Origin of the sequence: Streptomyces sp. NPDC048018 (assembly GCF_043202995.1) — a bacterium.
Taxonomy (GTDB): domain Bacteria; phylum Actinomycetota; class Actinomycetes; order Streptomycetales; family Streptomycetaceae; genus Streptomyces.
Genome location: NZ_JBIDBK010000004.1, coordinates 324,620 through 378,101, shown reverse-complemented (window position 1 = coordinate 378,101; position 53,482 = coordinate 324,620). Strand labels below are relative to the sequence as shown.

The following is a 53,482-nucleotide window of genomic DNA, read 5'->3' as shown; positions in this document are numbered from 1 at the left end:
GCCCGCTCCCTGACGGGAACGGGCTCCGGGGGCTGTGGGGGATGTGGCCTCGGCGGACGCGGCATCAGCTGAAGAAGCGCGCGAGCTGGTGCGGGGACACCACCTCGGCGCCCTCCGCGTCCGCGGTGCCCCGGCCGTCCTCGCCCTCCTCGTCGTCCCCGGTGGGGTCACCTGGACGGGGAACGGGCTTCGGCGGATCGGGCGTTTCGTCGTCCTCGCCCGTGTTGACGGCGGAGAACATCCAGTTGGCGACGGCCAGGTGGTCCACCGCGGCCGCCAGCAGATGGTCGGTGAGCGACCACTCCGCGGCCTCGCCGTGCAGCTCCCGCTGCACGGCGCTGTTCTCCGGAAGGTGGGTGATCAGCACGGCGAGTCGCCGGCTGGAGACGCCGCCGCGGTACCAGTCGAGCAGGTCGACGTCGTAGTACCGCAGCAGGTCGGCTTCGAGGGCCTCGGCGTGTTCGTCGACGAACTCGACGAGGCTCAGTCTTCCCCCAGGCCGAGCCCGGTCTCCTTGCCGTAGGCCTCCAGGATGGCGGCGATGTCCTGCATCGTGAGGTCGTGCTCCTCGAAGCGGACGTACTGCTCCTCACCCATCAGGAGTTCGAGCAGACCGTCCACGTCGTTGTCGTCGAGCTTCCGCAGCGCCTTGGCGGTCTTGCGGGAGAGCTCGGTGGGCAGCGTGTAGGACTCGCCGTCCAGCTCGAAGGACCAGGTACGGCCGTGTGCCTCCATGCGCTGGGCGCGAGCGGCGTTGACGTCGAAACGGGCCATGGTGTGCGTACTCCTTGTTCGCGTGGTTCGCGTGGATGAAGAGCAGAAGGGGTGGGGCGGGACGGCGGTGCGCCGTCCCGCCCCGGAGGGATCCCCGAGGGGGGATCAGACGGTCATCAGACGGTCGCGGAGTACTGGCTGTCCTTCATGAGGAAGGTCGCCAGCGGCTTGCCGTCGCCCTTCGACATCGCCGTGAAGGTGATGCCGAGCTGGGAGGCGGCCTTGCGGGCCAGCTTGATGTCGTCCGTGGCGGTGACCTGGCCGCGCGGGATGATGAAGCGGTACTTCACCGCGGTCGTGCCACCGGCCTTGACGTCGGTGAACTCCAGGCCGAGGGCGCGGACGTCCGCGAACGGACGCTCGGCGATCTCGTAGCGGTAGGTGTCGACCGCCGGGGTCGGCTCGGCCTTCACCGCGTCGCCGCCCATGAAGAAGGGCAGGGTGTCCTCGTTGAACTGCAGCAGCGAGAACTTCAGCGACAGGTCGCGGGCCGAGTAGATGTAGTGGACCGGGGAGACCGACTGCCACGAGTCGATGGCCTCCAGCTTGTCCTTCTTCGAGAAGGTGACGCCGTCGCCGGAGGTGAAGCCGAGGTCCTTCCAGCCCGCGCCGGACCAGTCGGTGGCGGAGTCCGTGCCGAAGGTGGCCGGGAGGGAGGTGCCGGCGTCGGCGACATAGAGCTTGCCGGTGCCTGCGACGCGGATCTCGGCAGAGTTGTTTCCAGCCATGGTGAGGTTTCTCCTTGGTGAGAGGGGGTGAGGGCACCGCCCCGGCGTCCGGAGGATTCCGGCCCGGGTACGGCAAAGGCCCCGCCGGACGGCGAGGCCTGGTCGGTGGGGGAGCGCAGGGCGGCGCTCCGGGGGAGAGGGTCTAGAAGACGTCCAGCGAGAGCTGGATGACGCAGAGGTAGCGGTTGGCGCCCCGGTAGAGGTAGTCGGGCATCCAGCGCGGCCCGTCCTGCTCCTCGACGTCGCTGACGTAGTTCGCGCCGAGCTGCTTGCCGATCGTGGCGAGCAGCACCTTGCGGGCGGCGTTGGCGAGGACGTGGGCCGCGGTCTTCGTCGGTCCGTACACCTCGAACTCGATCAGCGGCTTGTCGACGTGCAGGTCGCCGGTCCAGGCGCCGCCGCGGCGGTTCACCAGGACGGCGTTCTGCGTGCCGTCGAAGCCTGCGGGCGCCTGGGCGGCGACCGTGACGCCGGCCATCGCCGGGTCGGCCTTGAGGACGTCGACGACCAGCTTCTCGACGTCCGGGAACGCACTCGGGGGAGTGGTCATGACGGTTCTCCTCGGTGGAAGGGAGGGGCGGGACGGGTGTGGTGCCGGGTGCCGTCCGGGGCGCTCGACGCGGGCGAAGGGGGAAGGGCGCGGAGCGCGCCCGGACGGCGAACGGCGGAGACTGCGGCCCGTCTCGCGGGCACAGCTCCGCCGCTGCACCAACTGTGACAGAGAGCGTGCGCGCACGCAACTAGTTCGGCGGCCGGCTTCGACGAGCGCCGGAAGAGGGCCGTCTAGATTGGGCGCGGCTCCGCAGCAGCGGGCCGGAGGTTCAGCCGGACGACGACAGGGGCGGGGCATGAGCTGGTACGTACTGGTGGAGGCCAACGAGGCGTACGGCGGCGACGACCGCTGGGACCTGGTGGAGAAGATCGCCGTCGACGGCGGCCGGGAAGCGGCCCTCGGCCGGGCCGAGGAACTGAGCCGGACCTACGTGCGAGGCGCCGACCCCGAGCGGTGCGGCCGCCTCGTGTTCCGGACGTCCCCGACGAGCTGGCTCGTGGAGCAGACCCGTTCGGTCTGGTACGACGGCCTCAGCAGCCCCAACACGCTTTCACGGCACATGCGCATCAGCGTTGCCGAGCTGGAGCTCGTCAAGGAGACGCCACCCGCCGAGCGCCCCAGGAAGGGCTGGCTGCGGAGGTGACTCCGCGGTGGGACCGGCCCGGGGCAGGGGGCCCGGCCCAGGGCCGGGCCCCCTGCCCCGGGCGGTAGCTTGACCGCACCTTCCCGATGCCCAGGAGCCGCCCCGTGTCCCCCGCTCGCCCCCGCCTCCTCTACGTCACCGACCTCGCCTACCCGGCCCGCGGGCGGCGCTACTGCGACGAGGACATCGACCTCACCGCGCGGCTGCGCGCCGATTTCGACATCGCGCTGTGCCATCCCCTCGACGCCGCCGCGCTCATGGACTCCTTCGACGCCGTCGTCGTCCGCAACAGCGGACCCGTCCTCCCTCACCAGGAGGCCTACGACGCCTTCCGCGCCCGCGCCCGGGCCGCCGGCACCCGCGTCTACAACCCGCTGCACGGGCGCGGCGACATGGCCGGCAAGCAGTACCTGCTCGACCTGACCGCCGCCGGGCTCCCCGTCATCCCCACCGTCGACCGCGCCGCCGACCTCGACCGGCTCCCCGATGCGGCGGAGTACTGCGTCAAGCCCAAGGCGGGCGCCGACTCGATAGGACTGGAGTTCGTGCCATACGAACGCCTCGCGGAGCTCTCGTACGGAGAGGTCCTCGTCCAGCCCCGCGTCGACTTCCGGTACGAGGTGTCCTTCTACTTCGTCGACGACCGCTGCCAGTACGCCCTGTACGCCCCCGACCCCGGGCGCCGCTGGGTCCTGGAGCCGTACGAGCCCACCGGGGCCGACCTGACCTTCGCCCGCCGCTTCGTCGACTGGAACACGCTCGACCACGGCATCCAGCGCGTCGACGCCTGCCGCACCCGGGACGGCGAGCTGCTCCTGGTCGAGCTGGAGGACCTCAACCCCTACCTCTCCCTCGACCGCGTGCCGGAGGCCGTCCGCGACCGCTTCGTCGAGGCCGTGACCGCCTCCCTGCATGCATTCGTGCGGGCCTGACGCGGGTCCCCGCGGCCGGGCACGCACAAACGCCCCGTGTCTCTCGTGGTGAGAGACACGGGGCGCTTCGTTCCCGCTCGTGAGCGGCTCAGGCCGTACGGGGCCTGCGCCGCGTGGCGCGCTCCGCCGCGAAGACGTCCTCCAGGCGGAAGAGCTGCGCCCGGCCGGCCTTGCCCGCGGCCCGCAGGTGGCCCAGCTGGACCCACTTGCGGATCGTCGCCGGCGCCACCCCCGCCTCCTCGGCGGCGAGCGGGCCGGGGATCAGCGCCGGCAGGGACAGCGGCAGGGCGGTCGAGCTCAGCATGAGGTCTCCTTCGTGTCGTCCATCGCCGCTTCGATCTCCTCCGGACGCGCCCCCGACGCCTCCGCGAGCTCCGCCCACTCCTCCTCCGGCCACAGGTGCCGGTAGGACGGGTCGTCCTGGCAGCCGCACGCCTCGTCCGTGCACACGCACGCCGGGTTCACGCACAGCACCGCCCGCCGGTCCGGGAAGGCCCGCAGCGACACCGAGTCGCACCACGGGCACCGGCCGGACACCCGGACGACGGTCTCGGCGTCGCCCAGGGTGCGCGCGCAGCGGCGCGCCATGCGGCGGATCTCGTCGCGCACGTGCCGGGTGAGCACGGGGTGGGCGGCGATCTCGTCGAGCAGGCCGACGACCCGGCGGAGCCGCTCGACGACCCCGGCCCGGCGCGGCCGCGGCAGCCCGAGCCGCGCGCAGACGGCCTCCTCCAGCTCCACCACGCCGTCGGTGATGTCGCGAATGGCGTCGGAGATGTGCAGGCGGATCGGCGCGGCTCCGTGCCCGGGCACGGACAGTCCGTGCCGCTGTTCGAGCAGCAGGGCATCCCGCCGCTCGGCCCGGATCAGTTCGTCCCGGCCCGGGTGCGGTCTGGTCGGCGCGCTTCCGGCGGGCGCGCGCCGGCCGGGCGCGAGCTCCTCGGCGAGCTCGGGGAACTGGCGCACGAGGGAGGCGGCCCACAGGACCACGTCGCGCGCGACGCGCTCGTCGGCGGCGGCTGCGGGTGCGTGCTGCCGGTCAGCCACGGCTGCTCCCGGCGAGTACGGCGACCGGCGTCGCGACCGGCGTCGCGACCGGCGTCCCGGCGGGCGTGGCCGGTGCGGCCGGTGCGAGTACGGCTCCGGCGGCGTCGAGGGCGGCGGCGTCCAGGACGGTCGCGAGTTCGGCGGCCTCGCCGCGGCGGCGGCGGGGCTTCACGGGGCGTCCGTTGCGCCACAGGCGGCCCGCGCAGACGCCGTCGAACCAGCTCTCGGCAGGGGCGACGGCCGCCTCGCACTCGCGGCTGACGGGGCAGACGGCGCAGGCGCGCAGGGCGGGGGCCGCCTCCTTGCCGCGCCGGGAGAAGACGACGGACGGGGAGAGGTCGGCGCACGCGGCGGCGGCCTGCCAGGGGGATGTGTCGGGCTGGTGCAAGGTGGATCTCCACGGTCCGGGGCCCATGGGGCCCCCAGGGCACGTGGGGCCCTTGGGACTCATGAGGCCGACGAGTGCGGCGGAGAGCAACATAGACATGTTGCGTGCGAGCTCGCAACTACCTTCATGGAGATGCCTTCACCGATTCGACACGATTGCGTGCCCGAAAGCACGTAATTCCGTGCGCGCAAGCACGCTAAAGTAAGGGGCCCGAAGGGTGGGGGAGTAAAGGGAGCGGTACACACATGAGCACTCACGGGCTCGACGAGTTCGCGCGATGGGTCGAGGGCCTGATGCGGGCACGCGGCTACGACATCGACAGCCCCCGCGGCGGAGGGAAGTCCCGGATCGCCGACGAGGCCGGCGTGCACCGGGCGGCCGTCACGCGCCTGCTGCAGCGGCAGAGCATGCCCGACCTGGAGACCATGCGCAGGATCGCCCCGCTCCTCGGGGTCTCGGTCCGCGACATGCTCATCCGGTCCGGACGGGTGACGCCGGAGGAGCTGCCGCTCGCCGAGGACCTGCTGCCGCCGGGCGACTGGCAGCCGACCATGGAGGACTTCGCGCGCTGGCTCGGGGTCCCGGACGAGCGGATGGACGTCTTCGTGAAGGTCGTCACGCAGTTCCTGGTGGAGCCCGAGGCGGCGGACGGCGACGTCCGGCCCGCGGGCGAGTCCCGGCGCGCCGCCCAGGACTGACCCGGGCGGGGCCCCGGCCCCCGCCCGGGCCCGGGGCCCGCACCGGCGGGCTTCCCGGCGGCGGGCCCCTGCCCGCCTTCCCGTGACGCCCGCGGCCCGCACACGGAACGCGGGGCGCCCGATTCGAGCCACCGGCCGCCCCCGCGCCGGAGGGTGCGCGGAGGCCCGGACCCCGGCCCCCGCACGGCGGGGGAGCCGTCGGGGCCGGGCCGGTCCTGGCGGGGCCGGGGGCGGCTGCCGGGGTGCGGGACCGCCCGCGTGGCACCGCCCGGGCCGGCCGGACGGTGTTCTCCCACGTCGCCCGGCGCCCTGCGCGTGGGCATTTGTTTTGACCGGAGTCCATGCGATAGGTACGCTCATGCCTTGTGCCTGGGGTGTGCCTGGAGCCGTGTGCGTGTCCTCAACCGCATGTGGAGTTCCGATATCGGCCACCGCGATCCACGTCCTTTCCGCCTTCGGCGGGGGGTCCGCAGGATTCGACACACCCGACCGCGTGGGTCGGTGACGTTCCAGGTTAGTTTTACCGACGGCACACAGAAACCGGAGAAGTAGTGCCTACGATCCAGCAGCTGGTCCGTAAGGGCCGGCAGGACAAGGTCGAGAAGAACAAGACGCCCGCACTCGAGGGTTCCCCTCAGCGTCGTGGCGTCTGCACGCGTGTGTTCACGACCACCCCGAAGAAGCCGAACTCGGCCCTCCGTAAGGTCGCGCGTGTGCGTCTGACCTCGGGCATCGAGGTCACGGCCTACATTCCGGGTGAGGGTCACAACCTGCAGGAGCACTCCATCGTGCTCGTGCGTGGTGGCCGTGTGAAGGACCTGCCGGGTGTTCGCTACAAGATCATCCGCGGTTCCCTCGACACGCAGGGCGTCAAGAACCGTAAGCAGGCTCGCAGCCGCTACGGCGCCAAGAAGGAGAAGTAAGAATGCCTCGTAAGGGCCCCGCCCCGAAGCGCCCGGTCATCATCGACCCGGTCTACAGCTCTCCTCTTGTCACGTCGCTGATCAACAAGATCCTGCTTGACGGCAAGCGTTCCACCGCCGAGCGCATCGTGTACGGCGCCATGGAGGGTCTTCGCGAGAAGACCGGCCAGGACCCGGTCATCACGCTGAAGCGCGCTCTCGAGAACGTCAAGCCGTCCCTCGAGGTCAAGTCCCGCCGTGTCGGTGGCGCCACCTACCAGGTGCCGATCGAGGTCAAGCCCGGTCGCGCGTCCACCCTGGCGCTGCGCTGGCTGGTCGGCTACTCCCGCGCCCGTCGCGAGAAGACCATGACCGAGCGCCTCATGAACGAGCTGCTGGACGCCTCGAACGGCCTCGGCGCTTCGGTCAAGAAGCGTGAGGACACGCACAAGATGGCCGAGTCCAACAAGGCCTTCGCGCACTACCGCTGGTAGTCGCAACCCACATCGAGACCGAGAGAAGACTGAGCCGATATGGCTACCACTTCGCTTGACCTTGCCAAGGTGCGCAACATCGGCATCATGGCGCACATCGACGCGGGCAAGACGACCACCACCGAGCGGATCCTGTTCTACACCGGCGTCTCGTACAAGATCGGTGAGGTCCACGACGGCGCTGCCACGATGGACTGGATGGAGCAGGAGCAGGAGCGTGGCATCACGATCACCTCTGCTGCCACCACCTGTCACTGGCCGCTCGAGAACGTCGACCACACGATCAACATCATCGACACGCCGGGCCACGTCGACTTCACCGTCGAGGTGGAGCGTTCGCTGCGCGTGCTCGACGGTGCTGTGACGGTGTTCGACGGCGTGGCCGGCGTCGAGCCGCAGTCCGAGACCGTCTGGCGTCAGGCGGACCGCTACGGCGTTCCGCGTATCTGCTTCGTCAACAAGCTCGACCGCACCGGTGCCGAGTTCTTCCGCTGCGTCGACATGATCGTGGACCGCCTCGGCGCGACCCCGATCGTCATGCAGCTCCCCATCGGTGCCGAGGCCGACTTCCAGGGCGTCGTCGACCTCGTCCGCATGAAGGCTCTTGTCTGGTCCGCCGAGGCCACCAAGGGTGAGATGTACGACATCGTCGACATCCCGGACACCCACACCGAGCTCGCCGAGGAGTGGCGCGGCAAGCTCGTCGAGGCCGTGGCCGAGAACGACGAAGAGATCATGGAGCTCTTCCTCGAGGGCGTCGAGCCCACCGAGGAGCAGCTGTACGCCGCGATCCGTCGCATCACCATCGCCTCCGGCAAGGGCGGCGAGACCACGGTCACCCCGGTGTTCTGTGGTACCGCGTTCAAGAACAAGGGTGTCCAGCCCCTGCTCGACGCCGTCGTGCGCTACCTCCCCTCCCCCCTGGACGTCGAGGCCATCGAGGGCCACGACGTCAAGGACGCGGAGCTGGTCGTCAAGCGCAAGCCGTCCGACGACGAGCCGCTGGCCGGCCTCGCGTTCAAGATCGCGAGCGACCCGCACCTCGGCAAGCTCACCTTCGTCCGGATCTACTCCGGTCGCCTGGAGGCCGGCACCTCGGTGCTGAACTCCGTCAAGGGCAAGAAGGAGCGCATCGGCAAGATCTACCGCATGCACGCGAACAAGCGTGAGGAGATCGACTCGGTGGGCGCCGGCGACATCGTCGCCGTCATGGGCCTGAAGCAGACCACCACCGGTGAGACGCTGTGCGACGAGAAGAACCCGGTCATCCTGGAGTCCATGGACTTCCCGGCGCCGGTCATCCAGGTCGCGATCGAGCCCAAGTCCAAGGGTGACCAGGAGAAGCTGGGTGTCGCCATCCAGCGTCTCGCGGAGGAGGACCCCTCCTTCCAGGTTCACTCGGACGAGGAGACCGGCCAGACCATCATCGGTGGTATGGGCGAGCTTCACCTCGACATCCTCGTCGACCGTATGCGTCGCGAGTTCAAGGTCGAGGCGAACGTCGGCAAGCCGCAGGTCGCGTACCGTGAGACGATCCGCAAGGCCGTCGAGCGCGTGGACTACACCCACAAGAAGCAGACCGGTGGTACCGGTCAGTTCGCCAAGGTGCAGATCGCGATCGAGCCCATCGAGGGCGGCGACGCCTCGTACGAGTTCGTCAACAAGGTCACCGGTGGCCGCATCCCGAAGGAGTACATCCCTTCGGTCGACGCCGGTGCGCAGGAGGCCATGCAGTTCGGCATCCTGGCCGGCTACGAGATGACCGGCGTCCGCGTCATCCTTCTCGACGGTGCCTACCACGAGGTCGACTCCTCCGAGCTCGCGTTCAAGATCGCCGGTTCGCAGGCCTTCAAGGAGGCCGCGCGCAAGGCTTCCCCCGTCATCCTTGAGCCGATGATGGCCGTCGAGGTCGTCACGCCCGAGGACTACATGGGCGAGGTCATCGGTGACATCAACTCCCGCCGTGGCCAGATCCAGGCCATGGAGGAGCGCAGCGGCGCTCGCGTCGTGAAGGGCCTCGTGCCCCTCTCGGAGATGTTCGGCTACGTCGGAGACCTCCGCAGCAAGACCTCGGGTCGCGCAAGCTACTCGATGCAGTTCGACTCCTACGCCGAGGTTCCGCGGAACGTCGCCGAGGAGATCATCGCGAAGGCCAAGGGCGAGTAACTCTCCCGAGTTCACGCTTTAGGCTTGACACCAGACGCCGGGGCTCGGCCCCCGAGACCCGAGGACCGGTCCCCGGCGGATGGCATCCCAGCAAAGATCACCTGGCGCCGATGAGTAAGGCGTACAGAACCACTCTCCAGGAGGAACCCCGTGGCGAAGGCGAAGTTCGAGCGGACTAAGCCGCACGTCAACATCGGCACCATCGGTCACATCGACCACGGTAAGACGACCCTCACGGCCGCCATTACCAAGGTGCTGCACGACGCGTACCCGGACCTGAACGAGGCCTCGGCCTTCGACCAGATCGACAAGGCTCCCGAGGAGCGCCAGCGCGGTATCACGATCTCGATCGCGCACGTCGAGTACCAGACCGAGTCGCGTCACTACGCGCACGTCGACTGCCCCGGTCACGCGGACTACATCAAGAACATGATCACGGGTGCCGCGCAGATGGACGGCGCCATCCTCGTGGTCGCCGCCACCGACGGCCCGATGCCGCAGACCAAGGAGCACGTGCTCCTGGCCCGCCAGGTCGGCGTTCCCTACATCGTCGTCGCCCTGAACAAGGCCGACATGGTGGACGACGAGGAGATCCTGGAGCTCGTCGAGCTCGAGGTTCGTGAGCTCCTCTCCGAGTACGAGTTCCCGGGCGACGACCTGCCGGTCGTCCGCGTCTCGGCGCTCAAGGCGCTCGAGGGCGACAAGGAGTGGGGCGAGAAGCTCCTCGGCCTCATGCACGCCGTGGACGAGTCCATCCCGCAGCCCGAGCGTGACGTCGACAAGCCGTTCCTGATGCCGATCGAGGACGTCTTCACGATCACCGGTCGTGGCACCGTCGTCACCGGTCGTATCGAGCGCGGTGTCCTCAAGGTCAACGAGACCGTCGACATCATCGGCATCAAGACCGAGAAGACCACCACCACGGTCACCGGCATCGAGATGTTCCGCAAGCTGCTCGACGAGGGCCAGGCCGGTGAGAACGTCGGTCTGCTCCTCCGTGGCATCAAGCGTGAGGACGTCGAGCGCGGCCAGGTCATCATCAAGCCGGGCTCGGTCACGCCGCACACGAACTTCGAGGCCCAGGCCTACATCCTGTCGAAGGACGAGGGTGGCCGTCACACCCCGTTCTTCAACAACTACCGCCCGCAGTTCTACTTCCGTACCACGGACGTGACCGGCGTCGTGACCCTCCCCGAGGGCACCGAGATGGTCATGCCGGGCGACAACACCGCCATGAGCGTTGAGCTGATCCAGCCCATCGCCATGGAGGAGGGCCTGAAGTTCGCCATCCGTGAGGGTGGCCGCACCGTCGGCGCCGGCCAGGTCGTCAAGATCACCAAGTAAGTTCTCACGAACTTCGGTGGTTTGACCTGGTAGCTCGACCGGGCTCCCGCGAGGACCCCGCACCGCTTCGGCGGTGCGGGGTCCTCCGCTTTACCCCCCGCCGACAGGTGCAAACCTGACGTCCCGTAACATCCCCCCGGTCAGGCGTGTCATGGCCAATCAGGGGTGGAGACAACTTGAAATCGGGACGTCGAGCGCGGCGTAGAACGGCAACGCGGATACGTCGTACGGCGATAGGCGCCGCCCTCGCGGGCGTGACGGTCCTCGCCTTCCAGGCGGCGGCGAACGGGGCGGTCTTCGGGACCGAGGGGGAGTCGCCGGCCGCTCCCGCGGACGTGTACAGCGCGAACGGGGAGGAGAACGGCCCCGTCAAGAGCGAGGTCCACAAGCTCGCCCTGTCCGACAAGGGCCACGGAGAAGCGGTCCTGTCGCAGCGGGACACCGCCCGCTTCGGCCTCCTGGGCGTGTCCTGGACGGACCCCGAGGCCAAGATCAAGGGGACGGTGCAGGCCAGGACCCGGAGCGCCGAGACCGGCGACTGGACCGAGTGGATGGACCTGACGCCCTACCCGGCCCTGCTCGACGGCAAGCGGGCCGGTGCCCGCGGTTCCACCGAGCCGATCTGGGTCGGCGCCTCCGACGGCGCCGAGGTACGGGTGTCCGACGGCGCCGCCGACGGCAGGCTGCCCGCCGGCCTGCGTCTCGACCTGGTCGACCCGGGTGCCAGCACCACCGCCGACAAGACCTCCGGTGACCTGAAGGCGGACCCCGCCGCGTTCACCGTCGAGGTGCCGCCGACGACGCCCGGCCCGGCGTCGACCGCGCCGCGGCCGCCGGTCGTCTCGCGCGCCGAGTGGGGTGCCGACGAGTCGCTCAACAACGAGGGCCCGACCTACCTGCCCGGCGGCAAGATCAAGGCCGTCTTCGTCCACCACACCACGGACGCCGACTACAACTGCGCGGACTCCGCCGCCGTCGTCCGGGCCATCCACGTCTACCACGTGAAGACCAACGGCTGGCGCGACCTCGGCTACAACTTCCTGGTCGACAAGTGCGGCACGATCTTCGAGGGCCGCCAGGGCGGCGTCGACCAGCCGGTGATGGGTGCCCACACCTACGGCTGGAACTCCGAGTCGACCAGCGTGTCGTTCATCGGTGACTACACCGCCCAGACCGCCCCGCAGGCCGCGCTGATCTCCGCCTCGCGGGTCGTCGCGTACAAGCTCGGCCAGTACGGGGTGGACCCGAACAGCACCGCGCAGCTGACGGCCGGTGCCACGCAGACCAACTACTTCGGCGAGTCCTTCGAGGCCACCAAGGTCTACCCCTTCGCGGCCGTCTCCGGACACCGCAACGGCTTCAACACCCAGTGCCCGGGCAACAGCCTCTACCCGCAGCTGCCGCAGATCCGCAGCTACGCGACCGGCTCCGTTGCCGGCCTCAAGATCGACTCGCTGGGCGGTGGCGCCACCCAGGCCGGCACCGGCTACGAGACCCCCGGCCCGGTGACGGTGAACTGGTCCACGACCACCGCCCCGAACAGCCTCATCAACAAGTTCGAGGTGCTCGTCGACGGCAACGTCGCCACCTGGAGCTGGGGCCACATGCGCGCGGCGTCGGTCGCCGTCAGCGGCTACGGCGACCACACCGTCGCCGTCCGCGCCACGCACGTCTCCGGCAAGGTGACCACCTCCCCGGCCGTCACGGTGACCGTCCCCGGGCCGAAGACCTTCAAGCCGGTCACCCCGACCCGTCTGATGGACACCCGTACCGGGCTCGGCGTGCCGAAGGCCAAGGTCGGGGCGGCCGGCGAGGTCGTGCTGACCGTCGCCGGCAAGGCCGGGATCCCGGCCTCCGGCGTCGGCGCCGTCGTGCTCAACGTGACGGCGACCAACCCGACCTCCGCGGGCTACGTCTCCGTGTACCCGAACGGGACCGTGCGGAGCAGCGCGTCGAACCTGAACTTCACGGCCGGGAAGACCATCCCGAACCTGGTGACCGTGCCCGTGATCGACGGCAAGGTGCGGTTCTACAACCACTCCGGTTCGGTCGACCTGCTCGCCGACGTCACCGGCTACTACGTGAAGGACACCAGCGGCTCGACCCACGTCAACCTGGGGCCGCTGCGGCTGATGGACACCCGCGCGGGCCTCGGCGTCCCGAAGGCCAAGGTCGGCCAGGACAGCACCGTCGACCTCCAGGTCACCGGCGCCAACGGCGTCCCGGCCGACAAGGTCACCGCGGTGGTCCTGAACGTCACGGCGACCAACCCGACCTCGGGCAGCTTCGTCTCGGTCTTCCCGCACGGCACCACGCGCACCAGCGCGTCGAACCTGAACTTCACCGCCGGCCAGACGATCCCGAACCTCGTGGTCGTCCCCGTCGTCGACGGCAAGGTCAGCTTCTACAACAAGTTCGGTGCGGTGGACCTGCTCGCCGACATCACGGGCTACTTCACCTCCGACACCGTCGGCGCCTCCCACGTCAACCTGGGTCCGAAGCGCCTGATGGACACCCGCTCCGGCCTCGGCGTGCGCAAGGGCCCCGTCGGCCCGGACAGCCACGTCACGCTGGACGTGGCCGGCGTGCAGGGCGTCCCGGCGACCGGTGTCACGGCCGTGGTCCTGAACGTGACCGCGACCAACCCGACCGTGGGCAGCTTCGTCTCCGTCTACCCGGACGGCACCACGCGCACCAGCGCGTCGAACCTGAACTTCACCCCCGGCCTGACCATCCCCAACCTGGTGGTCGTGCCCGTCGTCAACGGCAAGGTGAACTTCTACAACAAGGGCGGCAACGTCGACCTGCTCGCCGACATCACCGGCTACTTCGTGAAGTGACCTGATCCGGCGGTGAGTCCGGGGCCCGTCTCCCTCCGGGGAGGCGGGCCCTCGGCGTTCCTACGGGCGCCACACCCAGGGGCGTGCGTCCGCGCCCATGCCGATCACCGCGCCGGCCCCGAGCAGCACCGGCGCCCCCACCGCGACCGCTCCCCGGGCGCGGACGGACAGCCGGCCGGCGCGATGCAGCTGGACGCGGCCGCGCAGGTCGCGGCCGAGGAGGGACGGGCCGGGGGCGGCGGCGAGGGGGCCGTAGCCCTCGAAGGCGGGGGCGCGCCCGGCCGTCGCGCGCAGCCGCCCCTCGGCGGGGGCGCGGTAGAAGACCCGGATGCCGTCGGGGCCCGGGGCCGGGAGCGCGGCGACCGGGTCGCCGGCCAGGGGCAGCGGGGCGGCGGGGGAGCCGTCGACCCAGCGGCGTACGGCCGTGCGGCCCGGCGCCAGCAGGTTCACCCGGCCCGTCGCGTCGACCAGCGCCGTCAGGCCGTCCTGCAGCTCCTCCTGGGCGGGCAGCGGCCGCCACGGGCCCCAGGCGCCGTCGGGCGTCCGCACCCGCGTCGAGACGCCCTTGTCCGCGTTGCGCACGAAGAGGTGGACCCGCCCGTCCCGCGCGGTGACGGCCACCGGGGCGCCGATGCGGCGGCCCCGGTCGTCGCCGCGTTCGGGATTGCCGAGGCCGCGCCAGGCGTGGAACGGGCCGCCGGGGGAGCGCTGCTCCAGGAGGACGAGCTCGCGCCGGTTGGCGCCGCCGCGGCCGGAGAGCGCCGAGAAGCGCACGCCGAAGAGGAGCAGGCGGCCGTCGGGGAGGGCCGCGGAGGCGAGGGCGGGGGCCAGCGGGCCGCCGCCCAGGTCCTCCGGCTCGCCCCACCGGCCGGACGCCCGGGCCGTCTCGCGCCAGCGGACCGCGCGCAGTCCCAGGACGCCGTACGCGGCGAGCCGCCCGTCCGGCTCCTCGGCGACCGCCGGTCCGGGGGAGGGCCAGCGGTGGTGGGTGGCGCGCACCCAGCCCTTCCGGTTGGTCAGCGGACGGTCGCCGCCGACGCCGTAGTCGCCGCAGCCGGAGGGGTTGCCGCAGTCCCAGGAGGGATCGCCGCCGTACGGCACGAGGTGGGCGGCCTTCTCGGCGAGGACGCCGGGCGGGAGGTTCTTCGGCCAGTGCCGGTTGTAGTAGCCGCGGAAGGCGCTCACGGTGAACGCCGGCACCGGTCCGCCGTCCGCGGTGGCGTCGGCGACCCAGCGCAGCAGCGCCGCCCAGGTGAAGGAGGCGACCGCGGTGTGGTCGCCGTGGTCGGAGTAGCCCGGCTGCTCGCTGTCCCGGCCGCGGGTGGCCTCGTCGCTGATCTGGATGTCGGGATCGGGGTCGAGGGTGTGCACGACGGTCGGCCGGTAGGCGGCGAGGAGCCCCGCGAGGACCTCGATGAGCTGCCCGTGGTCGTAGGCGTCGGAGCGGGTGACGGGGGAGCCGGTGGACAGGTGGGTGCGCAGGTGGACCGAGCGGTCCTCCCAGAGCGCGGGCACCGCCATGTAGCGGCGCAGCGCGTGCATGGGCAGGTTCAGGAAGACCAGCTCGACCCGGCGGCCCTCGTGGACGAGCGTGTCCACCTCGGCGCTGTGCCCGCCGGCGAGCGTGGCCGCCCGCCGGTCCCAGGCCGTGAACCTGTCGGCGCCGAGCGCGTCGGCGTAGGCCTGGCGCAGGCCCTGGTGGCGGGCGGACGAGTAGGCGGCCCGGTCGGGCGGGGTCTCCGGCATGCCCTTGACGTGGTTCTTGCCGGTGTGTTCGCCGGCGGTCACGTACACGGAGACGACGGGGACCCCGGCGTCGAGCAGGCGCTGCGCGTCGGGGTTCATGAAGTACAGGTCGTCGTCCGGGTGCGCGGCGAACTGCATGAGCAGCGCCCGCCGGCCGGTCGCGACGGGCCGGCCCGGTGCCGGGTCGGCGGAGACCGCGCTGCCGGGCCGTTCGGGTACGGAGCATCCGGCGACGCCGGCCGCGGCGAGCCCCGCCGCCCCGGCGAGCAGACTGCGCCGCGCCACTCTTCTGCTGTCCACCGGTCGTACGTCCCCCGTGCGTGTGTGCTGGTCGTGCGTGGGCGACTGACTAGACGGGTTTTCGGGCCCCCGGGTTCAACCGGAGGGGGAGTCCGTTCCGAGCGGCACGGTGGCCCGCACCCGCATCGGCCCGTCGCCGCGCCGGGCGAGCAGGACGAGCTCGGTGACCCGGACGCTCATGGTCCCGAGCCGCTCCTCGCACTGCGCGGCGAGCGACGCGGGGTCGTGGCTGCGGCCCAGGGACAGGTGCGGGGTGAAGCCCCGCGGGTCGGCGCACAGCGGGAAGCGGTCCTCCAGGGCCTCCCGCAGACGCAGCCACGGGCCCTCGCCCGCCGCGGCCGGGTCGAGCCAGACGGTGGCGTCGGCGCGGTGCCGGAACCAGCGCACGCCCTGGAGCCGGGCCCGGAACGGCGGGACGGTCCGCAGGGCGGCCGCGGCCACGGGGACCGCCCGGAGGAATTCGGACTCCGGCACGAAGCCGTAGAGGACGTTCACATGCGGCGGCCAGCGGCGGACCTGCCGGTCGTGGACGCGCCGGATCTCCTGGATCGGCTCCTGGAGCGGGCCGGGCGGAAGCCAGGCGACGGCGGTGCGGTACGTGGGCTCCACGGCGAGCACGTCCGCGTGCGCGTGGCCCGCGGGCGAGGTGTCGAGCCGGTCCACGCCCGTCGCCCGGTCCCACACGCGCTCCCCGTCCGCCTCGAAGAACAGCACCCGGTGCCAGGGGATCTCCCCGCCGGGGACGAAGTCGGGCAGAGCCATCCGCTTCGGCGGGGCGCCGCGCTCGGCGATCCCCATGACGAAGCGCTCGGCGTCGAGGCGCGCGTCCCACACCACGCGGTGGTAGACCTCGTCGCTCGTCCGCATATCCGACCTGTGCCCGCGATCGCCCGGTCACGAACTGGTGACGAGCCTCTGACCTGGGTTTTCCGCCCGTGCGGCGGTATGAGAGCGTCCGGAGCCGCAGCAGCAGCACAGGGGTGGGGAACATGAGTGAGAAGCCGTCGGTCTCCGACGACGACTGGGCCGCGTTCGTCGAGGCGGCGCGGGAGCAGGGCCTCGGCACCGAGGAGCAGGAGCGGGCCCTGCGCAAGGTCAGGCCGGTGAAGCCGGACAGGCCGCCCCGGACGCCGAGGCGCCCGAAGCGCCAGGAGCCCGCGGGCTGGCGCACGGGGCCTGCCTGGCAGGAGATGAACGGCGGCGCCGCCCGCCGGCGCAGGGCCAAGGCCGTCCTCGGGATCGCCCTCGCGGCCGCGCTCGGGCTGGTCGCCGTACGGCCGCAGCTGGTCACCGGCCTCCTCCCGGAGGGCGTGACCTCCGCCCTGCCGCACAGCTGGACCGACCGTCCCGGGGACGCCACGCCGCTCGCCGCCGAGACGGCCCGCCCGGACGCGGCGCCGGCGGCGGTCGACCCGGACCGTCCGACCCTGAAGGAGCCCTTCCGCGGCTCCCCGGCGCTGCGGTGGGCGGACGGCGCGGCGGGCATCGAGCTGCCCCCGGCGAGGGCCACGGGCTGGATGACGAAGGCCCAAGTGGCCGCGGCCCTGCGGAAGTCCAGGGATTTCCTGGTCACGGCGAACCTGGATCCCGCGGTCCTCAGGGGTGCGAAGCCGGAGCGCGCGCTCGGGCTGCTCGACCCCAAGCAGCCGGATCTGCGGTCGGGCATGGAGAAGGCGCTCGCCGAGCCCTCGGAGAAGCACGACCCCACGGTGCTCTTCAGCCGCTTCTCGCCCGCCGAGGTGCGGCCCGTCGGCACGGTCGTCAAGGTCCGCGGGCGGATGAGCGTCGAGAACGGCGGTGGCGAGGACGCGGGGTCGGTGCTGATCCGCACCGACTACACCTTCGTCTACCCGGTGGTGAGGTCCCGGCCCGGCTCCGACGAGGTGGTCCGCACGATCGTCCGCCGGCAGATCACCTTCTCCCTGGCCGACCCGGCGCGGTTCGTGACCACCCGGGGGGCGCTCGGCGTGAGCCGGTGGGACTCGAACGTCGGCAACGACGACTGCGGGCGGCCCGAGGACGGCTGGTTCCACCCCACGTTCCCCGGGGACCGGACCGGCGGCACGGCCGCGCCCCGACCGTCCGGGGCGCCGGTGGACCCGTACGACCGCAGCACGGACCTCGACCGGCTCCCGCGGGAATGCGGCACGACGACGCGCAACTGACCGGTCTCACCAGGGGCGCTTCCCGCGGCGCGGCGCGCCCCTGTGTGTGCCCCGGCGTGACGTGGGGTACAGTCTTGCGCCCCGATTGGCGGCCGGTCGGTGAGGTATGGCAGACTGTCGGGGTTGCTCGGTTGAGTGCCGATGCTGCGCGCCTCCCGCCGGGAGGACCGGAAGCGAGTCCCACAGTACTCGTCGCTCCTGCTCAGGAGCGGACGTACGGGAATCTTCCGGGAAGTGTCAGCGGGGTACCGACCAGGCACCCGGTGGGTGTTCCACCCCCGTCTCGCGGTCCATGGCCCGCACCCCCTTGGTTGGGAATTCCTCAGGGAGTTCTTCGTAGAGGGAGTGCGACACGCCCGACCGCGTGGGTCGGAGGAGGGGACCGTGCTTCCTGGAGGCGCAGCCGACCGGGTTCCAGAGCGTTTCGAGAGACAGGACTACTGAGTAGCCATGGCGGGACAGAAGATCCGCATCCGGCTCAAGGCCTACGACCACGAGGTCATCGACTCCTCGGCGAAGAAGATCGTCGAGACGGTGACCCGCACTGGTGCGTCGGTCGCGGGCCCGGTGCCGCTGCCCACTGAGAAGAACGTGTACTGCGTCATCAAGTCGCCGCACAAGTACAAGGACTCGCGCGAGCACTTCGAGATGCGCACGCACAAGCGCCTCATCGACATCCTCGACCCCACGCCGAAGACGGTTGACTCGCTCATGCGCCTCGACCTCCCGGCTGGCGTCGACATCGAGATCAAGCTCTGAGGTGACGCGCGAGATGGCTAAGAACATCAAGGGCATCCTGGGCGAGAAGCTCGGCATGACGCAGGTCTGGGACGAGAACAACCGGGTCGTCCCGGTGACCGTCGTCAAGGCCGGCCCGAACGTCGTGACCCAGGTGCGTACGAACGACAATGACGGCTACGAGTCGGTCCAGATCGCCTTCGGCGAGATCGACCCGCGCAAGGTGAACAAGCCCCTCAAGGGCCACTTCGCCAAGGCCGACGTCACCCCGCGCCGTCACCTCGTCGAGATCCGTACCGCTGACGCCAGCGAGTACACCCTCGGCCAGGAGATCACCGCCGAGGTCTTCGAGGCGGGCATCAAGGTCGACGTCACCGGCAAGAGCAAGGGCAAGGGCTTCGCCGGTGCCATGAAGCGCCACAACTTCCGTGGTGGCAAGGCCTCCCACGGTGCCCACCGCGTGCACCGCAAGCCCGGTTCGATCGGTGGCTGCGCCACCCCGGGCCGCGTCTTCAAGGGCATGCGCATGGCCGGCCGCATGGGCAACGAGCGCGTGACCACCCAGAACCTGACCGTTCACGCCGTTGACGCGGAGAAGGGCCTGCTCCTCATCAAGGGCGCGGTTCCTGGTCCGAACGGCGGCCTCGTCCTGGTCCGCACCGCGGCCAAGGGGGCCTGAGGATATGAGCACCATTGACATTCTGTCGCCCTCCGGCGACAAGACCGGGACCGTCGAGCTCCCGGCCGAGATCTTCGACGCCAAGGTCAGCATCCCGCTGATCCACCAGGTCGTCGTCGCGCAGCTTGCGGCCGCCCGCCAGGGCACCCACAAGACCAAGACGCGTGGCGAGGTCCGCGGTGGTGGCAAGAAGCCGTACCGCCAGAAGGGCACCGGCCGCGCCCGTCAGGGTTCGACCCGCGCCCCGCAGTTCGCCGGTGGTGGCGTCGTGCACGGTCCCGTGCCGCGTGACTACTCGCAGCGGACCCCGAAGAAGATGAAGGCCGCCGCCCTCCGCGGTGCCCTCTCCGACCGGGCGAACCACTCCCGCATCCACGTCGTCTCCGGCGTGGTCGAGGGTGGCATCTCCACCAAGGCCGCCAAGACGCTGTTCGGCAAGATCTCGGAGCGCAAGAACCTGCTCCTGGTCGTCGAGCGTTCCGACGAGGCCGCGTGGCTGTCCGCCCGCAACCTGCCCCAGGTCCACATCCTGGAGCCGGGCCAGCTGAACACGTACGACGTGATGCGATCCGACGACGTGGTCTTCACCCAGGCCGCCCTCGAGTCCTTCGTGTCTGGCCCCAAGGCCGATGACAACGAGGGGAACGAAGCCTGATGGCCGAGATCACCAGCAAGACCTTCACGGACCCGCGCGACATCCTCGTCAAGCCGGTCGTCTCCGAGAAGAGCTACGCGCTGCTCGACGAGAACAAGTACACGTTCATCGTCGCGCCCACCGCCAACAAGACCCAGATCAAGCAGGCCGTCGAGGCGGTCTTCTCGGTCAAGGTCGCCGGGGTCAACACGATCAACCGTCAGGGCAAGCGCAAGCGCACCCGCACCGGTTTCGGCAAGCGCGCCAACACCAAGCGCGCCATCGTGACCCTTGCTGAGGGCAACCGAATCGACATCTTCGGCGGCCCGACCGCCTAACGGCGGTCGAGTCGTCCGATATCGGACGAGGACTGAGAAATGGGTATCCGCAAGTACAAGCCGACGACGCCGGGCCGCCGTGGCTCCTCCGTCGCCGACTTCGTCGAGATCACGCGGTCCACGCCGGAGAAGTCGCTGGTCCGCCCGCTGCACAGCAAGGGTGGCCGTAACAACACCGGTCGTGTGACCGTCCGTCACCAGGGCGGTGGCCACAAGCGCGCCTACCGCGTGATCGACTTCCGTCGTCACGACAAGGACGGCGTGCCGGCCAAGGTCGCTCACATCGAGTACGACCCCAACCGCACCGCTCGCATCGCGCTGCTCCACTACGCGGACGGCGAGAAGCGCTACATCATCGCCCCGCGTGGTCTCACGCAGGGCGACCGGGTGGAGAACGGCCCCACGGCCGACATCAAGCCCGGCAACAACCTGGCCCTCCGCAACATCCCGGTCGGTACCACGATCCACGCGATCGAGCTCCGTCCCGGCGGTGGCGCCAAGTTCGCCCGCTCCGCAGGTGCCTCCGTGCAGCTGCTCGCGAAGGAGGGCACGATGGCCCACCTCCGCATGCCTTCCGGCGAGATCCGTCTGGTCGACGCCCGCTGCCGCGCCACCATCGGCGAGGTCGGCAACGCCGAGCAGTCGAACATCAACTGGGGTAAGGCCGGCCGCAAGCGCTGGCTGGGCGTTCGCCCGACCGTTCGCGGTGTGGCGATGAACCCGGTTGACCACCCGCACGGTGGTGGTGAGGGCAAGACCTCCGGTGGTCGTCACCCGGTCTCCCCGTGGGGTCAGAAGGAGGGTCGTACTCGTTCGCCGAAGAAGGCTTCGAACAAGTACATCGTCCGCCGCCGCAAGACGAACAAGAAGCGCTAGGAGCGGGTTTAGATGCCGCGCAGTCTCAAGAAGGGGCCCTTCGTCGACGACCACCTCATCAAGAAGGTGGACGCCCAGAACGAAGCCGGCACCAAGAACGTCATCAAGACCTGGTCCCGTCGCTCCATGATCGTGCCGGCCATGCTCGGCCACACGCTCGCGGTGCACAACGGCAAGACCCACATCCCGGTGTTCGTCACCGAGTCGATGGTCGGCCACAAGCTCGGCGAGTTCTCGCCGACGCGCACCTTCCGGGGTCACGTCAAGGAAGACCGGAAGTCGAAGCGCCGCTAGTAGCGGATCGCATTCAGACACGTAAGTAACTGAGAGGGACAACCATGGAAGCCAGGGCCCAGGCGCGGTACATCCGCGTCACGCCCATGAAGGCCCGCCGCGTGGTGGACCTGATCCGTGGCATGGATGCCACGGAGGCTCAGGCTGTTCTGCGATTCGCTCCGCAGGCAGCCTCCGTGCCGGTCGGCAAGGTGCTCGACAGCGCCATCGCCAACGCCGCGCACAACTACGACCACACGGACGCCTCCTCGCTGTTCATCAGCGAGGCGTTCGTCGACGAGGGTCCGACCCTGAAGCGGTTCCGTCCGCGTGCCCAGGGCCGTGCCTACCGGATCCGCAAGCGGACCAGCCACATCACCGTGGTCGTCAGCAGCAAGGAAGGAACCCGGTAATGGGCCAGAAGGTAAACCCGCACGGGTTCCGGCTCGGCATCACCACCGACTTCAAGTCGCGTTGGTACGCCGACAAGCTGTACAAGGACTACGTCAAGGAAGACGTCGCCATCCGGCGGATGCTGACGTCCGGCATGGAGCGCGCCGGCATCTCGAAGGTTGAGATCGAGCGCACCCGTGACCGTGTCCGCGTGGACATCCACACCGCTCGCCCGGGCATTGTCATCGGTCGCCGCGGCGCCGAGGCCGACAAGATCCGCGGCCAGCTGGAGAAGCTGACCGGCAAGCAGGTTCAGCTGAACATCCTCGAGGTCAAGAACCCCGAGGTCGACGCTCAGCTGGTGGCCCAGGCCGTCGCCGAGCAGCTGTCCTCCCGCGTCTCCTTCCGTCGGGCCATGCGCAAGAGCATGCAGTCCGCCATGAAGGCCGGCGCCAAGGGCATCAAGATCCAGTGTGGTGGCCGTCTCGGCGGCGCCGAGATGTCCCGCTCGGAGTTCTACCGCGAGGGTCGTGTGCCGCTGCACACGCTGCGCGCGAACGTCGAGTACGGCTTCTTCGAGGCCAAGACGACCTTCGGCCGCATCGGCGTGAAGGTCTGGATCTACAAGGGCGACGTCAAGAACATCGCCGAGGTCCGCGCCGAGAACGCTGCCGCCCGTGCCGGCAACCGTCCGGCCCGTGGCGGCGCTGACCGCCCGGCCGGTCGCGGTGGCCGTGGTGGCGAGCGTGGCGGTCGCGGTCGCAAGCCGCAGCAGGCTCAGGCTGCCGAGGCCCCCAAGGCCGACGCTCCCGCCGCCGCTCCGGCTGCCGAGAGCACCGGAACGGAGGCCTGACCGAAATGCTGATCCCCCGTAGGGTCAAGCACCGCAAGCAGCACCACCCGAAGCGCAACGGTATGTCCAAGGGTGGCACGCAGGTTGCGTTCGGCGAGTACGGCATTCAGGCCCTCACCCCGGCCTACGTGACCAACCGCCAGATCGAGGCCGCGCGTATCGCGATGACCCGCCACATCAAGCGTGGCGGCAAGGTCTGGATCAACATCTACCCGGACCGCCCGCTGACGAAGAAGCCTGCCGAGACCCGCATGGGTTCCGGTAAGGGTTCGCCGGAGTGGTGGATCGCGAACGTCAAGCCCGGTCGGGTGATGTTCGAGCTGTCCTACCCGAACGAGAAGATCGCGCGTGAGGCTCTGACTCGTGCGGCTCACAAGCTGCCGATGAAGTGCAAGATCGTTAAGCGCGAGGCAGGTGAGCTGTGATGTCGGCCGGTACCAAGGCGTCCGAGCTGCGCGAGCTGGGCAACGAGGAGCTTGTCGCCAAGCTCCGCGAGGCCAAGGAAGAGCTGTTCAACCTCCGCTTCCAGGCGGCGACGGGTCAGCTCGAGAACCACGGTCGGCTCAAGTCCGTCCGTAAGGACATCGCCCGGATCTACACCCTGATGCGCGAGCGTGAGCTGGGCATCGAGACGGTGGAGAACGCCTGATGAGCGAGAACAACGTGACTGAGAAGACCGAGCGCAACGCCCGCAAGGTCCGTGAGGGCCTCGTCGTCAGCGACAAGATGGACAAGACCGTCGTCGTCGCTGTCGAGGACCGCGTCAAGCACGCGCTGTACGGCAAGGTCATCCGCCGTACGAACAAGCTCAAGGCTCACGACGAGCAGAACGCTGCCGGCGTCGGCGACCGCGTCCTCCTGATGGAGACCCGGAAGCTGTCGTCGACGAAGCACTGGCGCGTCGTCGAGATCCTCGAGAAGGCCAAGTAATCCCTCCTAGGGGGACCCCCTAGGAACAGTTCCGCCAGGCTCGGCCGGGGACCCGCTCAGGCAGGTCCCCGCCGGGAACCGGCAGACAATCAGGAGATAGACGTGATCCAGCAGGAGTCGCGACTTCGCGTCGCCGACAACACTGGTGCCAAGGAGATCCTTTGCATCCGTGTTCTCGGTGGCTCGGGTCGCCGCTACGCGGGCATCGGTGACGTCATCGTCGCCACCGTCAAGGACGCGATCCCCGGTGGCAACGTGAAGAAGGGTGACGTCGTCAAGGCGGTCATCGTTCGCACCGTCAAGGAGCGCCGCCGCCAGGACGGCTCGTACATCCGCTTCGACGAGAACGCCGCTGTCATTCTCAAGAACGACGGCGACCCTCGTGGCACCCGTATCTTCGGCCCGGTCGGCCGTGAGCTGCGCGAGAAGAAGTTCATGAAGATCATCTCGCTCGCGCCGGAGGTGCTGTAAGCATGAAGATCAAGAAGGGCGACCTGGTCCAGGTCATCACCGGTAAGGACAAGGGCAAGCAGGGCAAGGTCATCACGGCCTTCCCCCGCGAGAACCGCGTCCTCGTCGAGGGTGTCAACCGGGTCAAGAAGCACACCAAGGCCGGCCCGAACCAGGCCGGCGGCATCGTGACGACCGAGGCTCCGGTCCACGTCTCCAACGTCCAGCTGGTCGTGGAGAAGGACGGCAAGAAGGTCGTCACGCGTGTCGGTTTCCGCTTCGACGACGAGGGCAACAAGATCCGCGTTGCCAAGCGGACGGGTGAGGACATCTGATGGCTACCACCACTCCGCGTCTCAAGACGAAGTACCGCGAGGAGATCGCGGGCAAGCTGCGTGACGAGTTCAAGTACGACAACGTCATGCAGATCCCCGGCCTCGTGAAGATCGTGGTCAACATGGGTGTCGGCGACGCCGCCCGTGACTCGAAGCTGATCGACGGTGCGATCCGCGATCTCACCACGATCACCGGTCAGAAGCCGGCCGTCACCAAGGCCCGCAAGTCCATCGCGCAGTTCAAGCTGCGTGAGGGCCAGCCGATCGGTGCCCACGTCACGCTCCGTGGCGACCGCATGTGGGAGTTCCTGGACCGCACCCTGTCGCTCGCGCTGCCGCGCATCCGCGACTTCCGCGGCCTGTCCCCGAAGCAGTTCGACGGCCGTGGCAACTACACCTTCGGTCTCACGGAGCAGGTCATGTTCCACGAGATCGACCAGGACAAGATCGACCGCGTCCGGGGTATGGACATCACCGTGGTCACCACGGCGACCAACGACGACGAGGGCCGTGCCCTTCTGCGTCACCTCGGCTTCCCGTTCAAGGAGGCGTAAGCGAGATGGCGAAGAAGGCTCTTATCGCGAAGGCTGCCCGCAAGCCCAAGTTCGGTGTGCGTGCGTACACCCGCTGCCAGCGCTGTGGCCGTCCCCACTCCGTGTACCGCAAGTTCGGCCTCTGCCGCGTGTGCCTTCGTGAGATGGCTCACCGTGGCGAGCTGCCGGGCGTGACCAAGAGCTCCTGGTAATTCCCCCTCGCCCGTAGGGCGTTAGGGAACCACAGGAGTCTCTCGGTAAGCATTGGGTTGGCGGAGGCCCATCCCCACATGGCTTAGGCTAGTGGGGTTGGGCGTCCGCCGCCCGTACGACTTACTACGCCGTAGGTCCCCGCACCGCACCCGTCCCGCCTCTGTGTGGGGAGAGGGATGGCGCATACAGGAAACCCCGGCGAGAGAGGCCGAAGGCCAATTCATGACCATGACTGATCCCATCGCAGACATGCTCACGCGTCTGCGTAACGCGAACTCGGCGTACCACGACACCGTGGCGATGCCGCACAGCAAGATCAAGTCTCACATCGCGGAAATCCTCCAGCAGGAGGGCTTCATCACGGGCTGGAAGGTCGAGGACGCCGAGGTCGGCAAGAACCTCGTCCTCGAGCTCAAGTTCGGTCCGAACCGTGAGCGCTCCATCGCGGGCATCAAGCGGATCTCGAAGCCGGGCCTCCGGGTTTACGCGAAGTCCACCAACCTGCCGAAGGTCCTCGGCGGCCTGGGCGTGGCGATCATCTCCACGTCCCACGGTCTCCTGACCGGCCAGCAGGCAGGCAAGAAGGGCGTAGGTGGGGAAGTCCTCGCCTACGTCTGGTAGTCGGGAACGGAGGAATAGCTAATGTCGCGTATTGGCAAGCTGCCTATCCAGGTTCCCGCCGGCGTGGACGTCACCATCGAGGGCCGCACGGTCACGGTCAAGGGTTCCAAGGGCACCCTGAGCCACACCGTCGCCGCGCCGATCGAGATCGTTAAGGGCGAGGACGGCGTTCTCAACGTCACCCGCCCCAACGACGAGCGTCAGAACAAGGCCCTCCACGGCCTGTCCCGCACGCTGGTGGCCAACATGATCACCGGTGTGACCCAGGGTTACGTCAAGGCGCTCGAGATCAGCGGTGTCGGTTACCGCGTGGCCGCGAAGGGCTCCGCTCTGGAGTTCCAGCTCGGTTACAGCCACCCGATCCTGGTCGAGGCGCCCGAGGGCATCTCGTTCAAGGTCGAGTCGCCGACCAAGTTCGCGGTCGAGGGCATCGACAAGCAGAAGGTCGGCGAGGTCGCCGCCAACATCCGCAAGCTTCGCAAGCCCGACCCGTACAAGGCCAAGGGCGTGAAGTACGCGGGCGAGGTCATCCGCCGCAAGGTCGGAAAGGCTGGTAAGTAAGCCATGGCATACGGTGTGAAGATCGCCAAGGGCGACGCTTACAAGCGCGCTGCCAAGGCGCGCCGTCACCTGCGCATCCGTAAGAACGTGTCGGGTACGGCGGAGCGTCCGCGCCTCGTCGTGACGCGTTCCAACCGCGGTATCACCGCTCAGGTCATCGACGACCTCAAGGGTCACACCCTTGCGTCGGCATCGAACCTGGACGCGTCGATCCGTGGCGGCGAGGGTGACAAGTCCGCGCAGGCCAAGCAGGTCGGTGCCCTGGTCGCTGAGCGCGCCAAGGCCGCCGGCGTCGAGGCCGTCGTGTTCGACCGTGGTGGCAACAGGTACGCCGGGCGCATTGCCGCTCTGGCTGACGCCGCCCGCGAAGCCGGGCTGAAGTTCTAAGCCCCGGTTCCGGGACTAACGGACGTAACAGAGAGAGGTAATCCAATGGCTGGACCCCAGCGCCGCGGCAGCGGTGCCGGTGGCGGCGAGCGGCGGGACCGGAAGGGCCGCGACGGTGGCGCTGCCGCCGCCGAGAAGACCGCGTACGTTGAGCGTGTAGTCGCGATCAACCGCGTCGCCAAGGTTGTCAAGGGTGGTCGTCGTTTCAGCTTCACCGCGCTGGTCGTGGTGGGCGACGGTGACGGCACCGTGGGTGTCGGTTACGGCAAGGCCAAGGAGGTGCCGGCCGCCATCGCCAAGGGTGTTGAGGAGGCCAAGAAGCACTTCTTCAAGGTCCCCCGTATCCAGGGCACCATCCCGCACCCGATCCAGGGTGAGAAGGCCGCGGGCGTCGTCCTGCTCAAGCCGGCTTCCCCCGGTACCGGTGTTATCGCCGGTGGCCCGGTGCGCGCCGTGCTCGAGTGCGCCGGCGTTCACGACATCCTGTCGAAGTCGCTCGGCTCCGACAACGCGATCAACATCGTGCACGCGACCGTGGCGGCCCTCAAGGGCCTGCAGCGTCCCGAGGAGATCGCGGCCCGCCGCGGTCTGCCCCTCGAGGACGTCGCCCCCGCGGCTCTGCTCCGTGCGCGTGCGGGAGCGGGTGCGTAATGGCTCGCCTCAAGATCACGCAGACGAAGTCCTACATCGGCAGCAAGCAGAACCACCGTGACACCCTGCGTTCGCTCGGGCTCAAGCGCCTGAACGACGTGGTCGTCAAGGAGGACCGCCCCGAGTTCCGCGGAATGGTGCACACCGTCCGCCACCTCGTGACGGTTGAGGAGGTCGACTGATCATGGCGGAGAACAACCCGCTCAAGATCCACAACCTCCGTCCCGCCCCGGGCGCCAAGACCGCGAAGACCCGTGTCGGTCGTGGTGAGGGCTCGAAGGGTAAGACGGCCGGTCGTGGTACCAAGGGCACGAAGGCCCGTTACCAGGTTCCGGAGCGCTTCGAGGGTGGCCAGATGCCGCTCCACATGCGTCTCCCGAAGCTGAAGGGCTTCAAGAACCCCTTCCGCACCGAGTACCAGGTCGTGAACCTGGACAAGCTCGCCGCGCTCTACCCGCAGGGTGGCGAGGTCACGGTGGCCGATCTGGTCGCCAAGGGTGCGGTTCGCAAGAACCAGCTCGTCAAGGTCCTGGGCCAGGGCGAGGTCTCCGTGGCGCTGCAGGTGACGGTCGACGCCGTCTCCGGCTCCGCCAAGGAGAAGATCGCCGCCGCCGGCGGCACTGTCACCGAGCTCGTCTGAGACGACTCGATGGCCTGAACATCCGACCGGGGATGCCTCTCAAAAGGGGCATCCCCGGTTGGTCGTTCCTAGGGGGCCATGGTCGCCGGTAAGGTGGCGTCCACTGTCTAGAGTGCGTGCGGTATGCCCGCGGGTGCTCCGGACTCACCACTCATAGTCGAACCTCAAGACCGTCACCTCTGACGCACGTGCGCGGGGGTCGCAGGAGGCACCGTGCTCACCGCGTTCGCCCGGGCGTTCAAGACGCCCGACCTGCGCAAGAAGCTGCTCTTCACGCTCGGCATCATCGTGCTGTACCGGCTCGGGGCACACATCCCCGTCCCCGGCGTCAGCTACGAGGCCGTCCAGCAGTGTGTGGATCAGGCGAGCCAGGGCAACAACAGCCTGTTCGGCCTGGTCAACATGTTCAGTGGCGGGGCGCTGCTGCAGATCACCATCTTCGCGCTCGGCATCATGCCGTACATCACGGCGAGCATCATCCTGCAGCTGCTGACCGTCGTGATCCCGCGCCTGGAAGCCCTGAAGAAGGAAGGCCAGTCCGGCACCGCCAAGATCACGCAGTACACGCGTTATCTGACGGTCGCCCTCGCCATCCTGCAGGGAACCGGCCTCGTCGCCACCGCCCGCACCGGCGCGCTCTTCAGCGGTTGCACGGTCGCGAACCAGGTCGTCCCCGACCAGTCGATCTTCGCCACCGCCACCATGGTCATCACCATGACCGCGGGTACCGGTGTCGTCATGTGGCTCGGTGAGCTCATCACCGACCGCGGCATCGGCAACGGCATGTCGATCCTCATGTTCATCTCGATCGCCGCCGGCTTCCCGGGCGCACTGTGGGCCATCAAGGAGAGCGGCAAGCTCGCCAAGGGCTGGATCGAGTTCGGCACCGTCATCCTGGTCGGCTTCGTGATGGTGGCCCTCGTCGTCTTCGTCGAGCAGGCCCAGCGCCGCATTCCGGTGCAGTACGCGAAGCGCATGATCGGCCGCAGGTCGTACGGCGGTACGTCCACTTACATCCCGTTGAAGGTGAACCAGGCAGGTGTGATTCCTGTCATCTTCGCGTCGTCGCTGCTCTACATCCCGGCCCTGGTCGCGCAGTTCTCCAACTCGACCGCCGGCTGGAAAACCTGGATCGAAGCCCACTTCGTCAAGGGTGACCACCCCTACTACATCGCCGCGTACTTCCTTCTGATCGTGTTCTTCGCCTTCTTCTACGTGGCGATCTCGTTCAACCCCGAGGAAGTCGCCGACAACATGAAGAAGTATGGTGGCTTCATCCCGGGTATCCGGGCTGGTCGACCTACTGCCGAGTATCTGAGCTACGTGCTCAACCGGATCACTTGGCCGGGCTCGCTGTATCTGGGTCTGATCGCTCTTGTGCCGACGATGGCGTTGGCGGGCTTCGGCGGTGCCAATGCCAACTTCCCCTTCGGCGGGACGAGCATCCTCATCATCGTGGGTGTGGGCCTTGAGACCGTGAAGCAGATCGAGAGCCAGCTCCAGCAGCGCAATTACGAAGGGTTCCTCCGCTGATGCGAATCGTCCTCGTCGGACCGCCCGGGGCCGGCAAGGGAACGCAGGCCGCGTTCCTTGCCAAGAACCTGGACATCCCGCACATCTCCACGGGCGACCTGTTCCGTGCCAACATCTCGCAGGGCACGGAGCTGGGCCTCAAGGCGAAGTCCTACATGGACGCCGGTGACCTCGTCCCGGACGAGGTGACCATCGGGATGGCCAAGGACCGCATGGAGCAGGACGACGCCGTGAACGGCTTCCTGCTCGACGGGTTCCCGCGCAACGTGGCCCAGGCCGAGGCTCTGGATGTGGTCCTCAAGGCCGAGGACATGCAGCTGGACGCGGTGCTGGACCTCGAGGTCCCCGAGGACGAGGTCGTGAAGCGGATCGCGGGTCGACGCGTCTGCCGTAACGACTCCTCGCACGTCTTCCACGTGCAGTACAACGCCCCGAAGTCCGCGGGCGTGTGCGACACCTGCGGTGGCGAGCTGTTCCAGCGTCCGGACGACTCCGAGGAGACCGTCCGCCGGCGCCTGGAGGTCTACCACACGCAGACCGAGCCGATCATCGACTACTACCGGGCGCAGAACCTGGTCGTGACGATCTCGGCGCTCGGCAAGGTGGACGAGGTCACCGCCAGGGCGATGGCCGCGCTCAAGAAGTAACCCCCCGGTTCGTTCGCTACGGCCGCGGTGCCCTTCGGGGGCGCCGCGGCCGTATCGTTGTTCCGACCCGTGTACGCGCAGAGGAAAGGCCCCCACCACGATGGTGCAGATCAAGACCCCCGAGCAGATCGCGAAGATGCGCGAGGCGGGGCTGGTCGTCGCGGCCATCCACGCGGCGACGCGTGAGGCCGCCGTGCCGGGGGCCACGACGAAGGACCTGGACGAGGTCGCCCGCAAGGTGATCGCCGACCACGGCGCGAAGTCGAACTTCCTCGGGTACGGCGGTTTCCCGGCGACGATCTGCACCTCGGTCAACGAGGTCGTGGTCCACGGCATCCCGGACGAGAAGACCGTCCTCAAGGACGGCGACATCATCTCCGTCGACGCCGGTGCGATCGTCGACGGCTGGCACGGCGACGCCGCGTTCACGGCGTTCGTGGGCACCGGGCACGCGCCGGAGCTGGTCGAGCTCTCCCGGGTGACCGAGGAGTCGATGTGGGCCGGCATCGCCGCGATGCGGGTGGGCGCGCGCCTGGTCGACATCTCGAAGGCGATCGAGACCTACATCAAGCGCCAGCCGCGTCCGGCCGTGGGCGACCACAGCCTCGGCCGCTACGGGATCATCGAGGACTACGGCGGCCACGGCATCGGCACCGAGATGCACATGGACCCGCACCTGCTGAACTACGTCTCCCGCAAGCGCGGCAAGGGCCCGAAGCTGGTCCCCGGCTTCTGTCTGGCCATCGAGCCGATGGTCTCCCTGGGCACCCCGCAGACCGAGGTCCTCGCAGACGACTGGACGGTCATCACGACCGACGGCACCTGGTCCTCGCACTGGGAGCACAGCATCGCGCTGACGGAGGAGGGCCCCCTGGTTCTCACCGCCGTCGACGGCGGCAAGGCCAAGCTGGCGGAGCTGGGCGTCACGGCGGCGCCGGACCCGCTGGCGTAGGGCCGGCCGACCCGCAGACACCGCGCGGGGCGCCCGGAGCGTTCCTGCGTAACGATCTTCCGCGTTGGGCAGACTTCCCGATTCGTCTTTTCGTGAGGCCTGACGTAGACTGATGCGTCGGCTCTCGTGTACCCGTGTGTCCGCGCACGGCGGCGAGAGTCGATCAAGGTAGCCGATTCGAAGGGCGAAGCGTGGCCAAGAAGCAAGGTGCCATCGAAATCGAGGGCACCGTGATCGAGTCCCTGCCGAACGCCATGTTCAAGGTAGAGCTCCAGAACGGTCACAAGGTCCTCGCGCACATCTCCGGCAAGATGCGGATGCACTACATCCGTATCCTTCCGGACGACCGGGTCGTCGTGGAGCTCTCTCCGTACGACCTGACGCGTGGCCGGATCGTCTACCGGTACAAGTAGATCTTGCCTGCACCCCCGCACCTCGCGCGGGTGGTGGCACTGACCCGGAGAACCTCACATCCCATGAAGGTCAAGCCGAGCGTCAAGAAGATCTGCGACAAGTGCAAGGTGATCCGCCGTCACGGTCGGGTCATGGTCATCTGCGACAACCTGCGCCACAAGCAGCGCCAGGGCTGACGCACGCCGACCGACCTGCATCACCGCAGTTCTTCGCGCGACGCATAGCGACACGTACATCAGCAGAGTCCGCCCAGCCCGTCAGGGTCGGCGACACCTCCGGCGGGGGCCGGAGACCCGGTTCGTACCTCATACGGCGGCCGGGATCGACTTTGCGGCAGACCCCCGAACACACAGGAGCCATTGAATGGCACGCGTTTCCGGTGTTGACATCCCGCGCGAAAAGCGTGTGGTGGTCGCACTCACCTACGTCTTCGGTATCGGGCGCACCCGGTCCGAGGAGATCCTCGCCGCGACCGGCGTGAACCCGTCCACCCGTGTCCGCGACCTTGCCGAGGAAGACCTCGTCAAGATCCGCGAGTACGTGGACGCCAACCTCCAGACCGAGGGTGACCTCCGTCGCGAGATCGCCGCCGACATCCGCCGCAAGGTCGAGATCGGCTGCTACCAGGGTCTCCGTCACCGCCGCGGCCTGCCGGTCCGCGGTCAGCGCACCAGCACCAACGCTCGTACCCGCAAGGGCCCGCGTCGCGCCATCGCCGGCAAGAAGAAGCCGGGCAAGAAGTAGTCCACAGCGGACGCTTGACCACACGGTCTTCGCTGTAGGACCGACCACCTCCCGTAGGAGATATAGATGCCCCCCAAGGGTCGTCAGGGCGCTGCCAAGAAGGTGCGCCGCAAGGAAAAGAAGAACGTCGCTCACGGCCACGCGCACATCAAGAGCACGTTCAACAACACGATCGTCTCGATCACGGACCCCTCGGGCAACGTGATCTCCTGGGCCTCCGCCGGCCACGTCGGCTTCAAGGGCTCGCGCAAGTCCACCCCCTTCGCCGCGCAGATGGCCGCCGAGTCGGCCGCCCGCCGCGCGCAGGAGCATGGCATGCGCAAGGTCGACGTCTTCGTCAAGGGTCCCGGCTCCGGCCGTGAGACCGCGATCCGCTCCCTCCAGGCCACCGGCCTCGAGGTCGGCTCGATCCAGGACGTCACCCCCACCCCGCACAACGGCTGCCGTCCGCCGAAGCGTCGCCGCGTCTGACGCACGACTGCTGACGCACGGTCGCTGACCTGCGCTTCCGGGCGGTGCGCCCCTCTTTCGGGGCGTACCGCCCGTACCCTTGCAGTACGTAGTGCACCAACCACCGGGCTCCGGCCCGGTGGCCGTCGGGCGTCAAATAGTGGGCGTCCACGACCGAAGGAAACGAAGACATGCTTATCGCTCAGCGTCCGTCGCTGACCGAAGAGGTCGTCGACGAGTTCCGCTCCCGGTTCGTCATCGAGCCGCTGGAGCCGGGCTTCGGCTACACCCTCGGCAACTCGCTCCGCCGTACCCTCCTCTCCTCGATCCCGGGCGCCGCTGTCACCAGCATCCGGATCGACGGTGTCCTGCACGAGTTCACCACCGTGCCGGGCGTCAAGGAGGACGTCACCGACCTCATCCTGAACATCAAGCAGCTGGTCGTCTCCTCGGAGCACGACGAGCCGGTCGTGATGTACCTGCGCAAGCAGGGCCCGGGTCTGGTCACCGCCGCCGACATCGCGCCCCCGGCCGGTGTCGAGGTGCACAACCCCGACCTCGTGCTCGCCACGCTGAACGGCAAGGGCAAGCTGGAGATGGAGCTGACCGTCGAGCGCGGTCGCGGCTACGTCTCCGCCGTCCAGAACAAGCAGGTGGGCCAGGAGATCGGCCGTATCCCGGTCGACTCCATCTACAGCCCCGTGCTGAAGGTCACCTACAAGGTCGAGGCGACCCGAGTCGAGCAGCGCACCGACTTCGACAAGCTCATCGTCGACGTCGAGACCAAGCAGGCCATGCGTCCGCGCGACGCCATGGCGTCGGCCGGCAAGACCCTGGTCGAGCTGTTCGGTCTGGCCCGCGAGCTCAACATCGACGCCGAGGGCATCGACATGGGCCCGTCCCCGACGGACGCCGCCCTGGCCGCCGACCTGGCGCTGCCGATCGAGGAGCTCGAGCTCACCGTCCGGTCGTACAACTGCCTCAAGCGCGAGGGCATCCACTCCGTGGGTGAGCTCGTGGCGCGTTCCGAGGCCGACCTGCTCGACATCCGCAACTTCGGTGCGAAGTCGATCGACGAGGTCAAGGCGAAGCTGGCCGGCATGGGCCTGGCCCTCAAGGACAGCCCGCCCGGATTCGACCCGACCGCCGCCGCCGACGCCTTCGGCGCCGACGACGACGCGGACGCGGGCTTCGTCGAGACCGAGCAGTACTAAAGGCTCGGGCCTCACGGTCCGTACCCGGGCGCGGGTCCTCTGTGCTTGACCGCAGGGGTCCCCGCGCCCCTTCCGGACGAGACCCCCGGGTCCCGTCCGGATCTCCGACAGGCGACCGCCTGCTCGGATACTGACCCCGGTACCTCATACGGCCGGGGCAGACACCTAGGAGAATCACCATGCCGCGTCCCGCGAAGGGTGCCCGCCTCGGCGGTTCCGCCGCTCACGAGAAGCTGCTGCTCGCCAACCTGGCGAAGTCGCTGTTCGAGCACGGCCGCATCACGACGACCGAGGCCAAGGCCCGTCGTCTGCGTCCCGTCGCCGAGCGCCTGATCACCAAGGCGAAGAAGGGCGACATCCACAACCGTCGCCTGGTGCTGCAGACGATCACCGACAAGGGCATCGTCCACACCCTCTTCACCGAGATCGCCCCGCGCTACTCCGAGCGCCCGGGTGGCTACACCCGCATCACCAAGATCGGCAACCGTCGTGGCGACAACGCCCCGATGGCCGTGATCGAGCTGGTCGAGGGCGAGATCGCCAAGAAGGCGACCGTCGCCGAGGCCGAGGCCGCCACCAAGCGCGCCGTCAAGGAGGCCGACGAGGCCCCCAAGGCCGAGGAGACCACCGAGGACGCGCAGGACGCCTGAGCGTTCTGACGATCTCGCGGCCGGGCCCGCACCCCTCGGGGTGCGGGCCCGTTCCGCGTGTTTGAGAGGATTTACGGCGTGAGTGATGACGTGCAGCCCGGGTTCGTACGCGTACGGCTCGACCTTTCGTACGACGGCAGGGACTTCTCCGGCTGGGCCAAGCAGGCCCAGGGCAGGCGCACCGTCCAGGGCGAGATCGAATCCGCCCTGCGGACCGTCACCCGCTCGCAGGAGACCTTCGAGCTGACCGTCGCCGGCCGCACCGACGCCGGGGTGCACGCCCGTGGCCAGGTCGCGCACGTCGACCTGCCCGTCGCGCTGTGGGAGGAGCACCGCGAGAAGCTGCTCAGGCGGCTCGCCGGGCGGCTCTCGCACGACGTGCGGGTGTGGCGGCTCACCGAGGCGCCCGCGGGCTTCAACGCCCGGTTCTCGGCCGTCTGGCGCCGGTACGCGTACCGGGTCACGGACCACCCCGGCGGCGTCGACCCGCTGCTGCGCGGACACGTCCTGTGGCACGACTGGACGCTCGACATGGACGCCATGAACGCCGCCGCCGAGCGGCTCGTCGGCGAGCACGACTTCGCCGCCTACTGCAAGAGGCGCGAGGGCGCCACGACCATCCGCACGCTCCAGGAGCTGCGCTGGGAGCGTCGGCCCGACGGCATCCTGGAGGCCACGGTCAAGGCCGACGCCTTCTGCCACAACATGGTCCGCTCGCTCGTCGGCGCGCTGCTGTTCGTCGGCGACGGGCACCGGCCGGTCGAGTGGCCGGGCAAGGTGCTGGCCGCGGGCGTGCGGGACTCGGCCGTGCACGTCGTCCGGCCGCACGGCCTCACCCTCGAAGAGGTGGGCTACCCGGCCGACGACCAGCTCGCCGCGCGCAGCAGGGAGGCGCGCAACAAGCGGTCACTCCCCGGGAGCGCCGGCTGCTGCTGAGGCCTGGGCGCGGCCGCGGGCGTAGATCTGGTTGAAGGCGAAGGTGCCCAGGTCGTCGGCGGTCTGGAAGGCCGGCTTGTCTCCCGTGGTGACCTTCTTGCCGTCGGTGTGGCCGGTCTGGGTGAGGTAGACGTAGCGGCCGATGGAGTTGGTGCGCCGCAGGCACACCGTCTTGTGGCAGAAGTCACCGACGCCCGCGCCGGTGAGCGGGGCGATGCCGCCGCTCGCCTGCTTCTTCGCCTTGAGCGCCTGCTCGTCGGTGGGGAAGACGGCGACGCCGACGGTGACGGCGACGCCGTCCCTCACGTACGTGGCGCGGATCACGCGCGTGCAGCCGTTGCTCTTCAGGACCGGGCCGAGGCCGCCCTGGGTGACGGCCGCGCAGTCGTTCGTGGAGGAGGTGGCGCCCTTCTGGTACGGGCGGCCGCTCATGGTCAGCTTCTTGCCGGGGAAGAGGCCCTCGGCGCTCAGCGGCGCCTTGTCCTTCTTCGCGTCCGAGATGAAGTCCATCGGGTTCGGCGGCGGCAGCGGGGCGACCGAGGAGAAGCTCGGGGCCGGGCTCGCGGTGTCCGTGGGGGCCGCCGATCCGGTCGGGGTGCTCCCGCCGTGCCCGGCCTCGGCGTTCTTCTGGCCGGTGACGACGATCGCGGTGGCGACGGCCGCGCCCACCAGGAGCGCGGCGACGGCCGCGCCGCCGATCACCAGCCGGCGCCTGCGCCGGGCACGGCTGGCCGAGGCGTCGGCGAGGGCGCCCCAGTCGGGGGTCTGCGCGCTGCCCTGGGCGCCCGGGAACGGGTTCGCCTGCGCCTGTCCGTACGGCTGCTGCGGTGCGTACGGCTGCTGCGGCTGTCCGTACGGCTGCTGTCCCTGCCCCTGCCCCTGGCCGTGCTGCGGCCACTGCGGTCCCCCAAAGCTCATGCCGCGCATCCTAATCCGCTTGGGATCACGGGGCTGCGGCGGTGACAATGCCCCTCATGGGACATGTCGAGGCAGCGCATCTGGAGTACTACCTTCCGGACGGGAGGGTCCTGCTCGGGGACGCCTCCTTCCGGGTCGGCGAGGGCGCGGTGGTCGCCCTGGTCGGCGCCAACGGCGCCGGCAAGACGACCCTGCTCCGGCTGATCTCCGGGGAGCTGCAGCCGCACGGCGGCACCGTCACCGTCAGCGGCGGGCTCGGCGTGATGCCGCAGTTCGTCGGCTCCGTGCGGGACGAGTCCACGGTCCGCGACCTGCTCGTCTCGGTCGCCCCGGCGCGCATCCGTACGGCCGCGAAGGCCGTCGACGAGGCCGAGCACCGGATCATGACGGTCGACGACGAGGCCGCGCAGATGGCGTACGCGCAGGCCCTCAGCGACTGGGCCGAGGTGCAGGGGTACGAGTTCGAGACCCTGTGGGACATGTGCACGACGGCCGCGATGGGCGTCCCGTACGACAAGGCGCAGTTCCGGCAGGTGCGCACGCTCAGCGGCGGCGAGCAGAAGCGGCTGGTCCTGGAGTACCTGCTGCGCGGCGGCGACGAGGTGCTCCTCCTCGACGAGCCGGACAACTACCTGGACGTCCCCGGCAAGCGCTGGCTGGAGGAGCGGCTGCGGGAGACCCGCAAGACCGTGCTCTTCATCTCGCACGACCGGGAGCTGCTGTCCCGGGCCGCGCAGAAGATCGTGGCCGTCGAGCCCGGCCCGGCCGGTTCCGACGTCTGGGTGCACGGCGGTGGCTTCGACACCTTCCACGACGCGCGGCGGGAGCGCTTCGCGCGCTTCGAGGAGCTGAAGCGGCGCTGGGAGGAGAAGCACGCCCAGCTGAAGAAGCTGGTGGTCAACCTGCGGCAGGCGGCCGCGGTCAGCCACGAGATGGCCTCGCGGTACGCGGCGGCGCAGACCCGGCTGAAGAAGTTCGAGGAGGCGGGCCCGCCGCCGGAGCCGCCGCGCGAGCAGGAGATCCGGATGCGGCTGCGCGGCGGACGCACCGGGGTGCGGGCGGTGACCTGCGAGAACCTGGAGCTGACCGGCCTGATGAAGCCGTTCTCGCTGGAGGTCTTCTACGGGGAGCGGGTCGCCGTCCTCGGCTCCAACGGCTCCGGCAAGTCGCACTTCCTGCGGCTGCTCGCCGGCGATCCCTCGGTGGCCCACACCGGCCTGTGGAAGCTGGGCGCCCGGGTGGTGCCGGGACACTTCGCGCAGACCCACGCCCACCCGGAGCTCTTCGGCCGCTCCCTCGTCGACATCCTGTGGACGGAGCACGCCAGGGACCGCGGCGCCGCCATGTCGATGCTGCGGCGCTACGAGCTGGAGCGGCAGGGCGACCAGGCCTTCGAGAAGCTCTCCGGCGGCCAGCAGGCCCGCTTCCAGATCCTGCTCCTGGAGCTGGCCGGCACCACCGCGCTGCTGCTGGACGAGCCGACGGACAACCTGGACCTGGAGTCGGCCGAGGCGCTGCAGGACGGCCTGGAGTCGTACGAGGGCACGGTGCTCGCCGTGACCCACGACCGCTGGTTCGCGAAGAGCTTCGACCGCTATCTGGTCTTCGGCTCCGACGGGGTCGTCCGCGAGACGCAGGAGCCCGTCTGGGACGAGCGCAGGGTCGAGCGGGCCCGCTGAGGGTGCCGTGAGGTCAGACCGGGACGACCCGGATGCCCCGCAGGGGGTACGGGGCGCCGCCCGCCACCAGGGACGCGAAGGCGCCCCCGGTGCGGACCGCGTCCAGGGCGGCGGCCCCGAGCACGAAGAGCTCGGCGCCCAGGTCCCGTACCAGCGCCTCGGCGCCGGGACGGGCCGCGGCCACGACCCGGAGTCGCGCGCGGCGGCCAGTTGCACGGCCTATCCGCCGACCGCGCCCGCCGCGCCCGTCCGGGTCGACTACGCGCTGACCCCGCTGGGTGCGAGCCTGCTGCCGGTGGTGCGGGCCGTGAAGGAGTGGGCGGACGGGCACATCGAGGAGGTCTTCTCCGCGAGGGAGGCGTACGACCGCGGCGCCGACCCGTTTTGACCCACCCGAGGGGGCCCGGGTACGCTTCTGCTTTGTTATGCGTATCGGCTCTGTCGCTCTCCCGCGAAGGGCCCCTGCGCAAGTTCCCTGGAGCAGTTACCAGTGGCTCGCATACGGGCGGTGACCCGGCAGTGCAGGCCCCAGCTGCATGATCGCTTCAGGTGTGTCTGGACTCCATCCACTGAAGAAGCGAAGGCTACGAAGTGCGTACGTACAGCCCCAAGCCCGGCGATGTCACTCGCCAGTGGCACATCATCGACGCGCAGGACATCGTCCTGGGCCGTCTGGCGACGACGGCTGCGAACCTCCTGCGAGGCAAGCACAAGCCCGTCTACGCCCCCCACATGGACATGGGCGACTTCGTCATCATCATCAATGCTGACAAGGTCCACCTCTCGGGCAACAAGAAGACCCAGAAGATGGCGTACCGCCACTCTGGCTACCCGGGTGGTCTGCGCTCCGTCCGTTACGACGAGCTGCTGGCCAAGAACCCCGAGAAGGCCGTCGAGAAGGCCATCAAGGGCATGATCCCCAAGAACTCCCTGGGCCGTCAGATGCTCTCGAAGCTGAAGGTCTACGCGGGCGAGAACCACCCGCACGCTGCCCAGCAGCCGGTCCCGTTCGAGATCACCCAGGTCGCGCAGTAGTTCCGGCCACACCCCCTAAGAACGAAAGAAATCTGAGGAGCATCGTGGCCGAGACCACCCCCGAGACCCCCGTCGACGAGTTCGAGGGCGTCGAGGAGTACACCACCGAGACCGAGATCGTCGAGGGTGACTACACCTCCGAGTCCCTCGCGTCCCGCTTCGGCGACCCGCAGCCGGCCGCCGGCCTGGGCCGTCGCAAGAACGCCATCGCCCGCGTCCGGATCGTTCCGGGCACCGGCAAGTGGAAGATCAACGGTCGCACCCTTGAGGACTACTTCCCCAACAAGGTGCACCAGCAGGAAGTCAACGAGCCCTTCAAGGTGCTCGAGCTCGACAACCGCTACGACGTCATCGCCCGCATCTCCGGCGGCGGCGTCTCCGGTCAGGCCGGCGCCCTGCGCCTCGGCGTGGCCCGCGCCCTCAACGAGGCCGACGTCGAGAACAACCGTGGCCCGCTGAAGAAGGCCGGCTTCCTCTCCCGCGACGACCGTGCGGTCGAGCGCAAGAAGGCCGGTCTCAAGAAGGCCCGTAAGGCCCCGCAGTACAGCAAGCGTTAATCGCCTGCTTCGGCTGCTTTGTTCGTACGCCCCGGCGGCACTTCCGTGCTGCCGGGGCGTACGGCTTTTTCACATCTTGCTTTCATAATCTTGGGCAGGGCCCGGTCATCATGCTGGGAACAGACTTGAGCACCTTCCGCGCGGCCATGACGTAAAACGGGCATCAGCCGTGCAGGGGATCGCATTTTCGGAGCACTTTCGGAGGACAGCTGTGGGACGACTCTTCGGCACGGACGGAGTGCGCGGTGTGGCCAACGCCGACCTGACGGCGGAGCTGGCGCTCGGCCTGTCGGTCGCGGCCGCGCACGTACTCGCCGAGGCGGGCACCTTCGAGGGGCACCGGCCGACCGCCGTCGTGGGGCGCGACCCGCGCGCCTCGGGGGAGTTCCTGGAGGCCGCCGTCGTGGCGGGCCTCGCCAGCGCGGGCGTCGACGTGCTCCGCGTCGGCGTGCTGCCCACCCCGGCCGTCGCGTATCTGACCGGCGCGCTCGGCGCCGACCTCGGCGTCATGCTGTCCGCCTCCCACAACGCGATGCCCGACAACGGCATCAAGTTCTTCGCCCGCGGCGGCCACAAGCTCGCCGACGAGCTGGAGGACCGCATCGAGGCCGTCTACGAGGAGCACCGCACCGGCGCCCCCTGGGACCGTCCCACCGGCGCGGGGGTCGGCCGCGTCCGCGACTACGACGAGGGCTTCGACAAGTACGTCGCCCATCTGATCGCCGTCCTCCCCAACCGGCTCGACGGGCTGAAGATCGTCCTCGACGAGGCCCACGGCGCCGCCGCCCGCGTCTCGCCCGAGGCCTTCTCCCGCGCCGGCGCCACCGTCGTCACCATCGGTGCCGCGCCGGACGGCCTCAACATCAACGACGGCTGCGGCTCCACCCACCTCGGCCTGCTGAAGGCGGCCGTGGTCGAGCACCAGGCCGACTTCGGCATCGCCCACGACGGCGACGCCGACCGCTGCCTGGCCGTGGACCACACGGGCGCCGAGATCGACGGCGACCAGATCCTCGCCGTGCTCGCCCTCGCCATGCGCGAGGCCGGGACGCTGCGCGGCGACACCGTCGTCGCCACGGTCATGTCGAACCTGGGCTTCAAACTGGCGATGGAACGTGAGGGTCTCTCGCTGGTGCAGACCGCGGTCGGCGACCGTTACGTCCTGGAGTCCATGAAGGAGCACGGCTACGCCCTCGGCGGCGAGCAGTCCGGGCACGTCATCGTGCTCGACCACGCCACCACCGGCGACGGCACCCTGACCGGTCTGATGCTCGCGGCCCGGGTCGCCGCCACCGGCCGCTCCCTCGCGGAGCTCGCCACGGTCATGGAGCGCCTGCCGCAGGTCCTGATCAACGTGCCGGACGTGGACAGGAGCCGCGTGCGCACCTCGTCCGAGCTGGCCGGCGCGGTCAGCGAGGCCGAGCGCGAGCTGGGCACCACGGGCCGCGTCCTGCTGCGCCCGTCGGGCACCGAGCCGCTGGTCCGGGTCATGGTCGAGGCCGCGGACATCGAGCAGGCCCGGTCGGTGGCCGGCCGTCTCGCCGACGTCGTGAAGTCGGCGCTCGGCTAGGTCCCGTCGTCGAACCCCCGTCGTTGCCCGGAGGGCGGCCCCGCGGCGTCAGGTGACCGGACACCGCGGGTGTCCGGGACGGTCCGAAGGGCACGGCCCGGACCACGACGTCTCGGCGGCCCCCGCCCCGGTACACCCGGGGCGGGGGCCGACGGCGTCTCCGCGGTCTCCGGTCCGCTCAGGCCTTCCTGCGGTCGCGGCGCCAGCGGCCGCGCTGGGTGCGCCACAGCAGCACCTGCCCGAACAGGGTGACGGTGCCGGCCAGGATGATGCCGGTCAGGTTGAGCAGCAACTGCTCGACGGAGCCCCACATCTGGGAGAACTGCCCGTAGCTGAGGGCCACGGCGGCGTTCGCGGCGGCCGGGACCGTCGTCACCGAGATCGCGACCCCGATCAGCGCCCCCGACTTCGTCGAGGTGAGCGAGAGGGTGCCGGCCGTGCCCGCGAGCAGGGCGACGACGAAGGAGAACGGGTCCGGCTGCCAGATGAAACTGGTGTTGGCACGGGGCCCGTCCAACTGCTCCACGCTGAACAGGCCGAGGGCGTCCATCCCCAGGCTGAACAGGGTCGTCGCGACGATCGCCGCTGCGAAGCCGAGGACCAGCGCGTACGACGAGCGCAGCACCAGCTTCCGGGAGCGCCGCACGATCCCCGTGCAGATACCGGCGAGCGGGCCGAACTCCGGCCCGACGGCCATGGCGCCCACGATCAGGATCGCGTTGTCGAGCACCACACCGCAGGCCGCGATCATGGTGGCCACGATCATGAAGGCGCCGTAGGTGATGGTGAGCGTCGACTCCTCGTGGGTGGCGTCGGCCAGCTGCTCCCAGATCACCGCGTCGGCGGCCTCGCCGGGGGCCTCCTCCTCGGCGGCGGTGGCCCGTTCGGACAGCGACAGGTCGATGTCCTCGACGGCGATCGACCCGTCCTGGTCGATCCTCAGTTCCCGCATCTCGTGGATGAGTTCCTGACCCGCCTCGCGGGCCACGTCGCACAGGACGAGGTCCCCGGCCGGGACGCGGGCGGCCCCGGGCAGCACCACCAGGTGGGTGGTGCCGACGGTTCGCTCGATGAGCTCGACGGCCGCCTCGGTACGGTCCGGCGGCACGATCAGTCGCAGGTGCAGCATCCCCCGAGCTTACGGAGGATCAGAGTTTGCGGAGGCTGAGCCGCTGCACCTTGTGGTCCGCTCCCTTGCGGACGACGAGGGTCGCCCGGCCGCGGGTGGGCGCCACGTTCTCCAGCAGGTTCACCTTGTTGACGGTCCGCCACATCGTGCGGGCGTAGTCGAGGGCCTCCTCCTCGGAGACCTGGGTCCAGCGCCGGAAGTACGAGGACGGGTCCTGGAACGCGGTCTGGCGCAGCTTGCGGAACCGGTTGAGGTACCACTGCTCGATGTCCTCGGCGCGGGCGTCCACGTACACCGAGAAGTCGAAGTAGTCGGCGAGACCGACCCGGGTGCGCCCGTCCTGGCCCGGCAGCGCGGGCTGCAGGACGTTCAGCCCCTCGACGATCAGGATGTCGGGACGGCGCACGACCAGCCGCTCGTCGGGCACCCGGTCGTAGATGAGGTGCGAGTAGACGGGCGCGGTGACCTCCTCCTTGCCCGCCTTGACGTCCGCGACGAACCGGGTCAGCGCCCGCCGGTCGTAGGACTCGGGGAAGCCCTTGCGGGACATCAGCCCGCGCGCCTTCAGCTCCTCCATCGGGTACAGGAAGCCGTCGGTGGTGATGCGCTCCACCCGCGGGTGCTCGGGCCAGCGCGCGAGCAGCGCCTCCAGGAGCCGGGCGACGGTCGACTTGCCGACGGCCACGGATCCGGCCACCCCTATGACGAACGGGGTGCCGCGCTGCTCGGCCCTCTCGCCGAGGAAGGTGTTGAGCGCCCCGCGCAGCCCGCTGGTGGCCTGCACGTACAGGTTCAGCAGGCGCGAGAGCGGCAGATAGATGTCCCGGACCTCGTCGAGGTCGATGACGTCCCCGAGGCCGCGCAGCCGCTCGACCTCGTCGGCGGTCAGCGGCAGCGGCGTCTTGTCCCGGAGCGCGCTCCACTCGGCCCGTGTGAGGTCGACGTACGGCGTCGGCTCGGAGACCCGTCGGGGGGTGCCTCCGTTGGCGCCCGTGGGTCCGTTGGTGCTTCGTGGCGGCGAAGTGATCACCCCGCCATTGTCGTGGCTGCGGGGGCTTCGTGGGCCGTGTGGTGGGTCACGTGTCCGGGAGCGGGGTGCGACCGGACCCGGCCGCGGACCGTCACGCCGCCCGTCGCCCGAAAGGGCGTCTATGCGGACAAAGCCCGCCCTCTCGCTCAAGGGTGGTGTTGCGATCGCATACCGGGTCGCCGGTACGTGATCAAGGTGTCGACCTGCGCGCATAGGGTTCGCGCAGGAATGTCACCGTCGAACAGAGAGAGCCGAGCCATGAGAGCACGTGCCCTTCGTCACGTCGCCGCCGCGACCACCGCCGCCTCCCTGGCCCTTCTCCTCACCGCGTGCGGCGGGGAGGAGAAGAAGACCGAGGACACCGGCAAGGCCGACGCCTCCGCGTCCGCCGCGGCCAAGCCCGACGTGAAGGCGCTGGCCGCCGCCGAGCTGGAGAAGCTCGTCGTGGCGCAGGCGGACCTCAAGGGCTACCAGGTCAAGCAGGCCGAGGCCGAGGACCGGCTGAACGCCGGGGACGTCGGCGCCGACAAGCCGGCCTGCGAGCCGCTCGCCGAGGCCGTCTCCGGGGTCGCTCCCGGCACCCCGGGCGCCAGCGTCAAGCGCAAGGCCGTCCAGGTGCCGTCGAAGGACACCGTCTCCTCGCCGGATAACGCCCTGGGGGCGCTCGGTGTGCCCGCGACGACCGTCACCCTCGGCTCGTACGCCGGCCAGGGCGCCGAGCAGGCCTTCGCGGCCCTCAAGACGGCCGGGACCGAGTGCGCGGGCGGCTTCACCCTGCTCGCCAGCGGTGAGAAGACCACGATCGCCAAGGTCTCCCCGGAGACCGTCACCGCCGGCGACGAGGCCCTGGGCTGGACGCTCGTCACGCAGATGGAGGGCCGCCCCTTCATCACCAACCTGGTCGTCTTCCGCAAGGCCAACAACCTGGCCGGCTTCATGACCATGAGCCTCACCGGCAAGGTCAAGGAGCTGCCGAAGCCCCTGATCGACGCGCAGGCGGCCAAGCTGCGCTAGTACGGCCGGTCGGGGCCGTCGCGCCGTAGGCTGCCGCCATGTGCGGAATCGTTGGCTACGTCGGCGGTCAGTCGGCGCTCGAAGTGGTGATCGCGGGCCTCAAGCGGCTCGAATACCGGGGCTACGACTCGGCGGGAGTCGCCGTGCTCTCCGACGGAGGGCTCGCCGCCGCCAAGAAGGCCGGGAAGCTCGTCAACCTGGAGAAGGAGCTGGTGGACCGCCCGCTGTCGAGCGGGTCCACCGGCATCGGACACACCCGGTGGGCCACCCACGGCGGCCCCACCGACGCGAACGCGCACCCGCACCTCGACAACGCGGGCCGCGTGGCCGTCGTCCACAACGGCATCATCGAGAACTTCGCGGCCCTCAGGGCCGAACTGGGCGAGCGCGGGCACGAGCTGCTGTCCGAGACGGATACCGAGGTCGTGGCCCATCTGCTCGCCGAGGAGTTCTCCTCCGTCGGCGACCTCGCCGAGGCCATGCGCCTGGTCTGCAGGCGGCTCGACGGCGCCTTCACCCTGGTCGCCGTGCACGCCGACCAGCCGGAGGTAGTCGTCGGCGCCCGCCGCAACTCCCCGCTCGTCGTGGGCGTCGGCGAGGGCGAGAACTTCCTCGCCTCCGACGTCTCCGCCTTCATCGCGCACACCCGCTCGGCCATCGAGCTCGGCCAGGACCAGGTCGTCGAGCTCACCCGCGAGGGCGTCACGGTCACCGACTTCGACGGCGCGCCCGCCGACGTACGGGCGTACCACATCGACTGGGACGCCTCCGCCGCCGAGAAGGGCGGCTACGACTACTTCATGCTCAAGGAGATCGCCGAGCAGCCGAAGGCGGTCGCCGACACCCTGCTCGGCCGGATCGGCGCCGACGGGCACCTGCGCCTCGACGAGGTGCGCATCCCCGCCGCCGTGCTCCGCGAGGCCGACAAGATCGTCATCATCGCGTGCGGCACCGCCTTCCACGCCGGGCTCATCGCCAAGTACGCGATCGAGCACTGGACCCGCATCCCCTGCGAGGTCGAGCTGGCGAGCGAGTTCCGCTACCGGGACCCGATCCTCGGACAGCGCACCCTCGTCATCGCCATCTCCCAGTCCGGCGAGACCATGGACACCCTGATGGCGCTGCGGCACGCCCGCGAGCAGGGCGCGAAGGTCCTCGCCGTGTGCAACACCAACGGCTCGACCATCCCGCGCGAGTCCGACGCCGTCCTCTACACGCACGCCGGCCCCGAGGTCGCCGTCGCGTCGACGAAGGCCTTCCTGACCCAGCTCGTCGCCTGCTACCTGCTCGCGCTCTACCTCGGCCAGGTGCGCGGCACCCAGTGGGGCGACGAGATCCACGCCGTGATCCGCGAACTCGCCCGGATCGGCGACGAGGTCGAGCGGGTCCTGGAGACCATGGAGCCGGTGCGCGAGCTCGCCCGGTCCCTCGCGGACAAGGACACCGTCCTCTTCCTGGGCCGCCACGTCGGCTACCCGGTCGCCCTGGAGGGCGCGCTCAAGCTCAAGGAGCTCGCCTACATGCACGCCGAGGGCTTCGCGGCGGGCGAGCTGAAGCACGGGCCGATCGCGCTCATCGAGGAGGACCTGCCGGTCGTCGTGGTCGTCCCCTCCCCGCGCGGGCGGTCCGTCCTCCACGACAAGATCGTCTCCAACATCCAGGAGATCCGGGCCCGCGGCGCCCGCACGATCGTCATCGCGGAGGAGGGCGACGAGGCGGTCGTCCCGTACGCCGACCACCTCATCCGCATCCCGGCCACGCCTACGCTGCTCCAGCCGCTGGTCTCCACCGTGCCGCTCCAGGTCTTCGCCTGCGAGCTGGCGACGGCGCGGGGCAACGAGGTCGACCAGCCGCGCAACCTGGCCAAGTCCGTGACGGTGGAGTGAGTGGGGCAGTGAGCAGATGATCATCGGGGTGGGGATCGACGTGGCGGAGATCGACCGGTTCGCCGCGTCGCTGGAACGGACGCCGGGGCTGTTGCAGCGCCTGTTCGTCGAGCCGGAGCTGATGCTCCCCAGCGGCGAGCGGCGCGGCCCGGCGTCCCTCGCGGTCCGCTTCGCGGCCAAGGAGGCCCTCGCCAAGGCCCTCGGCGCGCCGGGCAACCTGCACTGGACGGACGCGGAGGTGTACGTCGAGGCCACCGGACAGCCGCGGCTGCGGGTGCGCGGCACGGTCGCGGCCCGGGCCGCCGAACTGGGCGTCCGGCACTGGCACGTGTCGCTCAGTCACGACGCGGGAGTGGCCTCGGCGGTCGTGATCGCGGAGGGCTGAGCGGGAGCGGCCGCGGGGCGGCGGACGGCCGTGGACGCCGCCGCCGGGCCACGGAGAGAGGGGGAGCGGTCGTCGGACGCCGGGGTCGCCGGCCCCGGAAGGCCGGCCGGGGGAGCGGCCGCGGCCGCGCCGGGGCCGGTGCGGCCCGGCGCGGTGACCGGCGGCCCGCCCCGTCTCCCGTGGCGGAGGTGGCGCCGCGCCGGGCGAGCCGCCAGGGTGGGTCCCATGCGTACCGCTTATCGCGTGGAGACCGTCCGGGCCGCCGAGGCCGAGCTGATGGCGCGGCTGCCCGAAGGGGCGTTGATGCAGAGGGCCGCCGCCGGGCTCGCCGCCGCCTGCTGCTCGCTGCTCGGGCGGGGCCGGGTGTACGGGGCGCGGGTCGTCCTGCTCGTCGGCAGCGGCGACAACGGGGGCGACGCGCTGTACGCCGGTGCCCGGCTCGCCCGCCGCGGCGCGGGGGTCACCGCCGTCCTGCTGGGCGCCCGCGCCCACGAGGGCGGGCTCGCGGCGCTCCGGGCGGCCGGCGGCCGGGTCGTCGGCCCGCACGAGGACCCGTACGAGGCGCTCGCCGCCGCCGACCTCGTCCTCGACGGGATCACCGGCATCGGCGGACGCGGCGGACTGCGCCCCGACGCCGTGCCCGTCGCTCGCGCGGCACGCGGCTCCGACGCCGTCGTGGTGGCCGTCGACCTGCCGAGCGGCGTGGACGCCGACACCGGGGAGGTCGCGGGCGAGGCGCTGCGGGCCGACGCGACCGTCACCTTCGGCACGTACAAGCCGGGGCTGCTCGTCGATCCGGCCCACGCGTACGCGGGCGCGCTGCGGCTCGTCGGCATCGGACTCGACGCGACGCTGCCCTCCGTGCCCGACCTGGAGGCCCTCCAGCACGAGGACGTGGCGCGGCTGCTGCCCGTGCCCGGCGCCGAGAGCGACAAGTACCGGCGCGGGGTCGTCGGCATCGTCGCCGGCTCGGCCCGCTATCCCGGCGCGGCCGTGCTCGCCGTCGAGGGCGCGCTGCGGGGCGGCGCGGGCGCCGTCCGGTACGTCGGCCCGGCCGGCGACGCGGTCGTCGCCGCGCACCCCGAGACCCTGGTGCACGCCGGGCCGCCCGCGAAGGCCGGGCGGGTGCAGGCCTGGATCGTCGGGCCTGGTCTCGGCGACGGGCCCGGCGTGGCGGAGGTCCTGGCCTCGGACGTGCCCGTCCTCGTGGACGCGGACGGCCTGCGCGAACTCCCGCCCGAGACCGTCAAGGCCCGCACCGCGCCCACCGTGCTCACCCCGCACGCGGGCGAGGCGGCCGCGCTGCTCGGCACGTCCCGCGAGGAGGTCGAGTCGGCCCGGCTCGCGTCCGTCCGCGCCCTCGCGGCGCGGTACGGGGCGACCGTCCTCCTCAAGGGCTCGACGACCCTGGTCTGCGGCCCGGGCGGCGCGGGCCCGGTGCGCGTGAACCCGACGGGCACCTCCTGGCTCGCCACGGCCGGCAGCGGCGACGTCCTCTCCGGCCTCACCGGCTCCCTCCTGGCCGCCGGCCTCCCGCCCCTGGAGGCCGCCTCGGCCGGCGCCTACCTCCACGGCCTCGCGGCCCGCCGCGCTTCGGGCGGCACGGGCCCCGTCACGGCGGGCGACGTGGCCGCCGCCCTGCCGGCCGCCTGGCGGGACGTCACGGAGGCCTGACCGCCGGGCTTGTGGGATAGGGGCCGCATCGCACGAGGAGGCCCGTACGGCCGGGCACGTACGACCGGGCACGGCCGCACGACCGGGCTCGTACGACCGGGCACGGCCGCACGACCGGGCTCGTACGACCGGGCACGGCCGCACGACCGGGCTCGTACGACCGGGCACGGCCCCACGACCGGGCCCGTACGGCCGGGCACGCGCCCGGTCCTCCCCGCGCGTCGGCCCCCGCCGGGAGGGCGCGAGGGGGCGGGCCGGGTGGGGCGGGTGACCGGGTCTACAGCGGGGGTACGCGGCCGCGTGGCCGACACCTGAGAGACTGGGCGCGATGACTGAGACACCACAGCCCCGCCGAGCCCGCGCCGAGATCGACCTCGGTGCGCTGCGTGCGAACGTCCGCACGCTGCGCGCCCGTGTCGCGCCCCACGTCCAGGTGATGGCCGTGGTCAAGGCGGACGGCTACGGGCACGGGGCCGTGCCGTGCGCCCGGGCCGCGCTGGCGGCGGGCGCGACGTGGCTGGGAACGGCCACGCCGCACGAGGCGCTGGCACTGCGCGCGGCCGGGCTGACCGAGCCGCGGATCCTGTGCTGGCTGTGGACGCCCGGCGACCCGTGGGCCGAGGGCATCGAGGCCGGTCTCGACATGACCGTGAGCGGGATGTGGGCCCTCCGGGAGGTCGCCGACGCCGCGCGGCGGACCGGGCGGCGGGCGCGGATCCAGCTGAAGGCCGACACCGGCCTCGGCCGCAACGGCTGCCAGCCCGCCGACTGGCCCGAGCTCGTCGGCGAGGCGCTCAGGGCCGAGGCCGAGGGGCTCGTGAAGGTCACCGGGCTGTGGTCGCACTTCGCCTGCGCCGACGAGCCCGGGCATCCGTCCGTCGCCGCACAGCTGGACGTCTTCCGCACCCTGCTCGACCACGCCGAGAAGGCCGGCGTCGAGCCCGAGGTGCGGCACATCGCCAACTCGCCCGCCACGCTCACGCTTCCCGAGGCCCACTTCGACCTGGTCCGGCCCGGCATCGCCATGTACGGCGTGTCGCCCGACCCGGTGCTGGTCGGACCCTCCGAGGCGTTCGGGCTGCGGCCCGTGATGTCGCTCAAGGCGAGCGTGGCGCTGGTGAAGCACGTGCCGGGCGGCCACGGCGTCTCCTACGGGCACCACTACACGACCCCGGACGAGACCACGCTGGGGCTGATCCCGGTGGGGTACGCGGACGGCGTCCCCCGGCACGCGTCGGGGCGCGGGCCGGTGCTCGTGGGGGGCCGGGTCCGGACCGTCGCCGGCCGGGTCGCCATGGACCAGTTCGTCGTCGACCTCGGCGGCGACACACCCGAACCGGGCGCCGAGGCCGTGCTGTTCGGTCCCGGCGACGGGGGCGAGCCGACCGCCCAGGACTGGGCCGAGGCCGCCGACACCATCGCGTACGAGATCGTCACGCGGATCGGCGCGCGCGTCCCGCGCGTCTACGTGGGCGAGTAGACCGAGTGAGGAGGGCCCGGCGTGGGTGACGACACCTGGCGGCGCGCCGGCTGGGCCGGTGCCGCGATAGGCGTGCTGGCCGCAGGAGCGGCGGCCGGCGTCGCCGTCGAGCGGCTGACGGTGGGGCGTTCGGTACGGGAGAAGGCGCGCCTCGCGCTGGACGCCGAGGGGCCGTACGGCGCCGTGCGCGGCACCTCGGGCCGGGCGCTCGCCGAGGACGGCACCGAGCTCTACTACGAGGTCGACGAGGTCGACCCGGCGGTCGCCGGGCCCCGCAGACGGCGCCTCTTCGGGCGCCGGGCGCCCGCCCCCGTCACGGTCGTCTTCAGCCACGGCTACTGCCTCAACCAGGACTCCTGGCACTTCCAGCGGGCCGCCCTGCGCGGACTCGTCCGTACCGTGCACTGGGACCAGCGCAGTCACGGGCGCTCCGCGCGCGGGGTCGCCCAGGCCGGTCCCGACGCGGTGCCCGTCTCGATCGACATGCTGGGGCGCGACCTCAAGGCCGTCATCGACGCCGCCGCGCCCGAGGGGCCGCTGGTCCTGATCGGGCACTCCATGGGCGGGATGACGATCATGGCTCTCGCCGGGCTCTTCCCGGACCTCGTGCGGGAGCGGGTGGTCGGCGTCGGCTTCGTGGGGACCTCGACCGGCCGGCTCGGCGAGGTCACCTACGGACTGCCCACGGCCGGCGTCAACGCGGTGCGCCGGGTGCTGCCCGGGGTGCTGAGGGCGCTCGGCTCGCAGGCGGAGCTGGTGGAACGGGGGCGGCGGGCGACCGCCGACCTGTTCGCGGGGCTCATCAAGAGGTACTCGTTCTCGTCGAAGGACGTCGATCCGGCGGTCGCCCGGTTCGCCGAGCGGATGATCGAGTCGACCCCGATCGACGTGGTCGCCGAGTTCTATCCGGCGTTCGCCGAGCACGACAAGACGGCCGCCCTGGCCGCCTTCCGCGAGCTGCCCGTGCTCGCCCTCGCCGGCGACCACGACCTGGTCACGCCCAGCTCGCACACCGAGGCCATCGCCGACCTGCTCCCGGACGCGGAGCTGGTCATCGTGCCCGACGCCGGGCACCTCGTCATGCTCGAACACCCGGAGGCGGTCACCGACCGGATCGCCGACCTGCTCGGGAGGGTGGGAGCGGTCCCCGTCGGCGGCTAGGTAGGTTGGCGGAATGGACACTCCGCACACGCAGGCAACCCTCGAAGTCGACTCCCCGGAGCGGATGCAGGAGCTCGGCCGGCGCCTGGCCGGGCTGCTGCGCCCGGGCGACCTCGTGATGCTCACCGGCGAACTCGGCGCCGGCAAGACCACGCTGACCCGCGGCCTGGGCGAGGGCCTGGGGGTGCGCGGCGCCGTCACCTCGCCGACCTTCGTCATCGCCCGCGTCCACCCGTCGCTGGTCGGCGGCCCGGCGCTGGTGCACGTGGACGCGTACCGGCTCGGCGGCGGTCTCGACGAGATGGAGGACCTGGACCTCGACGTGTCGCTGCCCGACTCCGTGGTCGTCGTCGAGTGGGGCGACGGCAAGGTCGAGGAACTGACCGACGACCGGCTGCACGTGCTGATCCACCGGGTGGTCGGGACCGCCGGCGACACCGGGGACGCCGTGGACGACCGGCGGACGGTCGTGCTCAACGGCATCGGCGCGCGCTGGGCGGCCGAGGACCTCGCGCTGGCCTGACCGTACGGCCGAACGTACGTAGGTTCCGACAACGTGTCGGGAAAATGTTGCGCCGTTGCTCCGAGGCGTGGTCACATGGTGGCACGAGCCGGTTAGGTGTACCTAACCTACGGGAGGCATGCATGGCGACGCCGGAGCGCGAGGACCGCACCGCTGACAGTGTCCCGATGAGAGACCTGCTGGCGTCGTGCGCCGCGGCGAACGCGGTCTCGACGCCGCCGCGCCGCCCCGAGCCCTCGGAGCACGACGAGCCCGGGACCGTACGCGACGAGGCCGCCTGAGCCCTGCGGCCGGACGCGGGGTCCCGCGGCGGCGCCCGAACGCCGGGTGCCTCGCCCCGGGCCCCCGGGGCGCGCGTCAGGCGACGACGACGACCTTCGCGCCGATCACCGCGAAGGTCCACAGCGCGTCGCCGTCCGCCCGCTTCATCCGGATGCCGCCGGTCCTGCGCGACGGGTCAGGCTCCGGCGTCGAACCGTCCACGGCGGCGCTGAAGCCGACCGACACGTCCTGGACCGTCGCGAACCGCACGACGTGCTCGATCTGCACCCCGTCCGAGCCGCGCACCGCGCCGGACCGGGAGCTCACCGCGTACGCGCCGGGCGGCGGGGACACCGTGCTCGGCATCACCGAGAAGGTGCGCGTGACCTGGTTCTTCGCGTTCACCAGCCACACCCGGCGGTCGGCGAGCGCGTACACCACCCGCTCGCCCGAGCCGGAGCCGGCGGGCAGCGCCATCGGGTCCTTCGGCGGCTTCGGCCTCCCGCTCGCCGTGGCGGAGGGCGCCGTGCTCGGTGTCGTCGGCCTCGCCGCCAGCTCGGCCGGCGAAGGCGCCGTGGCCGAGGCCTGATAGGCGAGGAAACCGACCGCGGCGAGGGCCGCCGCGGTGAGCCCGGCCACGAATCCCGAGCTGCTCCGTCCCACCGTGCGCCCACCTTCTGTCGTACGTACGTATCGGTGCCCGACCGTAGCAGCAGCCCGCCCCCGTCGGGCGGGGCGCCGCCCCCGCCGCTCCGGCGCCGTAGGCTGTTCGCGTGCTCTTGCTCGCCATGGATACCGCCACGCCCGCCGTCACCGTCGCCCTCCACGACGGGGAATCCGTCGTCGCCGAGTCGAGTCAGGTCGACGCCCGCCGCCACGGGGAGTTGCTGCTGCCCGCCGTCGACCGGGTCCTCAAGGAGGCCGGGCTGACCCTGGACGCGGTGACCGGGCTCGTGGTCGGCGTCGGCCCGGGCCCCTACACCGGTCTGCGCGTCGGCCTCGTCACGGCCGCCACCTTCGCCTCCGCGCTCGGCGTGCCCGTGCACGGCCTGTGCACCCTCGACGGGCTCGCCCACGCCTCGGGCATCCAGGAGCCCTTCGCCGTCGCCACCGACGCACGGCGCAAGGAGGTGTACTGGGCGCGCTACGACGACTCCCGGACGCGGGTGACGGACGCGTCCGTCGACCGGCCCGCCGACATCGCCGGACAGCTCGCGGGGCTGCCGGTGGTGGGCGCGGGCGCCCGGCTCTACCCGGAGGCGTTCCCGGACGCCCGGGACCCCGAGCACCAGTCGGCCGCCGCCCTCGCCGCCCTCGCGGCCGAGAAGCTGGCCGCGGGCGGCGAGGGCTTCCTCGACCCGCTGCCGATGTACCTGCGCCGGCCCGACGCGCAGGTGCCGAAGAACTACAAGGTGGTCACCCCGCAGTGACGACCGTGCTCCGTGAGATGCGCTGGTGGGACCTGGGGCCCGTGCTCGCGCTCGAAGCCGAGCTCTTCCCCGAGGACGCCTGGTCGGAGGGGATGTTCTGGTCGGAGCTCGCCCATGCCCGCGGGCCCCGCGCGACCCGGCACTACACGGTCGCGGAGGACGTCGCCGAGGACGGGGCCGCCCGGCTCGTCGGCTACGCGGGGCTGGCCGCCGCCGGCGGCCTCGGCGACGTGCAGACCATCGCCGTCGCCCGCGACCAGTGGGGCACCGGCCTCGGCGCCCGGCTCCTCGCCGACCTCCTCCAGGCCGCCACCGCCTTCGAGTGCGAGGAGGTCCTCCTCGAGGTGCGCGTGGACAACACCCGGGCCCAGAAGCTCTACACGCG

The 53,482-nt window shown here is 70.5% G+C and carries 68 protein-coding genes (2 of these 68 cut by a window edge); 55 read left to right on the top strand and 13 right to left on the bottom strand.

The annotated features are described in order from the left end of the window. A protein-coding gene (locus tag ACGF1Z_RS17655; RefSeq protein WP_393004821.1) for a hypothetical protein crosses the window boundary here: on the top strand, positions 1–13 show its final stretch. The gene continues 788 nt to the left of window position 1, outside the view; 13 of the gene's 801 nt are visible here — the last part of the coding sequence; its start codon lies off the left edge, out of view; the stop codon is at positions 11–13. A 51-nt stretch (positions 14–64) separates the two neighbouring features. On the opposite strand, the gene ACGF1Z_RS17650 is transcribed toward ACGF1Z_RS17655, so the two are convergent. The 4 genes from ACGF1Z_RS17650 to ACGF1Z_RS17635 all read right to left on the bottom strand — a co-directional run bounded on the left by ACGF1Z_RS17650 (position 65) and on the right by ACGF1Z_RS17635 (position 2,052). After that, positions 65–367, bottom strand: coding sequence for a hypothetical protein (locus ACGF1Z_RS17650; RefSeq protein ID WP_393004819.1), 303 nt, complete (start codon positions 365–367; stop codon positions 65–67). Between the two features lie 116 nt (positions 368–483). Then, on the bottom strand, positions 484–774 hold the full coding sequence (locus ACGF1Z_RS17645) for a hypothetical protein (RefSeq protein ID WP_389753435.1): 291 nt from the start codon (positions 772–774) through the stop codon (positions 484–486). 116 nt (positions 775–890) lie between these two features. Continuing rightward, positions 891–1,502, bottom strand: a complete 612-nt coding sequence (locus ACGF1Z_RS17640) for a phage tail protein (RefSeq protein ID WP_393004816.1) — start codon at positions 1,500–1,502, stop codon at positions 891–893. Positions 1,503–1,644: 142 nt separating this feature from the next. Next, on the bottom strand, positions 1,645–2,052 hold the full coding sequence (locus ACGF1Z_RS17635; protein ID WP_393004814.1) for a hypothetical protein: 408 nt from the start codon (positions 2,050–2,052) through the stop codon (positions 1,645–1,647). A 298-nt stretch (positions 2,053–2,350) separates the two neighbouring features. Between ACGF1Z_RS17635 and ACGF1Z_RS17630 the strand changes: the two genes are divergently transcribed. Further along, positions 2,351–2,698, top strand: a complete 348-nt coding sequence (locus tag ACGF1Z_RS17630) for a hypothetical protein (protein ID WP_393004812.1) — start codon at positions 2,351–2,353, stop codon at positions 2,696–2,698. Between the two features lie 86 nt (positions 2,699–2,784). Then, positions 2,785–3,630: a hypothetical protein gene (locus tag ACGF1Z_RS17625; RefSeq protein WP_393004810.1), complete on the top strand. Its 846-nt coding sequence runs from the start codon at positions 2,785–2,787 to the stop codon at positions 3,628–3,630. Positions 3,631–3,718: 88 nt separating this feature from the next. On the opposite strand, the gene ACGF1Z_RS17620 is transcribed toward ACGF1Z_RS17625, so the two are convergent. From ACGF1Z_RS17620 to ACGF1Z_RS17610, 3 genes are read right to left on the bottom strand one after another with little or no spacing between them, the layout of a single operon-like run. Beyond that, positions 3,719–3,934, bottom strand: a complete 216-nt coding sequence (locus ACGF1Z_RS17620) for a hypothetical protein (RefSeq protein WP_393004808.1) — start codon at positions 3,932–3,934, stop codon at positions 3,719–3,721. Next, complete coding sequence (locus tag ACGF1Z_RS17615) at positions 3,928–4,677, bottom strand: hypothetical protein (protein ID WP_393004806.1); 750 nt, start codon at positions 4,675–4,677, stop codon at positions 3,928–3,930. Before ACGF1Z_RS17615 ends, ACGF1Z_RS17620 begins: the two co-directional genes overlap by 7 nt. Next, entirely contained in the window at positions 4,670–5,065 is a 396-nt protein-coding gene (locus ACGF1Z_RS17610; RefSeq protein ID WP_393004804.1) for a WhiB family transcriptional regulator, read from the bottom strand. Before ACGF1Z_RS17610 ends, ACGF1Z_RS17615 begins: the two co-directional genes overlap by 8 nt. Before the next feature lie 245 nt (positions 5,066–5,310). Between ACGF1Z_RS17610 and ACGF1Z_RS17605 the strand changes: the two genes are divergently transcribed. From ACGF1Z_RS17605 to ACGF1Z_RS17580, 6 genes are all read left to right on the top strand, one after another. Then, on the top strand, positions 5,311–5,763 hold the full coding sequence (locus ACGF1Z_RS17605) for a helix-turn-helix domain-containing protein (RefSeq protein WP_393004802.1): 453 nt from the start codon (positions 5,311–5,313) through the stop codon (positions 5,761–5,763). Positions 5,764–6,314: 551 nt separating this feature from the next. Next, the gene (gene rpsL / locus ACGF1Z_RS17600; protein ID WP_003948652.1) at positions 6,315–6,686 is read left to right on the top strand and encodes a 30S ribosomal protein S12; all 372 of its coding nucleotides are present in this window, start codon (positions 6,315–6,317) and stop codon (positions 6,684–6,686) included. A 2-nt stretch (positions 6,687–6,688) separates the two neighbouring features. Next, positions 6,689–7,159 carry a 30S ribosomal protein S7 gene (rpsG, locus tag ACGF1Z_RS17595; RefSeq protein WP_345486254.1) on the top strand — a complete coding sequence of 157 codons (471 nt, stop codon included), beginning with the start codon at positions 6,689–6,691 and terminating at the stop codon, positions 7,157–7,159. Between the two features lie 39 nt (positions 7,160–7,198). Then, positions 7,199–9,325, top strand: coding sequence for an elongation factor G (gene fusA, locus ACGF1Z_RS17590; protein ID WP_393004800.1), 2,127 nt, complete (start codon positions 7,199–7,201; stop codon positions 9,323–9,325). Between the two features lie 150 nt (positions 9,326–9,475). Continuing rightward, positions 9,476–10,669, top strand: a complete 1,194-nt coding sequence (gene tuf, locus ACGF1Z_RS17585) for an elongation factor Tu (RefSeq protein WP_365337558.1) — start codon at positions 9,476–9,478, stop codon at positions 10,667–10,669. 254 nt (positions 10,670–10,923) lie between these two features. After that, on the top strand, positions 10,924–13,509 hold the full coding sequence (locus tag ACGF1Z_RS17580; RefSeq protein ID WP_393004798.1) for a peptidoglycan recognition protein: 2,586 nt from the start codon (positions 10,924–10,926) through the stop codon (positions 13,507–13,509). A 60-nt stretch (positions 13,510–13,569) separates the two neighbouring features. Here ACGF1Z_RS17580 and ACGF1Z_RS17575 read toward each other — a convergent pair whose 3' ends face one another. Then, positions 13,570–15,555, bottom strand: coding sequence for a PIG-L family deacetylase (locus ACGF1Z_RS17575; protein ID WP_393004796.1), 1,986 nt, complete (start codon positions 15,553–15,555; stop codon positions 13,570–13,572). A 75-nt stretch (positions 15,556–15,630) separates the two neighbouring features. Beyond that, positions 15,631–16,422 carry an RNA repair domain-containing protein gene (locus tag ACGF1Z_RS17570; RefSeq protein ID WP_393004794.1) on the bottom strand — a complete coding sequence of 264 codons (792 nt, stop codon included), beginning with the start codon at positions 16,420–16,422 and terminating at the stop codon, positions 15,631–15,633. Positions 16,423–16,544: 122 nt separating this feature from the next. Between ACGF1Z_RS17570 and ACGF1Z_RS17565 the strand changes: the two genes are divergently transcribed. The 32 genes from ACGF1Z_RS17565 to truA all read left to right on the top strand — a co-directional run bounded on the left by ACGF1Z_RS17565 (position 16,545) and on the right by truA (position 35,365). Next, positions 16,545–17,720 carry a hypothetical protein gene (locus ACGF1Z_RS17565; protein WP_393004792.1) on the top strand — a complete coding sequence of 392 codons (1,176 nt, stop codon included), beginning with the start codon at positions 16,545–16,547 and terminating at the stop codon, positions 17,718–17,720. 450 nt (positions 17,721–18,170) lie between these two features. Further along, positions 18,171–18,479 (top strand): 30S ribosomal protein S10, encoded by a 309-nt coding sequence (gene rpsJ, locus ACGF1Z_RS17560; protein ID WP_003948644.1) that lies wholly within the window; start codon positions 18,171–18,173, stop codon positions 18,477–18,479. Positions 18,480–18,492: 13 nt separating this feature from the next. Continuing rightward, positions 18,493–19,137 (top strand): 50S ribosomal protein L3, encoded by a 645-nt coding sequence (gene rplC / locus ACGF1Z_RS17555; protein WP_189974766.1) that lies wholly within the window; start codon positions 18,493–18,495, stop codon positions 19,135–19,137. A gap of 4 nt (positions 19,138–19,141) precedes the next feature. Then, positions 19,142–19,792 (top strand): 50S ribosomal protein L4, encoded by a 651-nt coding sequence (gene rplD, locus ACGF1Z_RS17550; RefSeq protein WP_393004790.1) that lies wholly within the window; start codon positions 19,142–19,144, stop codon positions 19,790–19,792. After that, on the top strand, positions 19,792–20,109 hold the full coding sequence (gene rplW / locus ACGF1Z_RS17545; protein WP_282694359.1) for a 50S ribosomal protein L23: 318 nt from the start codon (positions 19,792–19,794) through the stop codon (positions 20,107–20,109). The genes rplD and rplW overlap by 1 nt, the downstream gene beginning before the upstream one ends. 39 nt (positions 20,110–20,148) lie before the next feature. Continuing rightward, complete coding sequence (gene rplB / locus ACGF1Z_RS17540; RefSeq protein WP_376635400.1) at positions 20,149–20,985, top strand: 50S ribosomal protein L2; 837 nt, start codon at positions 20,149–20,151, stop codon at positions 20,983–20,985. Positions 20,986–20,997: 12 nt separating this feature from the next. Continuing rightward, positions 20,998–21,279, top strand: coding sequence for a 30S ribosomal protein S19 (gene rpsS / locus ACGF1Z_RS17535; RefSeq protein WP_023547380.1), 282 nt, complete (start codon positions 20,998–21,000; stop codon positions 21,277–21,279). A 44-nt stretch (positions 21,280–21,323) separates the two neighbouring features. Next, the gene (rplV, locus tag ACGF1Z_RS17530) at positions 21,324–21,671 is read left to right on the top strand and encodes a 50S ribosomal protein L22 (RefSeq protein ID WP_030359020.1); all 348 of its coding nucleotides are present in this window, start codon (positions 21,324–21,326) and stop codon (positions 21,669–21,671) included. Further along, the gene (gene rpsC, locus ACGF1Z_RS17525) at positions 21,671–22,504 is read left to right on the top strand and encodes a 30S ribosomal protein S3 (RefSeq protein WP_365337568.1); all 834 of its coding nucleotides are present in this window, start codon (positions 21,671–21,673) and stop codon (positions 22,502–22,504) included. Before rplV ends, rpsC begins: the two co-directional genes overlap by 1 nt. A gap of 5 nt (positions 22,505–22,509) precedes the next feature. After that, entirely contained in the window at positions 22,510–22,929 is a 420-nt protein-coding gene (gene rplP / locus ACGF1Z_RS17520; RefSeq protein WP_030494257.1) for a 50S ribosomal protein L16, read from the top strand. Beyond that, entirely contained in the window at positions 22,929–23,153 is a 225-nt protein-coding gene (gene rpmC, locus ACGF1Z_RS17515; protein ID WP_128985131.1) for a 50S ribosomal protein L29, read from the top strand. The genes rplP and rpmC overlap by 1 nt, the downstream gene beginning before the upstream one ends. Next, complete coding sequence (gene rpsQ, locus ACGF1Z_RS17510; RefSeq protein WP_362362156.1) at positions 23,153–23,434, top strand: 30S ribosomal protein S17; 282 nt, start codon at positions 23,153–23,155, stop codon at positions 23,432–23,434. Before rpmC ends, rpsQ begins: the two co-directional genes overlap by 1 nt. Positions 23,435–23,536: 102 nt before the next feature. Beyond that, positions 23,537–23,905, top strand: coding sequence for a 50S ribosomal protein L14 (gene rplN, locus ACGF1Z_RS17505; RefSeq protein ID WP_003956455.1), 369 nt, complete (start codon positions 23,537–23,539; stop codon positions 23,903–23,905). A gap of 2 nt (positions 23,906–23,907) precedes the next feature. Further along, positions 23,908–24,219 carry a 50S ribosomal protein L24 gene (gene rplX, locus ACGF1Z_RS17500; RefSeq protein WP_376635405.1) on the top strand — a complete coding sequence of 104 codons (312 nt, stop codon included), beginning with the start codon at positions 23,908–23,910 and terminating at the stop codon, positions 24,217–24,219. Beyond that, on the top strand, positions 24,216–24,773 hold the full coding sequence (rplE, locus tag ACGF1Z_RS17495) for a 50S ribosomal protein L5 (protein ID WP_393005648.1): 558 nt from the start codon (positions 24,216–24,218) through the stop codon (positions 24,771–24,773). The genes rplX and rplE overlap by 4 nt, the downstream gene beginning before the upstream one ends. A gap of 5 nt (positions 24,774–24,778) precedes the next feature. Next, a complete protein-coding gene (locus tag ACGF1Z_RS17490) occupies positions 24,779–24,964 on the top strand; it encodes a type Z 30S ribosomal protein S14 (RefSeq protein WP_003956452.1) in 186 nt (61 codons plus the stop codon). 223 nt (positions 24,965–25,187) lie between these two features. Next, entirely contained in the window at positions 25,188–25,586 is a 399-nt protein-coding gene (gene rpsH, locus ACGF1Z_RS17485) for a 30S ribosomal protein S8 (RefSeq protein ID WP_018528360.1), read from the top strand. 21 nt (positions 25,587–25,607) lie between these two features. Further along, positions 25,608–26,147 (top strand): 50S ribosomal protein L6, encoded by a 540-nt coding sequence (rplF, locus tag ACGF1Z_RS17480; RefSeq protein ID WP_393004785.1) that lies wholly within the window; start codon positions 25,608–25,610, stop codon positions 26,145–26,147. Positions 26,148–26,150: 3 nt separating this feature from the next. Then, positions 26,151–26,534, top strand: a complete 384-nt coding sequence (rplR, locus tag ACGF1Z_RS17475; RefSeq protein ID WP_376635409.1) for a 50S ribosomal protein L18 — start codon at positions 26,151–26,153, stop codon at positions 26,532–26,534. 45 nt (positions 26,535–26,579) lie between these two features. Continuing rightward, positions 26,580–27,185, top strand: a complete 606-nt coding sequence (gene rpsE, locus ACGF1Z_RS17470) for a 30S ribosomal protein S5 (protein ID WP_005313527.1) — start codon at positions 26,580–26,582, stop codon at positions 27,183–27,185. Further along, the gene (gene rpmD, locus ACGF1Z_RS17465; protein WP_005313525.1) at positions 27,185–27,367 is read left to right on the top strand and encodes a 50S ribosomal protein L30; all 183 of its coding nucleotides are present in this window, start codon (positions 27,185–27,187) and stop codon (positions 27,365–27,367) included. The genes rpsE and rpmD overlap by 1 nt, the downstream gene beginning before the upstream one ends. A gap of 2 nt (positions 27,368–27,369) precedes the next feature. Next, positions 27,370–27,825, top strand: a complete 456-nt coding sequence (gene rplO / locus ACGF1Z_RS17460) for a 50S ribosomal protein L15 (protein ID WP_365337577.1) — start codon at positions 27,370–27,372, stop codon at positions 27,823–27,825. A 213-nt stretch (positions 27,826–28,038) separates the two neighbouring features. After that, positions 28,039–29,358 (top strand): preprotein translocase subunit SecY, encoded by a 1,320-nt coding sequence (gene secY, locus ACGF1Z_RS17455; RefSeq protein ID WP_393004781.1) that lies wholly within the window; start codon positions 28,039–28,041, stop codon positions 29,356–29,358. Then, entirely contained in the window at positions 29,358–30,005 is a 648-nt protein-coding gene (locus tag ACGF1Z_RS17450; protein WP_393004779.1) for an adenylate kinase, read from the top strand. The genes secY and ACGF1Z_RS17450 overlap by 1 nt, the downstream gene beginning before the upstream one ends. Before the next feature lie 100 nt (positions 30,006–30,105). Beyond that, complete coding sequence (gene map / locus ACGF1Z_RS17445) at positions 30,106–30,957, top strand: type I methionyl aminopeptidase (protein WP_393004777.1); 852 nt, start codon at positions 30,106–30,108, stop codon at positions 30,955–30,957. Between the two features lie 191 nt (positions 30,958–31,148). Beyond that, complete coding sequence (gene infA / locus ACGF1Z_RS17440; RefSeq protein WP_003956442.1) at positions 31,149–31,370, top strand: translation initiation factor IF-1; 222 nt, start codon at positions 31,149–31,151, stop codon at positions 31,368–31,370. Positions 31,371–31,433: 63 nt separating this feature from the next. Further along, positions 31,434–31,547: a 50S ribosomal protein L36 gene (rpmJ, locus tag ACGF1Z_RS17435; protein WP_003956441.1), complete on the top strand. Its 114-nt coding sequence runs from the start codon at positions 31,434–31,436 to the stop codon at positions 31,545–31,547. Between the two features lie 187 nt (positions 31,548–31,734). Further along, positions 31,735–32,115, top strand: a complete 381-nt coding sequence (gene rpsM, locus ACGF1Z_RS17430; RefSeq protein WP_015035595.1) for a 30S ribosomal protein S13 — start codon at positions 31,735–31,737, stop codon at positions 32,113–32,115. Positions 32,116–32,181: 66 nt separating this feature from the next. Continuing rightward, positions 32,182–32,586 carry a 30S ribosomal protein S11 gene (rpsK, locus tag ACGF1Z_RS17425; RefSeq protein WP_003956432.1) on the top strand — a complete coding sequence of 135 codons (405 nt, stop codon included), beginning with the start codon at positions 32,182–32,184 and terminating at the stop codon, positions 32,584–32,586. 170 nt (positions 32,587–32,756) lie between these two features. Next, positions 32,757–33,779 (top strand): DNA-directed RNA polymerase subunit alpha, encoded by a 1,023-nt coding sequence (locus ACGF1Z_RS17420; protein ID WP_003966937.1) that lies wholly within the window; start codon positions 32,757–32,759, stop codon positions 33,777–33,779. 179 nt (positions 33,780–33,958) lie between these two features. Continuing rightward, complete coding sequence (gene rplQ / locus ACGF1Z_RS17415; RefSeq protein WP_376635417.1) at positions 33,959–34,429, top strand: 50S ribosomal protein L17; 471 nt, start codon at positions 33,959–33,961, stop codon at positions 34,427–34,429. Between the two features lie 78 nt (positions 34,430–34,507). Further along, positions 34,508–35,365: a tRNA pseudouridine(38-40) synthase TruA gene (gene truA, locus ACGF1Z_RS17410; protein WP_393004774.1), complete on the top strand. Its 858-nt coding sequence runs from the start codon at positions 34,508–34,510 to the stop codon at positions 35,363–35,365. On the opposite strand, the gene ACGF1Z_RS17405 is transcribed toward truA, so the two are convergent. Further along, entirely contained in the window at positions 35,336–36,283 is a 948-nt protein-coding gene (locus tag ACGF1Z_RS17405) for a hypothetical protein (protein ID WP_393004772.1), read from the bottom strand. The genes truA and ACGF1Z_RS17405 overlap by 30 nt on opposite strands. A 56-nt stretch (positions 36,284–36,339) precedes the next feature. Between ACGF1Z_RS17405 and ACGF1Z_RS17400 the strand changes: the two genes are divergently transcribed. The 5 genes from ACGF1Z_RS17400 (at position 36,340) to glmM (ending at position 41,124) form a co-directional block, all read left to right on the top strand. Beyond that, the gene (locus ACGF1Z_RS17400) at positions 36,340–37,962 is read left to right on the top strand and encodes an ABC-F family ATP-binding cassette domain-containing protein (protein WP_393004770.1); all 1,623 of its coding nucleotides are present in this window, start codon (positions 36,340–36,342) and stop codon (positions 37,960–37,962) included. Between the two features lie 7 nt (positions 37,963–37,969). Next, on the top strand, positions 37,970–38,350 hold the full coding sequence (locus ACGF1Z_RS17395; protein ID WP_393004768.1) for a winged helix-turn-helix transcriptional regulator: 381 nt from the start codon (positions 37,970–37,972) through the stop codon (positions 38,348–38,350). 203 nt (positions 38,351–38,553) lie between these two features. Beyond that, complete coding sequence (rplM, locus tag ACGF1Z_RS17390; protein WP_376635429.1) at positions 38,554–38,997, top strand: 50S ribosomal protein L13; 444 nt, start codon at positions 38,554–38,556, stop codon at positions 38,995–38,997. A 44-nt stretch (positions 38,998–39,041) separates the two neighbouring features. Then, positions 39,042–39,554, top strand: coding sequence for a 30S ribosomal protein S9 (rpsI, locus tag ACGF1Z_RS17385; RefSeq protein WP_393004765.1), 513 nt, complete (start codon positions 39,042–39,044; stop codon positions 39,552–39,554). Positions 39,555–39,765: 211 nt separating this feature from the next. Further along, positions 39,766–41,124: a phosphoglucosamine mutase gene (glmM, locus tag ACGF1Z_RS17380; protein ID WP_393004763.1), complete on the top strand. Its 1,359-nt coding sequence runs from the start codon at positions 39,766–39,768 to the stop codon at positions 41,122–41,124. A 178-nt stretch (positions 41,125–41,302) separates the two neighbouring features. Here the strand turns inward: glmM and ACGF1Z_RS17375 are convergent, their stop codons facing one another. Beyond that, entirely contained in the window at positions 41,303–42,253 is a 951-nt protein-coding gene (locus ACGF1Z_RS17375; RefSeq protein WP_393004761.1) for a DUF389 domain-containing protein, read from the bottom strand. 19 nt (positions 42,254–42,272) lie between these two features. After that, complete coding sequence (coaA, locus tag ACGF1Z_RS17370; protein ID WP_393004759.1) at positions 42,273–43,283, bottom strand: type I pantothenate kinase; 1,011 nt, start codon at positions 43,281–43,283, stop codon at positions 42,273–42,275. A gap of 258 nt (positions 43,284–43,541) precedes the next feature. Here coaA and ACGF1Z_RS17365 point away from each other — a divergent pair, with 258 nt between their 5' ends. The 7 genes from ACGF1Z_RS17365 to tsaE all read left to right on the top strand — a co-directional run bounded on the left by ACGF1Z_RS17365 (position 43,542) and on the right by tsaE (position 51,406). Then, complete coding sequence (locus tag ACGF1Z_RS17365; RefSeq protein ID WP_393004757.1) at positions 43,542–44,297, top strand: hypothetical protein; 756 nt, start codon at positions 43,542–43,544, stop codon at positions 44,295–44,297. A gap of 38 nt (positions 44,298–44,335) precedes the next feature. Next, positions 44,336–46,183 (top strand): glutamine--fructose-6-phosphate transaminase (isomerizing), encoded by a 1,848-nt coding sequence (glmS, locus tag ACGF1Z_RS17360; RefSeq protein ID WP_393004755.1) that lies wholly within the window; start codon positions 44,336–44,338, stop codon positions 46,181–46,183. Positions 46,184–46,199: 16 nt separating this feature from the next. Next, positions 46,200–46,568: a holo-ACP synthase gene (locus ACGF1Z_RS17355; RefSeq protein ID WP_393004753.1), complete on the top strand. Its 369-nt coding sequence runs from the start codon at positions 46,200–46,202 to the stop codon at positions 46,566–46,568. A 225-nt stretch (positions 46,569–46,793) separates the two neighbouring features. After that, positions 46,794–48,242 (top strand): NAD(P)H-hydrate dehydratase, encoded by a 1,449-nt coding sequence (locus ACGF1Z_RS17350; RefSeq protein ID WP_393004751.1) that lies wholly within the window; start codon positions 46,794–46,796, stop codon positions 48,240–48,242. A gap of 328 nt (positions 48,243–48,570) precedes the next feature. Then, complete coding sequence (gene alr / locus ACGF1Z_RS17345; protein WP_393004749.1) at positions 48,571–49,722, top strand: alanine racemase; 1,152 nt, start codon at positions 48,571–48,573, stop codon at positions 49,720–49,722. 21 nt (positions 49,723–49,743) lie between these two features. After that, a complete protein-coding gene (locus ACGF1Z_RS17340) occupies positions 49,744–50,883 on the top strand; it encodes an alpha/beta fold hydrolase (protein WP_393004747.1) in 1,140 nt (379 codons plus the stop codon). A gap of 13 nt (positions 50,884–50,896) precedes the next feature. Continuing rightward, complete coding sequence (tsaE, locus tag ACGF1Z_RS17335) at positions 50,897–51,406, top strand: tRNA (adenosine(37)-N6)-threonylcarbamoyltransferase complex ATPase subunit type 1 TsaE (RefSeq protein ID WP_393004745.1); 510 nt, start codon at positions 50,897–50,899, stop codon at positions 51,404–51,406. 357 nt (positions 51,407–51,763) lie between these two features. On the opposite strand, the gene ACGF1Z_RS17330 is transcribed toward tsaE, so the two are convergent. Beyond that, positions 51,764–52,306 (bottom strand): hypothetical protein, encoded by a 543-nt coding sequence (locus ACGF1Z_RS17330; protein ID WP_393005646.1) that lies wholly within the window; start codon positions 52,304–52,306, stop codon positions 51,764–51,766. A 134-nt stretch (positions 52,307–52,440) separates the two neighbouring features. On the opposite strand from ACGF1Z_RS17330, the gene tsaB reads away from it, so the two are divergent. Then, positions 52,441–53,097, top strand: a complete 657-nt coding sequence (gene tsaB, locus ACGF1Z_RS17325) for a tRNA (adenosine(37)-N6)-threonylcarbamoyltransferase complex dimerization subunit type 1 TsaB (protein WP_393004743.1) — start codon at positions 52,441–52,443, stop codon at positions 53,095–53,097. Between the two features lie 17 nt (positions 53,098–53,114). Next, positions 53,115–53,482 carry the 5' portion of a ribosomal protein S18-alanine N-acetyltransferase gene (gene rimI, locus ACGF1Z_RS17320; protein WP_393005644.1) on the top strand. Its footprint extends 115 nt past the window's final position, so the window shows 368 of its 483 coding nt (coding positions 1–368); its start codon is at positions 53,115–53,117; its stop codon lies beyond the right edge, outside the window.

Bases quoted from the DNA above. Each gene is read 5' to 3' on its own strand.
- ACGF1Z_RS17645 (WP_389753435.1), bottom strand. From the start codon at position 774: ATGGCCCGTTTCGACGTCAACGCCGCTCGCGCCCAGCGCATGGAGGCA.
- ACGF1Z_RS17640 (WP_393004816.1), bottom strand. From the start codon at position 1,502: ATGGCTGGAAACAACTCTGCCGAGATCCGCGTCGCAGGCACCGGCAAG.
- ACGF1Z_RS17635 (WP_393004814.1), bottom strand. From the start codon at position 2,052: ATGACCACTCCCCCGAGTGCGTTCCCGGACGTCGAGAAGCTGGTCGTC.
- ACGF1Z_RS17630 (WP_393004812.1), top strand. From the start codon at position 2,351: ATGAGCTGGTACGTACTGGTGGAGGCCAACGAGGCGTACGGCGGCGAC.
- ACGF1Z_RS17625 (WP_393004810.1), top strand. From the start codon at position 2,785: ATGCCCAGGAGCCGCCCCGTGTCCCCCGCTCGCCCCCGCCTCCTCTAC.
- ACGF1Z_RS17620 (WP_393004808.1), bottom strand. From the start codon at position 3,934: ATGCTGAGCTCGACCGCCCTGCCGCTGTCCCTGCCGGCGCTGATCCCC.
- ACGF1Z_RS17605 (WP_393004802.1), top strand. From the start codon at position 5,311: ATGAGCACTCACGGGCTCGACGAGTTCGCGCGATGGGTCGAGGGCCTG.
- rpsG (WP_345486254.1), top strand. From the start codon at position 6,689: ATGCCTCGTAAGGGCCCCGCCCCGAAGCGCCCGGTCATCATCGACCCG.
- fusA (WP_393004800.1), top strand. From the start codon at position 7,199: ATGGCTACCACTTCGCTTGACCTTGCCAAGGTGCGCAACATCGGCATC.
- ACGF1Z_RS17570 (WP_393004794.1), bottom strand. From the start codon at position 16,422: ATGCGGACGAGCGACGAGGTCTACCACCGCGTGGTGTGGGACGCGCGC.
- ACGF1Z_RS17565 (WP_393004792.1), top strand. From the start codon at position 16,545: ATGAGTGAGAAGCCGTCGGTCTCCGACGACGACTGGGCCGCGTTCGTC.
- rpsJ (WP_003948644.1), top strand. From the start codon at position 18,171: ATGGCGGGACAGAAGATCCGCATCCGGCTCAAGGCCTACGACCACGAG.
- rplC (WP_189974766.1), top strand. From the start codon at position 18,493: ATGGCTAAGAACATCAAGGGCATCCTGGGCGAGAAGCTCGGCATGACG.
- rplD (WP_393004790.1), top strand. From the start codon at position 19,142: ATGAGCACCATTGACATTCTGTCGCCCTCCGGCGACAAGACCGGGACC.
- rplW (WP_282694359.1), top strand. From the start codon at position 19,792: ATGGCCGAGATCACCAGCAAGACCTTCACGGACCCGCGCGACATCCTC.
- rplB (WP_376635400.1), top strand. From the start codon at position 20,149: ATGGGTATCCGCAAGTACAAGCCGACGACGCCGGGCCGCCGTGGCTCC.
- rpsS (WP_023547380.1), top strand. From the start codon at position 20,998: ATGCCGCGCAGTCTCAAGAAGGGGCCCTTCGTCGACGACCACCTCATC.
- rplV (WP_030359020.1), top strand. From the start codon at position 21,324: ATGGAAGCCAGGGCCCAGGCGCGGTACATCCGCGTCACGCCCATGAAG.
- rpsC (WP_365337568.1), top strand. From the start codon at position 21,671: ATGGGCCAGAAGGTAAACCCGCACGGGTTCCGGCTCGGCATCACCACC.
- rplP (WP_030494257.1), top strand. From the start codon at position 22,510: ATGCTGATCCCCCGTAGGGTCAAGCACCGCAAGCAGCACCACCCGAAG.
- rpmC (WP_128985131.1), top strand. From the start codon at position 22,929: ATGTCGGCCGGTACCAAGGCGTCCGAGCTGCGCGAGCTGGGCAACGAG.
- rpsQ (WP_362362156.1), top strand. From the start codon at position 23,153: ATGAGCGAGAACAACGTGACTGAGAAGACCGAGCGCAACGCCCGCAAG.
- rplX (WP_376635405.1), top strand. From the start codon at position 23,908: ATGAAGATCAAGAAGGGCGACCTGGTCCAGGTCATCACCGGTAAGGAC.
- ACGF1Z_RS17490 (WP_003956452.1), top strand. From the start codon at position 24,779: ATGGCGAAGAAGGCTCTTATCGCGAAGGCTGCCCGCAAGCCCAAGTTC.
- rpsH (WP_018528360.1), top strand. From the start codon at position 25,188: ATGACCATGACTGATCCCATCGCAGACATGCTCACGCGTCTGCGTAAC.
- rplF (WP_393004785.1), top strand. From the start codon at position 25,608: ATGTCGCGTATTGGCAAGCTGCCTATCCAGGTTCCCGCCGGCGTGGAC.
- rplR (WP_376635409.1), top strand. From the start codon at position 26,151: ATGGCATACGGTGTGAAGATCGCCAAGGGCGACGCTTACAAGCGCGCT.
- rpsE (WP_005313527.1), top strand. From the start codon at position 26,580: ATGGCTGGACCCCAGCGCCGCGGCAGCGGTGCCGGTGGCGGCGAGCGG.
- rpmD (WP_005313525.1), top strand. From the start codon at position 27,185: ATGGCTCGCCTCAAGATCACGCAGACGAAGTCCTACATCGGCAGCAAG.
- rplO (WP_365337577.1), top strand. From the start codon at position 27,370: ATGGCGGAGAACAACCCGCTCAAGATCCACAACCTCCGTCCCGCCCCG.
- ACGF1Z_RS17450 (WP_393004779.1), top strand. From the start codon at position 29,358: ATGCGAATCGTCCTCGTCGGACCGCCCGGGGCCGGCAAGGGAACGCAG.
- map (WP_393004777.1), top strand. From the start codon at position 30,106: ATGGTGCAGATCAAGACCCCCGAGCAGATCGCGAAGATGCGCGAGGCG.
- rpmJ (WP_003956441.1), top strand. From the start codon at position 31,434: ATGAAGGTCAAGCCGAGCGTCAAGAAGATCTGCGACAAGTGCAAGGTG.
- rpsM (WP_015035595.1), top strand. From the start codon at position 31,735: ATGGCACGCGTTTCCGGTGTTGACATCCCGCGCGAAAAGCGTGTGGTG.
- rpsK (WP_003956432.1), top strand. From the start codon at position 32,182: ATGCCCCCCAAGGGTCGTCAGGGCGCTGCCAAGAAGGTGCGCCGCAAG.
- ACGF1Z_RS17420 (WP_003966937.1), top strand. From the start codon at position 32,757: ATGCTTATCGCTCAGCGTCCGTCGCTGACCGAAGAGGTCGTCGACGAG.
- rplQ (WP_376635417.1), top strand. From the start codon at position 33,959: ATGCCGCGTCCCGCGAAGGGTGCCCGCCTCGGCGGTTCCGCCGCTCAC.
- ACGF1Z_RS17405 (WP_393004772.1), bottom strand. From the start codon at position 36,283: ATGAGCTTTGGGGGACCGCAGTGGCCGCAGCACGGCCAGGGGCAGGGG.
- ACGF1Z_RS17400 (WP_393004770.1), top strand. From the start codon at position 36,340: ATGGGACATGTCGAGGCAGCGCATCTGGAGTACTACCTTCCGGACGGG.
- ACGF1Z_RS17375 (WP_393004761.1), bottom strand. From the start codon at position 42,253: ATGCTGCACCTGCGACTGATCGTGCCGCCGGACCGTACCGAGGCGGCC.
- ACGF1Z_RS17365 (WP_393004757.1), top strand. From the start codon at position 43,542: ATGAGAGCACGTGCCCTTCGTCACGTCGCCGCCGCGACCACCGCCGCC.
- glmS (WP_393004755.1), top strand. From the start codon at position 44,336: ATGTGCGGAATCGTTGGCTACGTCGGCGGTCAGTCGGCGCTCGAAGTG.
- ACGF1Z_RS17355 (WP_393004753.1), top strand. From the start codon at position 46,200: ATGATCATCGGGGTGGGGATCGACGTGGCGGAGATCGACCGGTTCGCC.
- ACGF1Z_RS17350 (WP_393004751.1), top strand. From the start codon at position 46,794: ATGCGTACCGCTTATCGCGTGGAGACCGTCCGGGCCGCCGAGGCCGAG.
- alr (WP_393004749.1), top strand. From the start codon at position 48,571: ATGACTGAGACACCACAGCCCCGCCGAGCCCGCGCCGAGATCGACCTC.
- tsaE (WP_393004745.1), top strand. From the start codon at position 50,897: ATGGACACTCCGCACACGCAGGCAACCCTCGAAGTCGACTCCCCGGAG.